This window comes from Streptomyces sp. NPDC111520 (genome assembly GCF_055635295.1).
Genome location: NZ_JBVKBW010000004.1, coordinates 399,738 through 457,408 on the forward strand (window position 1 = coordinate 399,738; position 57,671 = coordinate 457,408).

General features: G+C 74.6%; 4 protein-coding genes (2 of these 4 cut by a window edge). All 4 read left to right on the plus strand.

Going from position 1 to position 57,671, the window contains the following annotated elements; genetic code table 11:
* Positions 1–14,056, plus strand: the 3' portion of a protein-coding gene (locus tag ACZ7MY_RS11810) for a type I polyketide synthase (RefSeq protein WP_499601209.1). It extends 1,460 nt beyond the left edge of the window; only the last 14,056 of its 15,516 coding nucleotides appear in the window; its start codon lies beyond the left edge, outside the window; it ends in the stop codon at positions 14,054–14,056.
* 130 nt (positions 14,057–14,186) lie between these two features.
* Positions 14,187–35,378, plus strand: a complete 21,192-nt coding sequence (locus ACZ7MY_RS11815) for an SDR family NAD(P)-dependent oxidoreductase (protein WP_499601324.1) — start codon at positions 14,187–14,189, stop codon at positions 35,376–35,378.
* A 123-nt stretch (positions 35,379–35,501) separates the two neighbouring features.
* Positions 35,502–45,137 carry a type I polyketide synthase gene (locus ACZ7MY_RS11820; RefSeq protein WP_499601210.1) on the plus strand — a complete coding sequence of 3,212 codons (9,636 nt, stop codon included), beginning with the start codon at positions 35,502–35,504 and terminating at the stop codon, positions 45,135–45,137.
* 48 nt (positions 45,138–45,185) lie between these two features.
* On the plus strand, positions 45,186–57,671 hold the beginning of the coding sequence (locus ACZ7MY_RS11825) for an SDR family NAD(P)-dependent oxidoreductase (RefSeq protein ID WP_499601211.1). The gene runs 15,102 nt beyond the window's last position; 12,486 of the gene's 27,588 nt are visible here — the first part of the coding sequence; its start codon is at positions 45,186–45,188; the stop codon falls past the right edge of the window.

The following is a 57,671-nucleotide window of genomic DNA, read 5'->3' on the forward strand; positions in this document are numbered from 1 at the left end:
CGTCCTGTCCGGCCGGACCGAGGCCGTCCTGCGCGCGCAGGCCGCCGCGCTGCACGCCCACATCACCGCCCACCCCGGCCTCCGCGTCGCCGACGTCGCGTACTCGCAGGCGCTCACCCGCGCCGCCCTCGACCGCCGCGCCGCGGTCGTCGCCGAGGACCGCGACGGACTGCTCGCCGGGCTCGCCGCACTGGCCGAAGCGGGCACCTCCGCCGACCTCGTCGAGGGGAGCGCCGGCGAGGGCAAGCTCGCCTTCCTCTTCACCGGCCAGGGCAGCCAGCGGCTCGGCATGGGCCGGGAGCTGTACGAGACGTACCCGGCGTTCGCGCAGGCGCTGGACGCGGTGTGCGCGCACCTGGACGCGCACCTCGACCGGCCGCTGAAGGACGTGCTGTTCGGCGACGACGCGGACCTGCTCGACCGGACGGAGTGGACCCAGCCGGCGCTGTTCGCCGTCGAGGTGGCCCTGTTCCGGCTCGTCGAGTCGTGGGGCCTGAGGCCCGACTACCTGGCCGGGCACTCGATCGGCGAGATCGCCGCGGCCCATGTGGCGGGGGTGTTCTCGCTGGAGGACGCGTGCACGCTCGTCGCCGCCCGCGGCCGGCTGATGCAGGCCCTGCCGGCCGGCGGCGTGATGATCGCGCTCGAGGCGTCGGAGGACGAGGTCCTGCCGCTGCTCACCGACCGCGTGGGCATCGCCGCCGTCAACGGCCCCCGCGCGGTCGTCATCGCCGGCGACGAGGACGCGGCCGGCCGCATCGTCGACGAGTTCGACGGCCGCAGGTCCAAGCGCCTGACGGTCAGCCACGCCTTCCACTCCCCGCACATGGACGGCATGCTCGACGCCTTCCGGGAGGTCGTGGCGCGACTGTCGTTCCAGGCGCCCCGCATCGCGGTCGTCTCCCACGTCACCGGCGACCTGGCCGGCGAGGACATGGCCTCCGCGGACTACTGGGTGCGCCACGTGCGCGAGGCCGTCCGCTTCCTCGACGGCATCCGCCGCCTGGAGGGCCGGGGCGTCACCACCTACCTCGAACTGGGCCCCGGGGGAGTCCTGTCGGCGCTCGGCGAGGAGTGCCGCACCGCCACCGGGCACCGGGCCGCGGCCTTCCTGCCCGCGCTGCGCACCGGCCGTTCCGAGGCCCGGTCGCTGGTGGCGGCCGTCGCCGGCGCCCACGCGCGCGGGCACTCCCCGGACTGGACCGGGCTGTTCGCCGGCACCGGCGCCCGCCGCGTCGACCTGCCTACCTACGCCTTCCAGCGTGAGACGTACTGGCCGCGCGACGCCTTCTCCTACCTGACCGAACTCCCCGAGGACGGCCGGCCCTCCGCCACCGACGCCAGGTTCTGGGAGGTCGTCGACAGCGAGGACCTGGCCGCCCTCGCCGACACCCTCGGCATCGACGGCGACCAGCCGCTCAGCGCCGTGCTGCCCGCCCTGTCCGCGTGGCACCGCCGCCACCGCGACAGCGACCGGATCGACCAGTGGCGCTACCGCGTCCAGTGGAAGCCGCTGACCGGCCTGCCGCCGGGACGGCTCACCGGGCAGTGGCTGCTCGTGCTGCCCGCCGCGCACGAGGACGACCCGTGGGCGCGCGCCGCACGGGAGATCCTGACCGCGCGCGGCGCCGGCGTGCGCACGCTCGTCCTCGACCCGGCCGCCGACGACCGCGCGGCCGTCGCCCGGCGCCTGGACGAGGACGGCACGGCTTCCGTCGAGTTCGCCGGCGTCCTGTCCCTGCTCGCCCTCGACGAGCGGCCGCACCCCGAGGACCCGGCGCTGCCCGCCGGGCTCGCCGCCACCGCCGCCCTCGTCCAGGCGCTCGGCGACGCCGGCGCCGAGGCGCCGCTGTGGAACGCCACCCGGGGCGCGGTCTCCACCGGCCGCTCCGACCGCCTCGCCAGCACCGCCCAGGCCGCGGTCTGGGGCCTCGGCCGCACCGCCGCACTCGAACTGCCGGGCCGCTGGGGCGGCCTGGTCGACCTGCCGCAGACGGCCGACGACCGCGCCGCCGGCCGGCTCGCCGACATCCTCGGCGGCGCGGGCACCGAGGACCACCTCGCCGTGCGCTCCACCGGCGTTCTCGTCCGCAGGCTGGCCCGCGCCACCCGCCAGGAGGCCCCCGCCGCCGAGTGGACCATCACCGGCACCGCGCTGGTCACCGGCGGCACCGGAGCCCTCGGCCGGCACGTGGCCCGCCTGCTCGCCCGCGCCGGAGCCGGCCACCTCCTGCTGGTCAGCCGGCGCGGAGCCGACGCCGAGGGCATCGGCGAACTCGCCGCAGAGCTGGGCGCCCTGGGGGCCGAGGTCACCTTCGCCGCCTGCGACGTCGCCGACCGCGAGGCGGTCGCCGCCCTGCTCGCGGGCATCCCCGCCGAGCACCCCCTGACCACCGTCGTCCACGCCGCGGGCGTCCTCGACGACGGAGTCCTGGACGCCATGACGCCGCGCCGTCTCGCGGACGTCCTGCGGCCCAAGGCGTACGCCGCGCAGGTCCTGCACGAGCTGACCCGCGCCCTCGACCTGTCCGCGTTCGTGCTGTTCTCCTCCGTCGCCGCCACCTTCGGGGCGGCGGGGCAGGCCAACTACGCCGCCGCCAACGCCCACTTGGACGCCCTCGCCGAGCAGCGGCGCGCCGACGGCCTGCCCGCCACCGTGCTCGCCTGGGGCGCCTGGGCCGAGGGCGGCATGGCCACCGGCGAACTCGTCACCGAGCGGCTGCGCCTCGCGGGCCTGCCCGCACTCCCGCCCGACCTCGCCGTCGCGGCGCTGCGCTCGGCGCTCGCAATGGACGAGACCTCCGCCGTCGTCGCCGACATCGACTGGCGGCTGCTCGCCCCCGGCCTCGCCTCCGTGCGCCCCTGCCCGCTGATCGCCGACCTCCCCGAGGCCGCGCAGGCGCTCGCGGCCGCTCCCGGGACGGCCGCCGACCCCGCGAGCGACACCGACACCTTCGCCCACCGGCTGGCCGACGCCCCGGAAGGCGAACGCGACGCCCTCGCCCTGGAGTTCGTCCGCGCCCAGGTCGCGGCCGTCCTCGGCCACCCCGGACCGGAGTCCGTCGACCCCGGCACCGCCTTCCGCGACCTCGGCTTCGACTCGCTCACCGCCGTGGAGATCCGCAACCGCCTCGCCGCCCGCACCGGCCTGCGGCTGCCCGCCACGCTGATCTTCGACTACCCCAACTCCCACACCCTCGCGGACTTCCTCCGCGGTGAGGTGCTCGGCGGCCAGGCAACGGACGCGGCCCGCCGCGCCCCCGTCACCACCGCCCCGGCCACCGACGACGACCCCATCGCCATCGTCGCGATGAGCTGCCGCTTCCCTGGCGGCGTCCGCAGTCCCGAGGACCTGTGGCAGCTCCTCGCCGGGGGCCGCGACGCCATCACCGGCTTCCCCGCCGACCGCGGCTGGGACCTCGACGGGCTCTACGACCCGGAGGCCGCCGGCGACACCAGCTACGTCCGCGAGGGCGGGTTCCTCCAGGACGCGGGCCACTTCGACCCCGCCTTCTTCGGGATCTCGCCGCGTGAGGCGCTGGCCATGGACCCGCAGCAGCGGTTGCTGCTGGAGACCTCCTGGGAGGCCTTCGAGCGGGCCGGCATCGACCCGACGACCGTCCGCGGCGAGCAGATCGGCGTCTTCACCGGCACCAACGGCCAGGACTACCTGAACGTCATCCTGGCCGCTCCCGGCGGCGCCGAGGGCTTCATCGGCACCGGCAACACGGCGAGCGTGGTCTCCGGCCGCATCTCGTACGTCCTCGGGCTGGAGGGCCCCGCGGTGACCGTGGACACCGCGTGCTCTTCGTCGCTGGTCGCCCTGCACTGGGCGATGCAGGCACTGCGGGCCGGCGAGTGCTCCATGGCCCTGGCGGGCGGCGTCACCGTGATGTCCACGCCCGCCTCCTTCATCGACTTCAGCCGCCAGCGCGGGCTCGCAGAAGACGGCCGGATCAAGGCCTTCGCCGCCGCGGCCGACGGCACGGGCTGGGGCGAGGGCGTCGGCATGCTGCTCGTCGAGCGGCTGTCGGACGCGCGGCGCAACGGCCACCCGGTCCTCGCGCTGGTACGCGGCTCGGCCGTGAACCAGGACGGCGCCAGCAACGGCCTCACGGCTCCCAACGGCCCGTCCCAGCAGCGCGTGATCCGGCAGGCCCTGGCGAGCGCCGGTCTGGCGGCCTGCGACGTGGACGCCGTCGAGGCGCACGGCACCGGCACCACGCTCGGCGACCCCATCGAGGCCCAGGCGCTGCTGGCCACCTACGGCCAGGACCGCTCGCCCGAACAGCCCCTGTTCCTGGGGTCCGTCAAGTCCAACCTCGGGCACACACAGGCGGCGGCCGGTGTCGCGGGCATCATGAAGATGGTGCTCGCCATGGAGCACGGCGTGCTGCCGGCGACGCTGCACGTGGACGCGCCCACCCCGCACGTCGACTGGACGGCGGGCGACATCACCCTGCTCACCGACGCCCGGGAGTGGCCCGAGACCGGGCGGCCCCGGCGGGCCGGCGTCTCGTCGTTCGGCATCAGCGGCACCAACGCCCACACCATCGTCGAACAGGCCCCGGAGACCGCGGAGTCCGCCGCCCCCGCGACGTACCGTCCCGGCGTCGTGCCGTGGGTGCTCTCCGCCAAGGACGACGAGGCACTGCGCGACCAGGCGCGACGCCTCCACACCCGCGCCGAGGCCGACCCCGCTCTGCGCCCGGAGGACCTGGGCCTGTCCCTCGCCACGGGCCGCACCGCCTTCGAACGGCGCGCGGCGGTCGTCGCCGACGACCGTGCGGGACTGCTCGCCGGGCTCGCCTCGCTGGCGGACGGCCGGTCCGCCGCGCAGGTCGTGACGGACTCCCCGGCGGCCGGCAAGCTCGCGTTCCTGTTCACGGGCCAGGGCAGCCAGCGGCTCGGCACGGGCCGGGAGCTGTACGCCGCGCACCCGGTGTTCGCGGACGCGCTGGACGCGGCCTGCGCCCATCTGGACCCGCACCTCGAAGTACCGCTGCGGGACGTGCTGTTCGGGGAGGACGCGGAGCGTCTCGACCGGACGGAGTTCACGCAGCCCGCGCTGTTCGCCGTCGAGGTGGCGCTTTTCCGGCTGCTGGAGAGCTGGGGGGTGAAGCCGGACTTCCTCTCCGGTCACTCCATCGGCGAGATCGCCGCCGCGCACGTCGCCGGGGTGTTCTCGCTGGAGGACGCGTGCACGCTGGTGGCGGCGCGCGGCCGTTTGATGCAGGCGCTGCCCACGGGCGGTGTGATGATCGCGCTGCAGGCGTCGGAGGACGAGGTCCTGCCGCTGCTGACGGACCGGGTGAGCGTCGCCGCCGTCAACGGACCCGGGTCGGTGGTGATCGCCGGCGACGAGGACGCCGCCACGGCGGTCGTGGAGCTGTTCGCGGACCGCAGGTCGAAGCGGCTGACGGTCAGCCACGCGTTCCACTCCCCGCACATGGACGGCATGCTCGACGCCTTCCGCGACGTGGTGTCCCGGCTGTCCTTCGAGGCGCCGCGCATCCCGGTCGTCTCGAACCTGACCGGCACCGTCGTCACCGACGCGATGACCTCGCCCGAGTTCTGGGTCCGCCACGTCCGTGAGGCCGTCCGCTTCCTCGACGGCGTCCGCGCCCTGGAGGCCGCGGGCGTCACCACGTACCTCGAACTCGGCCCGGACGGTGTGCTCTCGGCGATGGCCCAGGAGTGCGTGACCGGGGAAGGCGCGGCCTTCGTCCCCGTCTTGCGCTCCGCCCGCCCCGAGGCCGAGACCGTCACCACCGCCCTCGCCCACGCCCACACCCGAGGCGTCGCGGTCGACTGGCAGGCGTACTTCGCCGGCACCGGTGCCCGACGCGTCGACCTGCCCACCTACGCCTTCCAGCGGCAGCGCTACTGGCCGGCCCTGCCCTCCCTCTACCTCGGCGACGTCGAGGCGATCGGCCTCGACGACACCGCGCACCCGCTGCTGAGCGCCGGGGTCGCCCTCCCGGAGTCCGACGGGATGGTGTTCGCCGGACGGCTCGCCCTGGCCACCCACCCCTGGCTGGCCGACCACGCCATCCTCGGCAGCGTCCTGCTGCCCGGAACGGCCTTCGTCGAGCTCGCGATCCGCGCCGGCGACCAGCTCGGCTGCGACCTGCTGGAGGAACTGACCCTCGAGGCGCCGCTGGTGCTGCCCGAGACCGGTGGCGTCCAACTGCGGCTGTGGGTCGGCGCCGCCGACCAGGCAGGACGCCGTCCGCTCGCCCTGCACTCGCGCCCCGAGGGCGCCGCCGCCGACGAACCGTGGACCCGGCACGCCGCCGGTGTCCTCTGCGAGGGGAGCCGGCCGCCGGCCGCCGCCGACCTCACCGCCTGGCCCCCGGCCGGAGCCCGCCCGCTGGACCTGGACGGCCGGTACGAGGGACTCGATGCCATCGGTTTCGCCTACGGGCCCACCTTCCGCGGCCTGCACGCCGCGTGGCAGCGCGACGACGAGGTCTTCGCCGAGGTCAGGCTGCCCCAGGGCGTCGAGGAGGAGGCCCGCCGCTTCGGACTGCACCCGGCCCTGCTCGACGCGGCCCTGCACGCCATCGGCCTCGGCGGCATCGGCGCCGCCGACGGCCAGGGACGCCTGCCGTTCGCCTGGAGCGGGGTGTCCCTGCACGCGGGCGGCGCCGCCGCGCTGCGGGTACGCCTGACCCCGGCCGGCGCCGAGGGCGTCCGGCTGGAGATCGCGGACGCCTCCGGCGCGCCCGTAGCGAGCGTCGAGTCCCTGGGGCTGCGCCCCGTGACGGCCGGTCAGCTCGCCGCCCGCCCCGCCCACCACGAGTCCGTCTTCCGGACCCGGTGGACCGAACTGCCGGCGCCGGCCGCCCTCACCGACGGCTCCCCGGTCCGCTGGGCCGCCCTCGGCGACGCGGCCCGCGCCCTGCTCGCCGGCACGGACGCGGACACCCACCCCGACCTCGCGGCGCTGGCCGCGGCCGTCGACGCGGGGGCGGCTGTCCCGGACGAGGTCGTCACCGTCCTCGCCGCCCACCCGGGGACCGTCCCCGCGCCGGTCGTCCACGAGGCCGCGCACGGCGCGCTCGCCCTCGCCCAGGCCTGGCTGGCGGACGACCGCTTCGCCGCCTCCCGCCTCGTGGTCGTGACCCGGGGCGCGACGGCTGCCGACACGCCCGGCGTGGACGACCTGGCCGCGGCGACCGTGTGGGGCCTGCTCGGCTCCGCGCAGACCGAGAACCCGGGCCGGATCGCCCTCGTCGACATCGACGCCCACGGACACGACAGCACCCGCCAGGCGTTGCAGGCGGCCCTCACCGGTGACGAGGAGCGGTTCGCCCTGCGCGGCGGCACCGTACTCGTGCCGCGCCTGGCACGCGCCGAGAACCGCACGACCGGCGGGGACGACGCCGTCCGCGACCGGGGCCCCGCCTTCGGGCCCGACGGCACGGTGCTCGTCACCGGCGCCACCGGCGCGCTCGGCGGCCTGGTCGCCCGGCACCTGGCCGGCCGCCACGGTGTGCGGCGGCTGCTGCTCGTCGGCAGGCGCGGCGCCGAGGCGCCCGGCGCCGCCGCGCTCGTCGCGGACCTCGCCGCCTCCGGTGCCGAGGCGACCTGGGCCGCGTGCGACGTCGCCGACCGGGATGCCCTCGCCGCCGTTCTCGCCGCCATTCCCGCCGAACACCCGCTGACCGGTGTCGTGCACACCGCCGGCGTCCTCGACGACGGCGTCGTCTCCTCGCTGACCCCGCAGCGGCTCTCCGCCGTCCTGCGCCCGAAGGTCGACGCCGCCCTCCACCTGCACGAGCTCACCCAGGACGCGGACCTCACCGCGTTCGTACTGTTCTCGTCCACCTCCGGGCTGTTCGGCGGCCCCGGACAGGCCAACTACGCCGCCGCCAACGCCTTCCTCGACGCCCTCGCCCGGCACCGCCACGCACGCGGGCTGCCCGCGACCGCGACGGCCTGGGGCCTGTGGGACGTCGCCGACGGCATGGCCGGGGCCCTCGACGCCACCGACGTCAACCGCATGCGCCGCGCCGGGCTGCCGCCGCTGACGGCCGCCGACGGCCTGGAGCTGTTCGACACCGCGCTCACCCTGCCCGAGGCGTCCCTCGCCCTCATGCGCGTCGACGCCGGGGCGCTGCGCTCCCTGGCGGCGGCCGGAACCCTCGCCCCGCTGCTGCGCGGCCTCGTGCGCGGCGTGGCCCGGCGCACCGTCGACGCCTCCGCCGCCACCGGGGCGGCCCAGTCCGAACTGCGGGCCCGGCTCGCCGCGATCCCTGCGGCCGAGCGGGACCGCGCCGTGCTCGACCTGGTCCGGACCGAGGTCGCCGCGACGCTCGGGCACACGGGAGCGGCGTCCGTCGAGCCCGGCCGCGCCTTCAAGGAACTCGGCTTCGACTCGCTGACCGCCGTCGAGCTGCGCAACCGGCTGGCCGCCGCGACCGCGCTGCGCCTGCCCGCGACGCTGATCTTCGACTACCCCGACCCCACCGTCCTCGCCCGCCACCTGCGCGCCGAACTGACCGGCGACACCGCCGCGGCGTCCGGCGGAACCACCCCGGCACCCGTGGCCGCCGACGACGAGCCGATCGCCGTCGTGGCGATGAGCTGCCGCTACCCCGGAGGCGTCCGCAGCCCCGAGGACCTGTGGGAGCTGCTGACGGCCGGCGCGGACGGCATCACGCCGCTGCCGCGCAACCGCGGCTGGGACACCGAGGCGTTGTACGACCCCGACCCCGAGAGCCGGGGCACCAGCTACGCCCGCGCGGGCGGCTTCCTCCACGACGCCGCCGACTTCGACGCCCACTTCTTCGGCATCTCGCCGCGCGAGGCGCTGGCCATGGACCCGCAGCAGCGGCTGCTCCTGGAGACCACCTGGGAGGCCTTCGAGCGGGCCGGCATCTCGCCGTCCTCCGTACGGGGCAGCAGCACCGGCGTCTTCGCCGGCGTGATGTACCACGACTACGGCGCGCGCCTGCACGCCGTGCCCGACGTCGTCGAGGGCTACCTCGGCACCGGCAGCTCCAGCAGCGTCGTCTCCGGGCGCGTCGCCTACACCTTCGGCCTGGAGGGCCCTGCGGTCACCGTCGACACCGCGTGCTCGTCCTCGCTGGTCGCCCTCCACCTGGCCGCGCAGGCCCTGCGGCGCGGCGAGTGCTCGCTGGCCCTGGCGGGCGGCGTGACCGTGATGTTCACCCCGGGCACCTTCATCGAGTTCAGCCGCCAGCGCGGCCTGGCCGCCGACGGCCGCTGCAAGTCGTTCGCGGCCGCCGCCGACGGCACCGGGTGGGGTGAGGGCGCCGGCATGCTCCTGCTGGAACGCCTCTCCGACGCCCGCCGCAACGGTCACCCGGTCCTCGCGGTCGTGCGCGGCTCCGCCGTCAACCAGGACGGCGCGAGCAACGGACTGACCGCGCCCAACGGACCCTCCCAGCAGCGCGTCATCCGTGCCGCGCTCGCCGGCGCCGGTGTCGCCGCGAAGGACGTCGACGTCGTCGAGGCGCACGGCACCGGCACCACGCTCGGCGACCCCATCGAGGCCCAGGCGCTGCTCGCCACCTACGGGCAGGAGCACACCGACGACCGCCCGCTGCTGCTCGGTTCGGTGAAGTCCAACCTCGGCCACACCCAGGCCGCCGCCGGCGTCGCGGGCGTCATCAAGATGGTCATGGCGATGCGGCACGGCGTCGTACCGAAGACCCTCCACGTCGACGAGCCCACCCCGCACGTCGACTGGTCGTCGGGCGCGGTGTCCCTGCTCACCGAGCAGGTGGCCTGGCCCGACACCGGCCGCCCGCGCCGGGCCGGGGTCTCCTCCTTCGGCATCAGCGGCACCAACGCCCACGCCATCATCGAGCAGGCCCCCGAACCCACCCCCGCCGCCGCGTCCGCGCCCGAGACGGAGGCCGCGCCGAGCCTCGTCCCCGTGGTCGTGTCGGCCCGCGACGAGGAGGCGCTGCGCGCCCAGGCCCGCCGCCTGCACACGCAGCTGAGCGACGACCCCGCCCCGGGCACCACCGACATCGCCCTCTCCCTGGCCACGACCCGCTCCGCGCTCGAACAGCGCGCCGCGCTCGTCGCCGCGGACCGCGACGGCCTCCTGCGCGGCCTGGACGCCCTCGCCCGCGGCGAGGACACCGCCGGACTGCTGCACGGCACCGCCCGCACCGGCGGCACGGCCTTCCTCTTCACCGGCCAGGGCAGCCAGCGACCCGGCATGGGCCGCGAACTGTACGCCTCGCACCCGGTGTTCGCCGCCGCGCTCGACGAGGTCTGCGCCGAACTCGACCGGCACCTCGACGTACCGCTGAAGGACGTGCTGTTCGGACAGGACGCCGAGCTCCTCGACCGGACGCAGTTCACGCAGCCCGCGCTCTTCGCCGTCGAGGTGGCCCTCTTCCGGCTCGTCGCATCGCTCGGCCTGACCCCCGACTTCGTCAGCGGACACTCCGTCGGCGAGATCGTCGCCGCCCACGTCGCGGGCGTCCTGTCGCTCCAGGACGCCGCCGAACTGCTCGCCGCACGCGCCCGGTTGATGCAGGCCCTCCCCGCCGGTGGCGTGATGATCGCGCTGCAGGCCCCGGAGGAGGAGGTCCTGCCGCTGCTGGACGACCGGGTGAGCATCGCCGCGGTCAACGGCCCCCGCTCGGTGGTCGTCGCCGGCGACGAGGACGCGGCCAGGGCGGTCGTCGAGCGCTTCCCGGACCGCAAGTCCACCCGCCTGACCGTCAGCCACGCCTTCCACTCCCCGCACATGGACGGCATGCTGGCCGAGTTCCGCAAGGTCGCCGAGAGCCTGGTCTACGAGGCCCCGCGCATCCCCGTGGTCTCCCACCTGACCGGCGCCGTCGTCACCGACGAGATGGGCTCCGCGGACTTCTGGGTCCGGCACGTGCGCGAGGCCGTCCGCTTCCTCGACGGAATCCGCGCCCTGGAAGCGGCCGGCGTCACCACGTACCTCGAACTCGGCCCCGACGGCGTGCTGTCCGCGATGGCCCAGGAATGCGTCACCGGCGACGAGGACGACGCGAGCGGCGAAGCGGTCTTCGCCCCCGTCCTGCGCCGCGACCGGTCCGAGGCCGAGACCCTCGTCACCGCCCTCGCCCGCGCCCACGTCCACGGAGCCGCCGTCGACTGGGCGGCGTACTTCGCGGGAACCGGCGCCCGGCGCGTCGACCTGCCCACCTACGCCTTCCAGCGCAAGCGCTACTGGCTCGACGTGGGCCTCGGTGTCGAGGACGTCCTGGCCGCGGGCCTCGACACCGCCGACCACCCGCTGCTGGGCGCCGCCGTCGCGCTCCCGGCGTCCGACGGACTCGTCCTGACCGGACGCCTGGCCCTGTCCACGCACCCCTGGCTGGCCGAGCACACGGTCATGGACACCGTGCTGCTGCCCGGCTCGGCCTTCGTGGAACTCGCCTTGCGCGCCGGTATTGAGTGCGGCTGCGACACGCTGGAGGAACTCACCGTCGAGGCCCCGCTGATCCTCCCCGAGCAGGGCGCCGTCCAGCTCCAGGTGGCGGTGGAGGCTCCCGACGAGGCCGGCCGCCGGAGCCTGACGCTGCACGCACGACGCGCCGACGCCCCCGCCGACACGCCGTGGACCCGGCACGCCGCAGGAATCCTCGCCCCCGCCACCACGGGCGCCACGGCCTCGTCCGACCTGACCGTGTGGCCGCCGCCCGGCGCGGAACCCGTCCGCACCGAGGAGTTCTACCCGGCCGCCGCGGCCGCCGGACTCGGCTACGGACCCGCGTTCCAGGGCCTGCGCTCCGCGTGGCGGCGCGGTGACGAGACGTTCGCCGAGATCGCCCTCGCCGAGGAGCACACCACCGACGCCCCCGCCTACGGCATCCACCCCGCCCTGCTCGACGCCGCCCTGCACGCCATCGGCCTGCGCGAGCCCGCCGACGGCGCCGCCGAGGGCGCCCGGCTGCCGTTCGCCTGGACCGGTGTACGCCTGCACGCGGTCGGCGCCGCCACGATCCGCGTCCGGCTGACCCCCGCCGGGTCCGGGGGAGTGGCCCTGGAACTGGCGGACGCCGCGGGCGCGCCCGTCGCCTCGGTGGAGTCCCTCGTCCTGCGGCCCGTCACCGCCGGGCAGATCGGCGACGACCGGGCCGCCCACCACGAGTCCCTGTTCGCCGTCGAATGGACCAGGCTGCCCCTCACGGCTGCTGCGATCCCCCCCGGGGAGCGCTGGACCGTACTCGGCGAGGACGCCGCTGCCCTGCGCGTCGGCGGCGAGTCCCTGGAGACCCACCCCGGACTTCCCGCGCTGCGCGCCGCGCTCGCGGCCGGCGCCCCCGCACCCGACGTCGTCCTCGTGCCGCTGCCGTCCGCGGACGACGGCGGGCCCGCGGTGGACGCACGGACGGCCGCCCACCACGCCCTCGCCCTGGTCAAGGAATGGCTCGCCGAGGAGCGGCTGGACGACGCACGGCTCGTCCTCGTCACCCGTGGAGCCGTCGCGGCCGCCGAGGGCGAGCACGTCACCGACCTCGCCCACACCCCGGTCTGGGGGCTGGTGCGCTCGGCGCAGTCCGAGAACCCCGGGCGTTTCGTGCTCGTCGACACCGACGGCACCGACGCCTCCCCGGCGGCCCTGCCCGCGGCGCTCGCCACCGACGAACCCCAGTTCGCCCTGCGGGCGGGCGAGGCCCACGCCTTCCGGCTGCGGCGCGTCGCGCGAGACGGCGCCGAGACCGGGGTCCCCGCCTTCGACACCGACGGGACGGTGCTGATCACCGGCGCCACCGGCACCCTGGGCGGCCTGCTGGCCCGTCACCTGGTGGCGGAGCGCGGCGTACGGCACCTGCTGCTGCTCAGCCGGCGCGGCGCCGACGCGCCCGGTGCCGCCGAACTGACCGCCGACATCGTCGCGTCGGGCGCTTCGGTGACGTGGGCGGCGTGCGACGCCGCCGACCGTGAGGCGCTGGCGGCGGTCCTGGCGGCCGTCCCCGCCGGGCGTCCGCTGACCGCCGTCGTCCACACCGCCGGCGTCCTCGACGACGGCATCATCGACTCCCTCACCCCGCAGCGCCTCGACACCGTCCTGCGCCCCAAGGCCGACGCCGCGTGGAACCTCCACGAGCTCACCGAAGGCGGCGCGGTCACCGCCTTCGTCCTGTTCTCCTCCGTCGCCGGCTCCTTCGGCGCGCCCGGCCAGGGCAACTACGCCGCCGCCAACGCCTTCCTCGACGCCCTCGCCCAGCACCGCCGCGCCCGCGGACTGCCCGCCACCTCCCTCGCCTGGGGCCTGTGGGCCACCGAGGGCGGCATGGCCGGTGCCCTCGACGAGACGGACCTCGGCAGGATGGCCCGCTCCGGAGTCCTCGGCCTCGCACCCGACGAGGGACTGGCACTCTTCGACACCGCCACCACCCTCGACGACGCCGTTCTCGTCCCCATGCGCGTCGACCCGGCCGCGCTGCGCGCCCAGGCCGCCGACGGCACGCTGCCGCCGCTGCTGCGCTCCCTGGTCCGCGTCCCGGCCCGCCGCGCCGCCGACACCGGTGCCCACGGCGCGACGCGCCCCGGCGCCGATGCCACGGGCTCGCTGGAGGCACGACTGGCCGGGCTGCCGGCCGGCGACCGCGACCGCCTGCTCACGGACCTGGTCCGCACCCAGGTCGCGGCGGTCCTCGGCCACGGCGGGGCGGACGACGTGGACGCCTCCCGCGGCTTCCTCGACCTGGGCTTCGACTCCCTCACGGCGGTCGACCTGCGCAACCGGCTCACCGCGCACTCGGGACTGCGGCTCCCGGTCACCCTCATCTTCGACTACCCGTCACCCACCGCCCTCGCCCGCTACCTCGGCGACCGGCTCGGCCGGGGCGACCAGGCACGCCCGCCCGTCCACGCGGAACTCGACCGGCTCGAGGCGGTCCTCGCGGCGGTCGGCCCCGACGACGTCGAACGCGCCGGCATCACGTCCCGGCTGCGGGACCTGCTCGCGCAGTGGAACGGAACGCACGGTGCGCAGGACAGCGCCGCCGAGGAGCGGCAGATCCAGTCCGCGACCGCCGAGGAGATCTTCGACCTCCTCGACGACGAACTGGGGCTGTCCTGAACGCCCCCGGGCCGGCCGGCTCCCCGACACGACCCGGCCCGGCCCGCGGTCAGTCCCGCGGCCCGGCCCACGGCCTCCGATCCACCGGCTCCGCGCGAGCCTTCCGACTTCGATCCCGGGGATGGCGTACATGGTGAACGAGGAGAAGTACCTCGATTACCTCAAGCGGGCGACGACCGACCTCCGCGAGGCGCGGCGGCGGCTGCGCGAGATGGAGGAGAAGGACCAGGAGCCCATCGCCATCGTGGCGATGAGCTGCCGCTACCCCGGCGGTGTCGCCACCCCCGAGCAGCTGTGGGAGCTCGTCGCCCACGGCGGCGACGCGGTCTCCCCGTACCCCACCTCCCGCGGTTGGGACACCGACGTCCTCTTCGACCCCGACCCCGACAGCGGGATCGACGCCTACGAGAAGGTCGGCGGCTTCCTCCACGACGCCGCCGACTTCGACCCCGGCTTCTTCGGCATCTCGCCGCGCGAGGCCCTGGCCATGGACCCGCAGCAGCGGCTGCTGCTGGAGATCTCGTGGGAGGCCCTCGAGCGGGCCGGGATCGACCCCGCCTCCCTGCGCGGCAGCCGCACCGGCGTCTTCGCCGGGCTCATGTACCACGACTACGCCGCCCGGCTGTTCAGCGTCCCGGAGGAGATCGAGGGCTTCCTCGGCAACGGCAGCTCCGGCAGCATCGCCTCCGGCCGCGTCGCCTACACGCTCGGCCTGGAGGGCCCGGCCGTCACCGTCGACACCGCGTGCTCCTCCTCGCTGGTCGCCCTCCACCTCGCCGCCCAGGCGCTGCGCGGCGGCGAGTGCACGCTGGCGCTGGCGGGCGGCGTCACGGTGATGTCGACGCCCGGTACCTTCACCGAGTTCAGCCGCCAGCGCGGACTGGCCGGCGACGGCCGCTGCAAGTCGTTCGCGGCCGCTGCCGACGGCACCGGCTGGGGCGAGGGCGCCGGCATGCTCCTGCTGGAACGGCTGTCGGACGCCCGCCGCAACGGCCACCCGGTGCTCGCGGTCGTGCGAGGCTCGGCCGTCAACCAGGACGGCGCCAGCAGCGGCCTGACCGCGCCCAACGGCCCTTCCCAGCAGCGCGTCATCCGCGCCGCCCTCGCCGGCGCCCGCCTGTCCGCCGGCCAGATCGACGTCGTCGAGGCCCACGGCACCGGCACCACCCTCGGCGACCCCATCGAGGCGCAGGCCCTGCTCGCCACCTACGGGCAGGAGCACACCCCCGAACAGCCCCTGCTGCTCGGGTCGGTGAAGTCCAACCTCGGTCACACGCAGGCCGCCGCCGGCGTCGCGGGCATCATCAAGATGGTCATGGCGATGCGGCACGGCGTCGTGCCGAAGACCCTCCACGTCGACGCGCCGACGCCCAACGTCGACTGGACCGAGGGCGCGGTCTCGCTGCTCACCGAGTCCGTCGCCTGGCCCGACACCGGCCACCCGCGCCGGGCCGGCGTCTCCTCGTTCGGCATCAGCGGCACCAACGCCCACACGATCATCGAGCAGGCCCCCGAGGCCGAGGCCGTCGAGGCCCCGGAGACCGCAGAAGCCCCGGCACCCGTGCCCGCCCTTTGGAGCCTCTCCGCCAAGACACCGGCGGCCCTGCGCGCCCAGGCGGCCGCCCTGCACGGCCACCTGACCGCCCGCCCCCACCTGCGCGCCGACGACGTGGCCTTCTCCCTGGCCGCCGGGCGCACCGACTTCGAGCACCGCGCCGTCCTCACCGCGGGCGACCCGGCCGGACTTCGCGACGCACTGGCGTCCCTCGCCGACGCGGGGGCCGACGAGGCGACCGCGACCGTGCCGGGCGTCACGCGCGGCCGCCCGGTCGCCGGCAAGACGGCGTTCCTGTTCACGGGGCAGGGCAGCCAGCGCCTCGGCATGGGGCGGGAGTTGTACGCGGCCCACCCGGCGTTCGCGTCCGCACTGGACGAGGTCTGCTCGCACCTCGGCACACCGCTGCGGGACGTATTGTTCGGCGACGACGCCGAGGCGCTGGACCGTACGGAGCACGCGCAGCCCGCGCTGTTCGCCGTCGAGGTGGCGCTGTTCCGGCTGATGGAGAGCTGGGGCGTGGAGCCCGACTTCGTGTCGGGGCACTCGGTGGGCGAGATCGCCGCGGCGCACGTGGCCGGCGTGTTGTCGCTGGAGGACGCCTGCACGCTGGTCGCGGCGCGCGGACGGCTGATGCAGGCCCTCCCGGGCGGTGGCGTGATGATCGCGCTGCAGGCCGCCGAGGACGAGGTCCTGCCGCTGCTCACCGCCCGGGTGAGCATCGCTGCCGTCAACGGCCCGCAGGCGGTCGTCATCGCGGGCGACGAGGACGCGGCACTGGCGATCGCCGCCCGGTTCGCCGACCGGAAGTCCAAGCGCCTGACGGTCAGCCACGCGTTCCACTCCCCGCACATGGACGGGATGCTCGACGCGTTCCGTGACGTGGTGGCGAGCCTGTCGTTCCAGGCCCCCGGCATCCCCGTCGTCTCCAACGTGACCGGCGCCGTCGTCACCGACGAGATGGCCTCGGCCGGCTTCTGGGTGCGGCACGTCCGCGAGACCGTCCGCTTCCTCGACGGCCTGCGCACCCTCGCGGAGCGCAACGTCACGCACTTCGTCGAACTCGGCCCCGACGCGGTGCTGTCCGCCGTGGCCCAGGACGGCCCGGTCGGCGGGACGGCCGCGTTCGTCCCCCTGCTGCGCGCCGACCGGCCCGAGACCGAGACCGTCACCGCCGCCCTCGCCCGGCTCCACGTCCGCGGCGTGCCCGTCGCCTGGGACGCCTACTACACGGGCAGCGGCGCCCGGCGCGTCGACCTGCCCACCTACGCCTTCCAGCGCGAGGCGTACTGGCTCGACGCCGGCCGCCCCGCCGGGGACGTCTCGGCCGCCGGACTCGGCGCCGCCGACCACCCGCTGCTCGGCGCCGCCGTCGCGCTCGCCGGCCTCGACGGCTTCCTCTGCACCGGCCGCCTCTCCCTGGACACCCATCCCTGGCTGGCCGACCACACCGTCCACGGCACCGTCCTGCTGCCCGGCACCGCCTTCGTGGAACTCGCGATCCGCGCCGGCGACCAGGTGGGCTGCGACCTGCTGGAAGAACTCACCCTGCACGCGCCGCTGGTGCTGCCGCCCGACGGTGCCGTCCAGGTCCAGGTGTGGGTCGGGGCACCGGACGCCACAGGCCGCCGCACCCTCGGCGTCCACTCCCGGCCCGAACCGGCCGGGGACACCCCGCAGGACACCGCGAACGACGCACCGTGGACGCTCGCCGCCGACGGCGTCCTCACCACCGGCGCCCCCGCCCCCGGCTTCGCCTCGGAGGTGTGGCCGCCGGCCGGCACCACCGCCGTGCCCGTGACCGACCTGTACGCCGGACTCGCCGAAGCGGGCCTGGAGTACGGACCCGCCTTCCAGGGCGTGCGCGCCGCCTGGCGCGCCCCCGACGGGACGACGTACGCCGAACTCGCCCTCGCCGACGAACAACGCGCCGACGCGGCGCGCTTCGGCCTGCACCCCGCCCTGCTCGACGCCGCCCTGCACACCATCGGCCTCACCGGACTCGTCGAGAACACCGGCCGCGGCCGGCTGCCCTTCTCCTGGAACGGGGTCGCCCTGCACGCCGTGGGCGGCTCGGTGCTGCGCGTACGGCTGACGGCCTCCGGCCCCGAGGCCGTGTCGCTGGCGCTCGCGGACGAGGACGGCCGGCCGGTCGCCGACGTCGCCTCGCTCACCCTCCGCCCGGTCTCCGACGGACAGCTCGGCACCGGGCACGGCGCCCACCGCGACGCCCTGTTCGCCGTGGACTGGATCGCCTCCGACCTGCCCGAGGCTGGGACGCCGGCCGCCGGGGACTGGGCCGTGCTCACCGGCCCGGCCTCCGGCGACCTCCCGGGCCTGCCCGGCACCCGGCACGCCTCCACGGCCGCGCTGATCGAGGCCCGCGACGCGGGCGCCCCCGTGCCTGGCACCGTCGTGGTCCCGTACGCCGCCCCGGCCGCGCTCACCGCCGAGGCCGTCCACGAGGCCGCGCACCGCACGCTCGCCCTGCTCCACTCCTGGCTGGCGGAGGACCGCTTCGCCGACACCCGGCTCGTCCTGCTCACCGAAGGCGCCCTCGCTGCCCGCGACGACGACCGCGTCCCCGACCCGGTCCACGCCGCCGTCTGGGGGCTGCTGCGCTCGGCGCAGTCGGAGAACCCCGGGCGCTTCGTGCTGGTCGACACCGACGGCACCGACGCGTCCCTGGCGGCCCTGCCCGGCGCACTCGCCACCGGGGAACCCCAACTCGCGCTGCGCGACGGCACCGTGCACGCCGCCCGGCTCACCCGGGTCGCCGTGCCCGCCGAGGCCTCGGCTCCCGCGTTCGACGCCGAGGGGACGGTGCTGGTCACCGGAGCGACCGGCACGCTCGGCGGGCTGGTGGCCCGTCACCTGGTGGCGGAGCGCGGCGTACGGCACCTGCTGCTGCTCAGCCGGCGTGGCGCCGAAGCGCCTGGTGCCGCCGAGCTGACGGCTGAGCTGGGCGCGTTGGGTGCCTCGGTGTCGTGGGCGGCATGCGACGCCGCGGACCGTGACGCGCTGGCGGAGGTGCTGGCGGCCGTGCCCGCGGAGCGTCCGCTGACCGCTGTCATCCACACCGCCGGAGTCCTGGACGACGGCGTCATCGACTCCCTCACGCCGGAGCGGCTCTCCGCCGTCCTGCGCCCCAAGGCCGACGCCGCCCTCAACCTGCACGAGCTCACCCGCGACCTCGACCTCGCCGTCTTCGTCCTCTTCTCGTCGGCAGCGGGCGTCTTCGGCGCGCCCGGCCAGGGCAACTACGCCGCCGCCAACGCCTTCCTGGACGCCCTCGCCCAGCACCGCCGCGCCCACGGCCTGCCCGCCGGCTCGCTCGCCTGGGGCCTGTGGGAGGACACCGACGGCATGGCGGGCCGCCTCGACCAGGCCGACCTGGACCGCATGAAGCGCGGCGGCGTACAGGGCCTCACGGCCGCCGAAGGACTCGCGCTCCTCGACGTCGCCGACGCCCTCGGTACCGGGGTAAGCGATGGCGGCGGTTCCCCCCGCGGTCTGCTGGTGCCCATGCGGCTGACCCTGCCCCACGGCGCGCGCGGCGCCGACGTCGCACCCCTGCTGCGCGGCCTCGTCCGCGGCCCCGGCAGGCGCCTCGTCACCAGCACCGGGGACCGTGCCGCAGTCGGCGGCTCCGCCGGTACCGCGCTCGAGCAGCGCCTCGTCGCACTCGACCCGGCCGAGCGGGAGCGGCTGCTCCTCGACCTCGTCCGCGCCCACGTGGCGGACGTCCTCGGCCACGGCTCCCCGGACGCCATCGAGCCCGAACACGCCTTCAGCGAGCTGGGCTTCGACTCCCTCACCGCCGTCGAACTGCGCAACCGGCTCGGCGCCTCGGTCGGCCGACGGCTGCCCGCCACCCTGATCTTCGACTACCCCACCTCCCTCGCCCTCGCCCGCCACCTGCTCCTGGAGTTGGTCGGGACGGACGCGGCCACCCGCTCGGCCCTTTCCCACGGAGCCGTCGCCGAGGGCGCCCTGGCGGACGACCCGATCGCCATCGTCGCGATGAGCTGCCGCTTCCCTGGCGGCGTCACCACCCCCGAGCAGCTGTGGCGCCTGCTGGAGAACGGCGAGGACGCCGTCTCCGGCTTCCCCGAGGACCGCGGCTGGGACCTCGACGCCCTGTACGACCCCGACCCGGACCACCCCGGCACCTCGTACACCCGGCACGGCGGCTTCCTCCACGACGCCGCCGCGTTCGACCCCACCTTCTTCGGCATCAGCCCGCGCGACGCCGTCGGCACCGACCCGCAGCAGCGCCTCCTGCTGGAGACCACCTGGGAGGCCTTCGAGCGGGCCGGCATCGACCCGGCGACGATGCGCGGCAGCCGGACCGGTGTCTTCGCGGGCGTGATGTACCACGACTACGCCACGCTCCTCGAACGCAGCGCCGACGGCGCCGACGGCTCCCTCGGCTCGGGCAGCACCGGCAGCATCGCCTCGGGCCGCGTCTCGTACACCTTCGGCCTCGAAGGTCCCGCCGTCACCATCGACACGGCGTGCTCCTCGTCGCTGGTCGCCCTGCACCTGGCCGTCCAGGCGCTGCGCAACGGCGAGTGCGACATGGCCCTCGCGGGCGGCGTCACCGTCATGGCCACCCCCGGCACCTTCGTCGGCTTCAGCCGTCAGCGCGGCCTGTCCGCCGACGGCCGCTGCCGCGCCTTCTCCGCCGACGCCGACGGCACCGGCTGGGCCGAGGGCGCCGGCATGCTGCTGGTGGAACGCCTGTCCGACGCGCGCGCCAAGGGCCACCCGGTGCTCGCCGTGGTGCGGGGTTCGGCGGTCAACCAGGACGGCGCCAGCAACGGCATGACCGCCCCCAACGGCCCGTCCCAGCAGCGCGTCATCCGCGCCGCCCTGGCGAGCGGGGGACTGACAGCGGCGGACGTCGACGCCGTGGAGGCGCACGGCACCGGCACGACGCTGGGCGACCCCATCGAGGCGCAGGCGCTGCTGGCGACGTACGGCCAGGAGCGGCGCGGCGAGCAGCCACTGTGGCTGGGCTCGATCAAGTCCAACTTCGGCCACACGCAGGCCGCCGCCGGTGTCGCGGGCATCATCAAGATGGTCATGGCGATGCGGCACGGCGTGCTCCCCAGGACGCTTCACGCCGACGAGCCCTCCGCACACGTGGACTGGTCGGCGGGCGCGGTCTCGCTGCTCACCGAGGCAGTCGCCTGGCCCGAGACCGGCCGTCCGCGCCGGGCCGGCGTCTCGTCGTTCGGCATCAGCGGCACCAACGCCCACACGATCATCGAGCAGGCTCCTGCCTTGCCTGCCGCACCTGAGACCCCTGCCTCGCACGGTCCGCTTCCGCTGCGGCTCGCCGGCCGCAGCGCCGAGGGCCTGTCCGCCCAGGCCCGCGCCCTGCGCGCACACCTGGCCGCCCACCCGGACACCTCCCTCCGCGACCTCGCGTACTCCCTGGCCACCGGCCGGGCCGCCTTCGACCACCGCGCCGTCGTCGTCGCTTCGGACGGCGCGTCGCTCGCCGCCGCGCTCGACGGCCTTGCCGACGGGCACCCCGCTCCCGGGCTCACGGCCGGCACGGTCAGCAAGGGCGGCCGCACGGCGTTCCTGTTCACGGGGCAAGGGAGCCAGCGGCTGGGTATGGGGCGTGAGTTGTATGCGGCCTATCCGGTGTTCGCGCAGGCGTTGGACGCGGTGCGTGAGCGTCTTGAGCTGGGTGCGTTGTTCGGGGATGACGCGGAGGCGTTGGACCGGACGGAGTTCGCGCAGCCGGCGTTGTTCGCTGTGGAGGTCGCTCTCTTCCGGCTGCTGGAGTCGTGGGGTGTGAAGCCGGACTTCGTGTCCGGTCACTCCATTGGCGAGATCGCCGCGGCCCATGTCGCCGGGGTACTGTCCCTGGACGATGCGTGCACGTTGGTCGAGGCTCGCGGGCGGCTGATGCAGGCACTGCCCACCGGCGGCGTGATGATCGCGGTGCAGGCGTCGGAGGACGAGGTTCTGCCGCTGCTGAACGAGCGCGTGAGCATCGCTGCCGTCAACGGGCCGGAGTCCGTGGTCATCGCGGGCGACGAGGACGCCGCGGTCGCGATCGTGGAGTCCCTGGAGGACCGGAAGTCGAAGCGCCTGACGGTCAGCCATGCGTTCCACTCGCCGCACATGGACGGCATGCTGGACGCGTTCCGCGAGGTGGTCGAGGGGCTGTCGTTTGAGGCCCCGCGCCTTCCGGTCGTCTCCAACCTCACCGGTGCCGTGGTCACGGATGAGATGGCCTCGGCCGACTTCTGGGTGAGGCACGTGCGTGAGGCCGTGCGCTTCCTCGACGGCATCCGTGCCCTGGAGGTCGCAGGCGTCACCACGTACCTCGAACTCGGCCCGGATGGCGTCCTGTCCGCCATGGCACAGGAGTGCGTGACCGACGAAGGAGCCGTCTTCGCCCCGTCGCTGCGCGGCGGCCGTCCGGAGGCCGAGACCGTCCTCACCGCCCTGGCCCACCTGCACGTTCGTGGTGGGGCCGTGGACTGGGAGGCCCTTTTCACCGGCACCGGTGCGCAGCGGGTGGACCTGCCCACCTACGCCTTCCAGCGCGCCCGCTACTGGCCCGACGCCGCCCACCCGCTCCCCGGTGACGCCGCAGGGCTCGGCCTTGCCGCCGCTGGGCACCCCTTGCTGGGTGCGTCCGTCACCCTGGCCGATGTCGACGGCCTGATGTTCACGGGTCGGTTGTCGTTGCGTTCGCATCCGTGGCTGGCCGATCACGTGGTGTTCGGGTCGGTGTTGTTGCCGGGAACGACGTTCGTGGAGCTGGCTCTGCATGCGGGTGAGCGCGTGGGGTGCCCTGATCTGGCGGAGCTGACGCTTGCGGCGCCTTTGGTCCTGCCGGAGTCCGGTGCCGTTCAGGTGCAGGTGGTGGTCGGTGAGGCCGACGGATCGGGCGGTCGTTCCGTTGCCGTGTATTCGCGTCCGGACGGTGACGACGAGGCCTGGGTTCGCCATGCGGCGGGCCTGCTGACGGAAAGCGTCCAGGCCGAGGTGAGCGACCTGTCCGTGTGGCCTCCCGCCGGAGCCACCGCCGTGAGCGCGGCGAGCGCGTACGAGGTGCTGGACGCCGCCGGTCTCACGTACGGCCCCCTGTTCCAGGGGCTCGGTGCCGCATGGCGGCGTGACGGCGAACTGTTCGCGGAGGTGTCGCTCCCCGCGGAGTTGCACGGTGACGCCGAGGGCTTCGGTGTGCACCCGGCATTGCTGGACGCGGTGTTGCACAGCCTGGCGCTGGGCGGTGTTCTCGCGGGCGCTGATGAGGGTGCGCGGTTGCCGTTCGTGTGGAGTGGTGTGCGGTTGCACGCGGCCGGCGCGTCGTCGGTGCGTGTGCGGGTGGCGTCGGCCGGGGACGGTGCGGTGTCGCTGGAGCTCGCGGACCCGACGGGTGCCCCGGTGGTGTCGGTCGAGTCGCTCGCGCTGCGCGCGGTCTCGCCCGACCAGATCGATGCGGCGCACGACAACCGCCAGAACTCCCTCTACCGGCTCGAATGGACCGGGCGTCCGGTCGAGCGGGAGCGGACTTCGCCGTCGGTGACGGTCAGTTGTGCTGTCGTGGGCGCCGGGATACCCGGTGTGGACGGCCTGATCCACACCGACCTCGCTGCCCTGGCCGATGCGTCCGACGCCGTGCCGGACCTGGTGTTCGTCACCCTCGGAGAGGTCGAGGGAGAAGTGCGGAAAGCGGTGCACGCCGGGGCCGCCCGGGCGCTTGCCCTTCTTCAGGCCTGGCTGGCGGAGGACCGCTTCGCCGACTCCCGCCTTGTGTTCGTCACCCGGGGTGCGATGGCGGCCGACGACCTTGTCGGCGCGGCGGTCCGGGGCCTGGTCCGTTCCGCCGCGACCGAGCACCCCGGCCGGTTCGCCCTCGTCGACCTCGACGACAGGGCCCTGCCCACGGAGGCGGTTGCCGCGGCTCTGGCCGCGGGGGAGTCGGAAATGCTCGCCCGCGAGGGCGCGGTGCGGGTGCCGCGTCTGGTCCGTGCGGTGGCGGAGGCCGGGCCGCTGGTCCTTGAGGGCACGGTGTTGGTGACGGGTGCCAGTGGTGCGCTGGGCGGGCTGTTCGCTCGTCACCTGGTGTCCGCGTACGGGGTGCGGGATCTGCTGTTGGTGAGCCGGCGGGGTGCGGATGCGCCGGGCGCGGCCGAGCTGACCGCTGAGCTGGCGGGGCTGGGGGCGTCGGTGGCGTGGGCGGCGTGCGATGTGGCCGACCGCGATGCGCTGTCCGCGGTGCTGGAGGCGATTCCGGTGGAGCGTCCGCTGTCAGCGGTGGTGCACACCGCGGGTGTCTTGGACGACGGTGTCGTCGGGTCGCTGACGGCGGAGCGTCTCTCGGCGGTGCTGCGTCCGAAGGTGGACGCGGCGTGGAACCTGCACGAGCTGACGCGGGACATGGATCTGTCGGCGTTCGTGGTGTTCTCCTCCGCTGCCGGTGTGTTCGGCAACGCGGGTCAGGCGAACTACGCCGCCGCCAACTCCTTCCTTGACGCCCTGGCCGCGCACCGCAGGTCGCAGGGCCTTGCTGCCACGTCGCTGGCCTGGGGTTTGTGGGACGGCGGCATGGCCGGCGAGCTCGATGCCGATGAGGTGTCGCGGCTGGGCCGAGGCGGTGTCAGCGCGCTCTCGCAGGAAGAGGGCCTGGCCCTGTTCGACGCGGCCGCCGCTTCGCAGGACGCGGAGTTCGTACCGGTGAAGCTGGACCTGGGCGCGCTGCGTACGCAGGCGGGCAGCGGGATGCTGCCGCCGTTGCTGAGCGGTCTGGTCCGCGTCCCGGCCCGTCGCGCCGCGAAGGCTGTCGGCGCGGGGGCGGAGGCGGAACGCCTGGCCGGACTGTCCGCGGCCGAGCAGAAGGCTCACGTCCTGGAGCTCGTCCGCACCCAGGTCGCAGGGGTGCTCGGCTACGCGGGTCCGGAGGGGGTGGAGCCGGATCGGTCGTTCCGTGAGCTGGGCTTCGACTCGCTGACCGCCGTCGAGCTGCGCAACCGGCTCGGGGCGGCGATCGGGCTGCGCCTGCCGGCCACTCTCGTCTTCGACTACCCGACCTCCGTGGTTCTGGCCGAGCACCTGCGAGGGGAGCTTGTCGGAGCTGCCCCGGCAGCGGTGGCGCCGGTCGCCGTCCCGGTCCGTGACGACGAGCCGATCGCGATCGTGGGTCTGGGCTGCCGCTATCCGGGTGGGGTGGAGAGCCCGGAGGATCTGTGGCGGCTGGTCCTCGATGGCCGGGATGCGATCTCGGGCTTCCCTGAGGATCGTGGCTGGGACGTGGAGGCGTTGTTCGACGCCGATCCCGACCAGCAGGGGACGAGCTACGCGCGGGAAGGTGGCTTCGTCCGGGACGCGGGTCATTTCGACCCCGCTTTCTTCGGGATATCGCCGCGCGAGGCGGTGGCGATGGATCCGCAGCAGCGGTTGCTGCTGGAGACGTCGTGGGAGGCGTTCGAGCGGGCCGGCATTGATCCGACGACGATGCGTGGCAGCCGGACGGGTGTCTTCGCGGGTGTGATGTACCACGACTACGCATCCCGACTGTCGGTGCTTCCCGAGGGCGTCGAGGGCTTCCTCGGCACGGGCAACGCCGCGAGTGTCATCTCGGGCCGCCTCTCCTATGCGTTCGGTCTTGAGGGTCCGGCCGTCACCGTTGACACGGCCTGCTCGTCCTCGCTCGTCGCCCTGCACCTGGCGGTGCAGGCGCTGCGCAGTGGTGAGTGTGATCTGGCGCTTGCCGGTGGTGTGACGGTGATGGCGACGCCGGCGGCGTTCGTGGAGTTCAGTCGGCAGCGGGGTCTGGCGTCCGATGGCCGGTGCAAGGCGTTCTCGGCGGACGCCGACGGGACCGGTTGGGCCGAGGGTGCGGGTGTGATGGTCGTGGAACGGCTGTCGGACGCTCGCGCCAAGGGCCATCCGGTGCTGGCGGTGGTGCGGGGTTCGGCGGTGAACCAGGACGGCGCGAGCAATGGCTTGACGGCGCCGAACGGTCCGTCGCAGCAGCGGGTGATCCGGCAGGCGCTGGCCAATGCCCGGCTGACCGCGGCTGAGATCGACGCGGTCGAGGCGCACGGCACCGGCACGACGCTGGGCGACCCGATCGAGGCGCAGGCGCTGCTGGCGACGTACGGCCAAGAACACGGTGACGAGCAGCCGCTGTGGCTCGGTTCGATCAAGTCGAACATGGGTCACACGCAGGCGGCGGCCGGTGTCGCGGGCATCATCAAGATGGTCATGGCGATGCGGCATGGCGTGCTGCCGCGGACGCTGCACGTCGATGAGCCGTCCCCGCACGTCGACTGGTCGGAAGGCGCGGTGTCCCTGCTGGACGAGCAGAGGGACTGGCCGGAGACCGGACGCCCGCGTCGCGCCGCGGTGTCCTCGTTCGGCTTCAGCGGCACCAACGCCCACGCCATCATCGAACAGGCCCCCGAACCCGAACCTGTTGAAGCACGGGACCAGGCCCCGACGGAGGTCCTGCCGTACGTGCTGTCGGCGAAGACCCCGGACGCGCTGCGCGACCAGGCAGCCCGGCTCCGGTCCCACATCGAGGACGCCGTCGATGTCAGTGCCGCCGTCGCACTCTCCCTGGCCACCCAGCGCACCGCCTTCGAGTACCGCGCGGCGGTCGTGGCCTCGGACCGGGATGAACTGCTGCGGGGCCTGGCGGCACTGCAGGTCGGTGGTCCGGCGCCGTCGGTCACGCGGGACACCGTGAGCACCGGCAAGCTTGCTTTCCTCTTCACCGGTCAGGGGAGTCAGCGGCTGGGGATGGGGCGTGAGTTGTACGCGGCCTATCCGGTGTTCGCGCAGGCGTTGGACGCGGTGGGTGAGCGGCTGGGGCTGGACGTGCTGTTCGGCGACGACGCCGAGCTGCTGGATCGTACGGAGTTCGCGCAGCCGGCGTTGTTCGCGGTGGAGGTGGCGCTGTTCCGGCTGCTGGAGAGCTGGGGCGTGCGCCCGGACTTCCTCTCCGGCCACTCCATCGGCGAGATCACCGCCGCGCATGTCGCCGGGGTGCTGTCCCTGGAGGACGCGTGCACGCTGGTGGCGGCGCGTGGGCGGTTGATGCAGACGCTGCCGGGTGGCGGTGTGATGATCGCGGTGCAGGCGTCGGAGGACGAGGTCCTGCCGCTGCTGAACGAGCTCGTGAGCATCGCTGCCGTCAACGGGCCTTCATCGATTGTCATCGCCGGTGACGAGGATGCCGCGACGGCGATCGTGGAGTCCTTCGGGGACCGGAAGTCGAAGCGGCTGACGGTCAGTCACGCGTTCCACTCGCCGCACATGGACGGCATGCTCGACGCGTTCCGCGAGGTGGTGTCCGGACTGTCCTTCCAGGCCCCGCGCATTCCGGTCGTGTCGAACCTGACCGGTGCCGTCGTCACCGATGAGATGGGATCCGCGGACTTCTGGGTGCGCCACGTCCGCGATGCCGTGCGCTTCTTCGACGGCGTCCGCGCTCTGGAGGCCGCGGGCGTCACCACGTACCTCGAACTCGGCCCCGACGGCGTGCTCTCGGCGATGGCGCAGGAGTGCGTGGCCGGGGAAGGCGCGGCCTTCGTGCCCGTCCTGCGCTCCGCGCGCCCCGAGGCCGAGACCGTCACCGCCGCACTCGCCCAGGCCCACAACCGGGGCATCGCGGTCGACTGGCAGGCGTACTTCGCGCCGATGGGCGCTGAGCCCGTCGACCTGCCGACCTACGCCTTCCAGCGGCAGCGGTACTGGCTGGAGGCCCCCGAGCACGCCGTGACCGGGGACGTGACGTCCGCGGGCCTCGGCGCGACGGACCACCCCATGCTGGGTGCGGCTCTCGCGCTCGCGGACGCCGACGGCCTGGTGTTCACGGGTCGGTTGTCGTTGCGTTCGCATGGGTGGCTGGCCGATCACGTGGTGTTCGGGTCGGTGTTGTTGCCGGGGACGGCGTTCGTGGAGCTGGCTCTGCATGCGGGTGAGCGTGTGGGGTGCCCGGGTCTGGCGGAGCTGACGCTTGCGGCGCCTTTGGTCCTGCCGGAGTCTGGTGCGATTCAGGTGCAGGTGCTGGTCGGGGAGGCCGACGGAGCGGGCGGGCGTCCGGTTGCGGTCTACTCCCGTCCGGACGACGCGGACGTGCCGTGGGTCCGCCACGCCGTGGGTGTGCTGACGGACGACGTCCGGCCGGGCGCGGCCGATCTGTCCGTGTGGCCTCCGACCGGCGCGAGTGCCGTCGAGGTCGATGCGGCGTACGAGGTGCTGGACGCGGCGGGCCTTGTGTACGGGCCGCTGTTCCGGGGGCTGCGTGCGGCGTGGCGGCGCGGCGACGAGCTGTTCGCCGAGGTGGCTGTGCCGGAGGAGGCGCAGCGGGACGCGGACACGTTCGGTGTGCATCCGGCGTTGCTGGATGCGGTGTTGCACAGCCTGGCGCTGGGCGGTGTTCTCGCGGGCGCTGATGAGGGTGCGCGGTTGCCGTTCGTGTGGAGTGGTGTGCGGTTGCACGCGGCCGGCGCGTCGTCGGTGCGTGTGCGGGTGGCGTCGGCCGGGGACGGTGCGGTGTCGCTGGACCTGGCGGACCCGACGGGTGCCCCGGTGGTGTCGGTCGAGTCGCTCGCGCTGCGCGCGGTCTCGCCCGACCAGATCGACGCCGCGCACGACAACCGACGACAGGATTCACTGTTCGAGGTCGACTGGACGGCGCTGCCTCTTGCGTCGGACACCCGGCAGCAGACAGTGCTGTGGCTCGGAAGCGCGGGACTCGCCTCCCTCGCGGGCGACGGCCAGGACGTGCCGGAGGCCGTGGTGGTGCCGTTGGACGGGGACGCTTCCGACGACCTGCCGGGTGCGGTGCACGCGCAGTCCGGTCGTGTGCTGGGTCTGGTGCAGGAGTGGCTGGGTGACGAGCGGTTCGCCGCGTCGCGTCTGGTCTTCCTGACGCGGGGTGCGGTGGCCGCTGTGCCGGGCGACGAGGTCGCGGATCTCGTGCATGCGCCGGTGTGGGGCCTGGTCCGTTCCGCGCAGTCGGAGAACCCGAGCCGGTTCGGCCTGATCGACCTCGACGGTGAGATCGACGCCGACATCGTCACTGCGGCATTGGGCTCGGGGGAGCCGGAGGTCGCCGTCAGGGCGGGGACGTTCCTGGTGCCGCGTCTGGTCCGTGCGGTGGCGGAGCCCGGGCCGCTGGTGCTGGACGGCACGGTGTTGGTGACGGGTGCCAGTGGTGAACTGGGCGGCTTGTTCGCGCGTCATCTGGTGTCCGAGTACGGCGTGCGGGATCTGCTGTTGGTGAGCCGGCGTGGTGCGGATGCGCCGGGCGCGGCCGAGCTGACCGCTGAGCTGGCGGGACTGGGTGCGTCGGTGGCGTGGGCGGCGTGCGATGTGGCCGACCGGGACGCGCTGGCCGGGGTGCTGGCGGAACGTCCGCTGTCGGCGGTGGTGCACACCGCCGGTGTCCTGGACGATGGCGTCATCGCGTCCTTGGACCAGGACCGTCTGTCGGGGGTCCTGCGTCCGAAGGTGGACGCGGCGTGGAATCTCCATGAGCTGACGCAGGGCATGGATCTGTCGGCGTTCGTGCTGTTCTCCTCCGCCGCCGGTGTGTTCGGCAACGCCGGGCAGGCGAACTATGCGGCGGCCAACTCCTTCCTGGACGCGCTGGCCGCGCACCGCAGGTCGCAGGGCCTGGCGGCGACGTCGCTGGCGTGGGGCCTGTGGGACGGGGGCATGGCCGGCGAGGCATCACGCTCCGGACGCGGCGCCGTGAACGCCCTGACCGAGCAGGAGGGTCTGGCCCTGTTCGACACCGCGGCCGCCTCGCCGACTGCCGTGCTCGTACCGCTGAAGCTCGACCTGGCAGCCTTGCGCTCCCAGGCCGTGGGCGGCGGGATGCTGCCGCCGCTGCTGAGCGGTCTGGTCCGCGTTCCGGCCCGCCGTGCCGCGAAGGCGGGAACCGGCTCTGTGGCCGAGCGCCTGGCCGGACTGTCCGCGGCGGAGCAGGAAGCACACGTCCTCGAGCTGGTGCGCTCCGAGGTCGCGGCGGTGCTGGGACACGCGGGTCCGGAGGGGGTGGAGCCGGATCGGTCGTTCCGTGAGCTGGGCTTCGACTCGCTGACCGCCGTCGAGCTGCGCAACCGGCTTGCCGCGGCCATCGGGCAGCGCCTGCCGGCCACCCTGGTCTTCGACTACCCGACCGCCGCGCTTCTCGCGGAGTACGTGCGGGGCGAACTGGTCGGCACGGAAGCCGTGGTGACGGCGGCCGTGCCCGTCGCTCTGCGCGACGACGAGCCGATCGCGATCGTGGGTCTGGGCTGCCGTTACCCGGGTGGGGTGGAGAGCCCGGAGGATCTGTGGCGGCTGGTCCTCGATGGCCGGGATGCGATTTCCGGGTTCCCTGAGGATCGTGGCTGGGACGTGGAGGCGTTGTTCGACGCCGATCCCGACCAGCAGGGGACGAGTTACGCCCGGGAGGGTGGCTTCGTCCGGGACGCCGGTCATTTCGACCCCGCTTTCTTCGGGATCTCGCCGCGCGAGGCGGTGGCGATGGATCCGCAGCAGCGGTTGCTGCTGGAGACGTCCTGGGAGGCGTTCGAGCGGGCGGGCATCGACCCGGTCTCGATGCGCGGCAGTCGTACGGGCGTTTTCGCGGGTGTGATGTACCACGACTACGCGTCCCGGCTGAGCGTGCTGCCTGAGGGCGTCGAAGGGTTCGTCGGTACCGGCAACGCGGCGAGTGTCATCTCGGGCCGGTTGTCGTACGCCTTCGGTCTTGAGGGCCCGGCGGTGACGGTGGACACAGCGTGCTCCTCGTCTCTGGTTGCGCTCCATCTGGCGGTGCAGGCGCTGCGCAACGGCGAATGCGACATGGCGTTGGCCGGTGGTGTGACGGTGATGGCGACGCCGGCTGCGTTTGTGGAGTTCAGCCGGCAGCGGGGTCTGGCGTCCGATGGCCGGTGCAAGGCGTTCTCGGCGGACGCCGACGGCACGGGCTGGGCCGAGGGTGCGGGTGTGATGGTCGTGGAGCGGCTGTCGGACGCCCGCGCCAAGGGGCATCCGGTGCTGGCGGTCGTGCGGGGCTCGGCGGTGAACCAGGACGGCGCGAGCAATGGTCTGACGGCGCCGAACGGTCCGTCGCAGCAGCGGGTGATCCGGCAGGCGCTGGCCAATGCCCGGCTGACCGCGGCTGAGATCGACGCGGTCGAGGCGCACGGCACGGGTACGACGCTGGGCGACCCGATCGAGGCGCAGGCGCTACTGGCGACCTACGGCCAGGAGCACAGCGACGAGCAGCCGCTGTGGCTCGGCTCGGTGAAGTCCAACTTCGGTCACACGCAGGCCGCGGCAGGCGTGGCGGGCATCATCAAGATGGTGATGGCGATGCGGCATGGCGTGCTGCCGCGGACGCTGCACGTGGACGAGCCCAGCCCGCACGTGGACTGGTCGGAAGGCGCGGTGTCCCTGCTGGCCGAGCAGAGGGACTGGCCGGAGACCGGCCGTCCGCGCCGTGCCGCGGTGTCCTCGTTCGGCTTCAGCGGCACCAACGCCCACGCCATCATCGAACAGGCCCCCGAACCCGTTCCCGCACCCGCGCCCGTACAGCCGCAGGAGCCGGAGCGGCCGACCGGCCCGCTTCCCTGGACGCTGTCCGGGAAGTCGGTCGAAGCCCTCCGCGAACAGGCCGCACGACTGCGGGCGTTCGCTCTCGACAACGCGGACGTGACCCCGGCCGACATCGGCTGGTCCCTGGCCACGACCCGTACCGTGCTGGACCGCCGCGCCGTGGTCGTCGCCGAGGAGCGCGACGGATTCCTTGGCGCGCTCGAAGCGCTGGCAGCGGGCCAGGCGAGCGCGGCGGTGACACAGGGCTCGCCGGCGGCGGGCAAGGTCGCGTTCCTCTTCACCGGGCAGGGCAGCCAGCGCCTCGGCATGGGCCGCGAGCTGTACGCCACCTACCCCATGTTCGCGGACGCCCTGGACGCGGTCTGCGCACACCTCGATGCGCCGCTGAAGGATGTGCTGTTCGGGGACGACGCGGACCTCCTCGACCGGACGGAGTGGACCCAGCCGGCCCTCTTCGCCGTCGAGGTGGCGCTCTTCCGGCTGCTGGAGAGCTGGGGCGTGAAGCCGGACTACGTGTCCGGTCACTCCATCGGCGAGATCGCCGCCGCGCACGTGGCGGGGGTCTTCTCGCTGGAGGACGCTTGCACGCTGGTCGCGGCGCGCGGAAGGCTGATGCAGGCACTGCCGGCCGGTGGCGTGATGATCGCGTTGCAGGCGGCCGAGGACGAGGTCCTGCCGCTGCTGGACGACCGGGTGAGCATCGCCGCCGTCAACGGCCCGCAAGCCCTTGTGATCGCCGGTGACGAGGAGACGGCCACGGCGATCGTGGAGCTGTTCCCGGACCGCAGGTCGAAGCGCCTGACGGTCAGCCACGCCTTCCACTCCCCGCACATGGACGGCATGCTCGACGCCTTCCGCGAGGTGGCCGAGGGCCTGTCCCACGCCTCCCCCCGCATTCCGCTGGTCTCCAACCTGACAGGCGCCCTGGTCACGCAGGAGACGTCCTCGCCCGACTTCTGGGTCCGCCACGTCCGCGACGCCGTCCGCTTCCTCGACGGCGTCCGCGCCCTGGAGGCCGCAGGCGTCACCACCTACCTCGAGCTCGGCCCCGACGGCGTCCTGTCCGCCATGGCCCAGGACTGCCTGACCAGCGAGGGCGCGGCCTTCGCTCCGGTCCTGCGCTCCGCCCGCCCCGAGGCCGAGACCGTCACCACCGCACTCGCCCACGCCCACACCCGGGGCGTCGCGGTCGACTGGCAGACCTACTTCGCCGGCACCGGCGCGCGCCGCGTCGACCTGCCCACCTACGCCTTCCAGCGGCAGCGCTACTGGCTGGAGGCCCCCGCACACGCCCTGAGCGGCGACGTCACGTCCGCGGGCCTCGGCAGTGCGGATCACCCGCTGCTCGGCGCGGCGGTCGAGCTGCCCGACTCCGACGGGTTCCTCTTCACCGGCCGGATCTCCCTGCGCACCCACCCCTGGCTGGCGGACCACCGGGTCGCGGGCACCGCGCTGCTGCCCGGCGCCGCGCTCGTCGAACTGGCCGTGCGGGTCGGGGACCACGCGGGCTGCGACCTGCTGGAGGACCTGACGCTGGAAGCGCCGCTGGTGATGCCCGAGACGGGCGGCGTGCAGCTCCGGCTCACCGTCGCGGAGCCGGAGGCGGCAGGGCGGCGCGCCTTCCACGTGTACTCGCGGCCCGAGGAGTCCGCGGCGGACGAGCCGTGGACCCGGCACGCCGGCGGTTTCCTGGCCGTGGCGACCGAGGGGGCACCCACGGCGGAGGAAGCGGCCGCGTGGCCGCCCGCCGGGGCCGAGCCCTGCGATGTGGACGAGCTGTACGCGTCCTTCGACGCGATGGGGCTCGCGTACGGTCCGGCGTTCCGCAACTTGCGGCGCGCCTGGCGGCTCGGCGACGGCGAGGTCTGCGCCGAGGTCGCCCTCGCCGACGACGACAGGCCGGAGGGCGCGCGGTTCGGGCTCCATCCCGCGCTGCTGGACTCGGCCCTCCACGCGGCCGGACTCGGGGACTTCTTCCCCGGCGCCGAGCCGGGTGCCCGCCTGCCCTTCGCGTGGGACTCGGTGCGGCTGCACGCCGTGGGCGCTTCCGCGCTGCGGGTCCGCATGGCACCGGCCGGACAGGACGCCGTCTCCCTGCTGATCGCGGACGAGGCGGGGCAGCCGGTGCTCAGCGTCGGCTCCCTCGTCCTGCGTCCGCTGAACGTGGACGCGATCACCGGCGGTGCCGGCGGGCCCGGTGGGGCCTTCCGGGACAGCTTGTTCCGGGTCGACTGGCCGGTGCTGCCGCTGTCCGGGGACGTGCATTCGCCGACCGCGGGCCGCTGGGCCCTGTTGGGCGGGGACCCGTTCAAGCTGGGTCCTGTCCTTGGCGCGCACAGTGTTCACCCGGACCTGGCGTCGCTCGGCCGGGAGACCGGGGCCCTCCAGGCCGACGACGTGCCGGAGACCGTCCTGTTCTCGCTCGCACCGGACGTCTCCACCGCGGGCGGACTCGCCTCGGCCGCGCACTCCGCCGTCACCGCGGCGCTGGAGCTGGTCCGGTCGTGGCTGGCGGACGAGCGGTTCGCCGCGTCGCGGCTCGCCTTCGTCACCCGGGGCGCGGTCGCCGTGGACGCCGACGAGGACGTCGAAGACCTGGCGCACGCCGCGGTGTGGGGCCTGGTCCGTTCCGCGCAGGCCGAGCACCCGGGCCGGTTCGTGCTGGTCGACGTCGACTCCGAGGACGCGTCCCTCCGGGCGCTGCCCGCCGCGCTCGACTCCGACGAGACGCAACTGGCCGTGCGGGACGGCGTCGTACAGGCCCCGCGCCTCGCCCGCGAGGCTGTCTCCCCCGCAGAGTCCGCGGACGCTGTCTTCGACCCGGAGGGCACCGTCCTGGTCACGGGCGCCGGCGGCACCCTGGGCGGACTCCTCGCCCGGCACCTGGTGGACGTCCACGGGGTGCGGCGCCTGCTGCTGGTGAGCCGGCGCGGCGCGGGGGCGGACAACGCGGAGGAGCTCACGGAGCACCTGGGCGCATCCGGCACGGAGGTGACCTGGGCGGCGTGCGACGTGGCCGACCGCGACGCGCTCGCCGCCGTACTGGCAGGCATTCCCGTGGAGCATCCGCTCACCGCGGTCGTCCATGCGGCCGGTGTCCTGGACGACGGAACGGTCGAGGCGCTGACCCCGGACCGGTTGCGGCGCGTCCTGCGGCCCAAGGTCGACGCGGCCTGGCACCTGCACGATCTGACCCGGGACCTGGACCTGTCGGCGTTCGTGCTGTTCTCCTCGGCCGCCGGTGTCCTCGGCAACGCCGGACAGGCCAACTACGCGGCGGGCAACACCTTCCTCGACGCCCTCGCCCAGCACCGCAGGGCGCAGGGACTCACGGCGGTCTCGCTGGCCTGGGGCCTGTGGGACGACGAGGCCGGCATGGCCGGGACGCTCGACGCGGCCGAGCGGCGGCGCCTGGGCCGCGGCGGCATGCTGCCGCTCTCCCCGGCGGAGGGCCTGGCCCTGTTCGACGCCGCCCTGCCCGGTGCCGCCGGGGAGGAAGCGTCCGCGTCCCTCCTGGTGCCGGCCCGGCTCGACCTGGTCGAACTCCGCAGGGCCGTCGGCGACTGGACACCGCCGCTGCTGCGCGGCCTGCTCCGCGGCACCACGCGGCGCCGGGCGAGCGACGCGTCGACGCAGACCCCGGACTCGCTCGCGCAGCGGCTCGCCCAACTGCCCTCCGCCGAACGGGACCGGGTACTCCTCGACCTGGTCTGCACCCAGGTGGCCCAGGTCCTCGGCCACAGCGGGGCCGCCGCCATCGAACCCGGCAGCGCCTTCAAGGAACTGGGCTTCGACTCGCTGACCGCGGTGGAACTGCGCAACCGCCTCGGAGCCGTCTCCGGGCTGAGGCTGCCCGCCACGCTGATCTTCGACTACCCGACCCCCGAAGCACTGAGCGGCTACCTGCGCTCCGCGCTGCCCCTCGACGACGACGGGCCGTCGGTCCTCGGCGAACTCGACCGGCTCGAAGAGGCCTTGGGCGCGTCCGACGCGGACAGCGTCACCGCCTCACGGATCACGATGCGCCTGCAGGCCCTCCTGGCCAAGTGGAAGGACGCGCAGGAAGCCGGCGGTACGGCCCCTGACACGGCCGGCGACGACGGCGACCTCGAGACCGCCACGGACGACGAGCTCTTCGACCTGCTGGACGAGGAACTCGGCTCCTCCTGACCCTTCCTGCCGCCCCACCTGCCCCACGATCCATCCGCGCCACCGGAGACCCGGCCGGGCGCGCCGCCCCGCCCGGACGACGACCGACCGGAACGACCGCCTCTGAGGCATGGAGCCCACGCAATGGAGAACGAGGACAAGCTTCGCGACTACCTCAAGCGGGCGACCGCCGACCTGCGCCAGGCCCGCAGGCGGCTGCGCGAGGTGGAGGAGAAGAACGAGGAGCCCATCGCCATCGTCGCGATGAGCTGCCGCTACCCCGGAGGCGTGCAGACCCCCGAGGACCTGTGGCGGCTCGTCGCGAACGGTGAGGACGCCATCTCCGCCTTCCCGGTCGACCGCGGCTGGGACGTCGAGTCGCTGTACGACGCCGACCCCGACAGCGCGGGATCCAGCTACGTCAGCGAGGGCGGCTTCCTGTACGACGCCGGCCGCTTCGACCCCGCCCCCTTCGGGATCTCGCCGCGTGAGGCGCTGGCCATGGACCCGCAGCAGCGGCTGCTGCTGGAGACGTCCTGGGAGGCGTTCGAGCGGGCCGGCATCGACCCGTCCTCGCTGCGCGGCAGCCGGACGGCCGTCTTCGCGGGCGTCATGTACCACGACTACACCGCGCGCCTCGACTCCGTCCCCGACGGCGTCGAGGGCTTCCTCGGCACCGGCAGCAGCGGCAGCATCGCCTCCGGGCGCGTCGCCTACACCTTCGGTCTCGAGGGCCCGGCCGTCACCATCGACACCGCCTGCTCGTCGTCGCTGGTGGCGCTGCACCTGGCGGTGCAGGCGCTGCGCGCGGGGGAGTGCTCCATGGCGCTCGCCGGCGGCGTGACCGTCATGGCCACCCCGTCGACGTTCACCGAGTTCAGCCGTCAGCGCGGTCTCGCGGCGGACGGGCGCTGCAAGCCCTTCGCGGCCGCGGCCGACGGCACGGGCTGGGGCGAGGGCGCCGGCATGCTCCTGGTCGAGCGGCTGTCGGACGCGCGGCGCAACGGCCACCCGGTGCTGGCGGTGGTGCGGGGTTCGGCGATCAACCAGGACGGCGCGAGCAACGGCCTGACGGCGCCGAACGGCCCGTCGCAGCAGCGCGTCATCCACCAGGCGCTCACCAACGCGCACCTGTCGGCCGCGGACGTCGACGTGGTGGAGGCGCACGGCACCGGCACGACGCTCGGCGACCCCATCGAGGCGCAGGCCCTCCTCGCAACGTACGGGCAGGAGCACACGGCCGAACAACCCCTGCTGCTCGGCTCGATCAAGTCGAACATCGGGCACACGCAGGCCGCGGCCGGCGTCGCCAGCATCATCAAGATGGTGTTGGCGATGCGGCATGGGGTGGTGCCGAAGTCGTTGCACGTGGATGAGCCGTCGCCGCATGTGGATTGGGCGTCGGGTGCGGTGGCGTTGGCGTCGGATGCGGTGGTGTGGCCGGATTCGGGGCGTGCGCGGCGGGCGGGTGTGTCGTCGTTCGGGTTCAGTGGGACGAACGCGCACGTGATCGTGGAGCAGGCGCCGGAGCTTGAGGTCGAGGATGAAGCCGCCTCGCCCTCCGGTGGTCCTGCGGTGGTGCCGTGGGTGTTGTCGGGCAAGAGCGTGGCGGCGTTGCGGGGTCAGGCGGAGCGGGTGTCGGGCTGGCTTCATGGTGAGGCTGGTTCGGCGGCTTCGGTTGCTGATGTGGGGTGGTCGTTGGCGTCGTCTCGGGCGGCGTTGGAGCACCGTGCGGTGGTGCTGGGTGACCATGCGGCGGGGCTGTCGGCGGTGGCGCAGGGTGTGCCGACGGCGGGTGTGGTGTCCGGGCGTGTTGTCGGTGGCAAGACGGTGTTCGTGTTCCCGGGTCAGGGCTCGCAATGGGTCGGTATGGCCGTGGAACTGCTGGATTCCTCGCCGGTGTTCGCTGCCCGGATAGGGGATTGCGCGCGGGCGCTGGAGCCGTTGACCGGTTGGTCGCTGGTGGATGTGCTGCGCGGTGTGGAGGGTGCTCCGTCGCTGGAGCGCGTGGATGTGGTGCAGCCTGCGCTGTTTGCGGTGATGGTGTCGCTGGCGGAGGTGTGGAAGGCGGCCGGGGTGCGTCCGGCGGCGGTGATCGGGCATTCGCAGGGTGAGATCGCGGCGGCCTGCGTGGCGGGGATCCTGTCGCTGGAGGACGCCGCCCGGGTGGTGGCTCTTCGGAGTCAGGCGATCGGCCGGGTGCTGGCGGGTCTCGGCGGGATGGTGTCGGTGGCGCTGCCCGCAGACGAGACGCGCGCGCGGATCGCGGCGTGGGGCGAGGCCCGGGTCTCCGTTGCCGCGGTGAACGGCCCCTCCTCTGTGGTGGTCTCCGGTGAGGTGCAGGCGCTGGATGAGCTGCTGGCCGCCTGCGAGGCGGACGGGGTGCGGGCGCGGCGGATCGCGGTGGACTACGCCTCGCACTCCGCGCAGGTCGACCTGCTCGAAGAAGAACTCGGGAAGCTGCTGGCGCCGATCACCCCGGGTGAGGCGCAGGTGCCGTTCCTGTCGACGGTGACCGGCGAGTGGATGTCCGGGCCGGAGTTGGACGGCGGTTACTGGTTCCGGAACCTGCGGCAGACCGTGGAGCTGGAGCAGGCGGTCCGGATGCTGCTGGAGCAGGGCTTCGGGGTGTTCATCGAGTCCAGCCCGCACCCCGTCCTGACGGTCGGGCTGCAGGAGACCGTGGAGGACGCCGGTCGTGAGGCCGCGGTCCTGGGCTCCCTGCGCCGCAACGAAGGCGGTCTGGAGCGGTTCTGGCTGTCCCTTGGCGAGGCCTACGTGCACGGCGCGTCCGTGGACTGGCAGGCGGTGTTCGCCGGAGCCGGCGCCCGCCATGTCGACCTCCCCACCTACGCCTTCCAGCGCGAGCACTACTGGCTGGAGAGCGGAACCCCCGAGGCTGTTGGGGCCGCCGCTCCCGCCGCCAGCGTGGAGGCCCGCTTCTGGGAGGCCGTCGAGCGCAACGATGTGGCCGCCCTGACGGCCGAGTTGGACGTGGACGGCGACCAGGCGCTGACCGCGCTGCTTCCGGCGCTGTCCTCGTGGCGCCGGCAGAGCCGTGAGCAGTCCACCGTCGACGGCTGGCGCTACCGCGTCACGTGGAAGCCCCTGCCCGAGCCCGCCTCCGCCCGCCTCACCGGCACCTGGCTGCTCGCCGTCCCCGACACGCTCACCGGAGCGGACGAGGAGTGGGCGGCCGCCGTCGAGCGCACGCTCATCGACCGCGGCGCCGACGTGCGGCGGATCGCCGTCGTCCAGAGCGACGACACGCGCGCCGAACTCACCCCACGCATACGCGAAGCGCTCGCCGACGGGCCCGGCGTGTCCGGTGTCGTCTGCCTGTCGACGCCCTCGGGCACCGCCGCAGGCACTGTCGTCACCACGCTCTCCGTCGTCCAGGCGCTCGGTGACGCCGAGGTGACCGCGCCGCTGTGGTGCGTGACCCGCGGCGCCGTCGCCGCCGGCCGCTCCGAGCGGCTGGAGTACCCGACGCAGGCGCTGATCTGGGGTCTGGGTCGCGTGACCGCGCTGGAGCACGGCGAACGCTGGGGCGGCCTGGTGGACCTCCCCGGCACGGACGACGTGGACGACCGGGCGCTCGCCCGGCTCGCCGGCGTCCTGGCGGGCGACGCGGCCGAGGACCAGGTCGCGGTACGCCCGGGCGGCCTGCTCGCGCGACGTCTGGTGCGTGCGCGGCTCGCCGAGACCAGCACCGTCCGCGCGTGGCGACCGCAGGGCACGGTGCTGGTCACCGGCGGTACGGGTGCGCTCGGCGCGCACGTCGCCCGCTGGCTCGCGTCCAACGGCGCCGAGCACCTCGTACTGACCAGCCGCCGCGGCATTGACGCCCCCGGCGCCGCGGAGCTGCGTGACGAACTGACCGCGTTGGGCGCCGAGGTGACCGTCGCCGCGTGCGACGTCGCCGACCGCGCCGCCGTGGCCGCGCTCATCGGCGCCGTCCCCGCCGACCGCCCCCTGACCGCCGTCGTGCACACCGCCGCCGTCCTCGACGACGGCGTGATCGAGGCGCTGACCCCCGAGCAGGTGGAGGCGGTGCTGCGCGTCAAGGTCGATGCGACCCTGCACCTGCACGAGCTGACCCGCGACCTGGACCTCTCCGCCTTCGTGCTGTTCTCGTCCTTCGCCGCCACCTTCGGCGCGCCCGGACAGGGCAACTACGCCCCGGGCAACGCCTTCCTGGACGCCTTTGCCGAGCACCGCCGGGCGGCCGGGCTGCCCGCGACCGCGATCGCCTGGGGCCCCTGGGGCGACGGCGGAATGGCGGAGGGCGCCGTCGGCGACCGCATGCGCCGGCACGGCGTCATCGAGATGGACCCGGAGCGGGCCGTCGCAGCGCTCCAGCATGCGCTGGACCGGGACGAGGCGACGCTGACCGTCGCCTACATGGAGTGGAAGCGCTTCGTCCTCGCCTTCACCTCCGGCCGGTCCCGGCCGCTGCTGCACGACCTGCCCGAGGCGCGCGCCGCCGTCGAGAGCATCCGTACCGACGCGACCGAGGGCGCCGGCGACGCCGGTGAGTTCTCCCGGCGGCTCGCCGGTCAGCCCGCGGCCGAGCAGGAGCGGCTGCTCCTCGACCTCGTCCGTACCGCCGTCGCCGCCGTGCTCGGATACGCAGGCCCCGAAGCGGTCGAGGCGGGGCGCGCGTTCAAGGAGCTCGGCTTCGACTCGCTGACCTCCGTCGAGCTCCGCAACCGCCTGGTCGCCGCCAGCGGCCTCAAGCTCCCGCCCACCCTTGTCTTCGACTACCCGACGGCCACCGTCCTCGCCCGGTACCTGCGCGAGGAGATGTTCGGCCGGGAGGGCGGGGCGGCGTCCGCTGTCCCGACGCCCAGCGCCGCGGTCCTCGACGCCGAACCCGTCGCTATCGTCGCGATGGCGTGCCGCTTCCCCGGCGGGGTGCGCACGCCTGAGGAGCTGTGGCAGCTGCTGGTCTCCGACGGCGATGCCCTTTCCCAGTTCCCTGCCGACCGCGGCTGGGACATCGAGGCGCTGTACGACCCCGACCCCGACGCGCAGGGCACCTCGTACACCCGCGAGGGCGGATTCCTGTCCGGGGCGGCCGAGTTCGACCCCGGGTTCTTCGGGATCTCGCCGCGTGAGGCGCTGGCCATGGACCCGCAGCAGCGGCTGCTGCTGGAGACCTCGTGGGAGGCGTTCGAGCGGGCCGGCATCGACCCGCAGACCCTGCGCGGCAGCCAGGCCGGCGTCTTCGTCGGTACGAACGGCTCGGACTACGCCGAACTCGCCCGCACCGCGACCGAAGGCCTCGAAGGGCACCTCGCCACCGGCAGCGCCGGCAGTGTCGTCTCCGGCCGCATCTCGTACACCTTCGGTCTCGAAGGCCCGGCGGTCACCGTCGACACGGCCTGCTCCGCCTCGCTCGTCGCCCTGCACCTCGCCGTCCAGGCGCTGCGGGCGGGGGAGTGCTCGGTGGCCCTGGCTGGCGGCGTGACGGTCATGTCGACGCCCGGCACCTTCATCGAGTTCAGCCGCCAGCGGGGACTGTCCACGGACGGCCGCTGCAAGGCGTTCTCCTCCGACGCCGACGGCTTCAGCCCTGCCGAAGGCGTCGGCATGCTGCTCGTGGAGCGGCTGTCGGACGCGCGCCGCAACGGCCACCCGGTGCTCGCGGTCGTCCGCGGCTCCGCCATCAACCAGGACGGCGCCAGCAACGGCCTCACCGCCCCGAACGGCCCCTCCCAGCAGCGCGTCATCCGCCAGGCCCTCGCCAACGCGCGCCTGTCGGCCGCGGACGTCGACGTCGTCGAGGCGCACGGCACCGGCACCACACTCGGTGACCCCATCGAGGCGCAGGCGCTGCTCGCGACCTACGGCCAGGACCGCCCCGAGGGCCGGCCTCTTCTCCTCGGCTCGATCAAGTCGAACATCGGCCACGCGCAGGCCGCCGCCGGAGTCGCGGGCGTCATGAAGATCGTGCTCGCCATGGAGCACGGCGAGCTGCCGCGCAGCCTCCACATCGCCGAGCCCACCCCGCACGTCGACTGGACCGCGGGCGAGGTCGACCTGCTGACCGTGGCACGGCCGTGGCCCGAGACGGGACGCCCCTGGCGCGCGGGAGTCTCGTCGTTCGGCTTCAGCGGGACCAACGCGCATGCCATCATCGAGCAGGCCCCCGACGCCGCCCAGGGGTCCGCGCAGGACATGACCCCGGAACCGGAGCGGACACCCCTACTGACCGGGGTGACCCCTGACGGTTCCGTTCCGAGCCCGTTCACCACCCTGCCCTGGACCCTCAGCGCGCGGACGCCGAAGGCCCTGCGGGGCCAGGCCGAACGCCTGCTGAACCACCTCGCCACCCACCCTGACCTGCGACTTGTCGACGTGGCCGGTTCCCTGGCCACGACCCGCGGCGCCCTGGACCAGCGCGCTGTCCTCGTCGCCCGCGAGCGCGCCGACGTCGTCACCGCCCTGGCCGCCCTGGCCGCCGGGGAGACCTCACCGGTCCTGGTGCAGGGGTCCGCGATCGGGGGAAGGACGGTCTTCGTCTTCCCCGGACAGGGGTCGCAATGGGTAGGCATGGCCGAAGGGCTGTTGGACGCTTCAGCGGTGTTCGCTGCCCGGATGGAGGAGTGCGCTCAGGCGCTGGAGCCGTTGACCGGCTGGTCGCTGGTCGATGTGCTGCGTGGTGTGGAGGGTGCTCCGTCGTTGGAGCGCGTGGACGTGGTGCAGCCTGCGCTGTTTGCGGTGATGGTGTCGCTGGCGGAGGTGTGGAAGGCGGCCGGGGTGCGTCCGGCGGCGGTGATCGGGCATTCGCAGGGTGAGATCGCGGCGGCGTGCGTGGCGGGGATCCTGTCGCTGGAGGACGCCGCCCGCGTGGTGGCTCTGCGCAGTCAGGCGATCGGTCGGGTGCTGGCGGGTCTGGGTGGCATGGTGTCGGTGGCGCTGCCGGCCGCGCAGGTGCGGGAGCGGATCGCGGCGTGGGGCGAGGAGCGGATCTCCGTTGCCGCGGTGAACGGCCCGTCCTCCGTGGTGGTCTCGGGCGAGGTCGAAGCGCTGGATGAGCTGCTGGCCTCGTGTGAGGCGGATGGCGTCCGGGCGCGGCGGATCGCGGTGGACTACGCCTCGCACTCTGCGCAGGTCGACCTCCTGCGTGACGAGCTGGCCGAGCTGCTGGCGCCGATCACCCCGGGTGAGGCGCAGGTGCCGTTCCTGTCGACCGTGACCGGCGAGTGGATGACCGGACCCGAGCTGAACGCCGGGTACTGGTTCCGCAACCTGCGGCAGACCGTCGAGCTGGAGCAGGCGGTCCGGACGCTGCTGGAGCAGGGCTTCGGGGTGTTCATCGAGTCCAGCCCGCACCCCGTCCTCACCGTCGGGCTGCAGGAGACCGTCGAGGACGCCGGCCGTGAGGCGGCCGTCCTGGGTTCGCTGCGCCGCAACGAAGGCGGCTTGGAGCGGTTCTGGCTCTCCCTTGGCGAGGCTTACGTCCACGGTGCCTCCGTCGACTGGCAGGCGGTGTTCGCCGGGACCGGCGCACAGCGCGTGGACCTGCCCACCTACGCCTTCCAGTCGCAGAGGTTCTGGCCCGAGAACGCCCCGGCGCCCGCGTTCGAGGCGCCGGTGGAGAGCGAGATCGACGCCCGCTTCTGGGCGGCCGTCGAACGCGAGGACCTCGACACGATCACCTCTGAACTCGCCGTCGACGCCGACCAGCCGCTGACCGCGCTGCTTCCGGCGCTGTCCTCGTGGCGTCGGCAGAGCCGTGAGCAGTCCACCGTCGACGGCTGGCGCTACCGCGTCACGTGGAAGCCGGTGCCCGAGCCGGCCTCCGCCCGCCTCACCGGGACCTGGCTGCTCGCCGTCCCCGGCGCGCTCACCGGCGCGGACGAGGAGTGGGCGGCCGCCGTCGAGCGCATGCTCACCGAGCGCGGGGCGCAGGTGCGTGCCGTGCGCGTCGAGCACGGCACGGCCGACCGCGAGCAGCTGACGGCGACCGTGAAGGCCACGCTCGACGGCACCGCGCCCGGCGGTGTCCTCTCCCTCCTCGCCCTCGGCGGCGGCAGCGCCCCGCTGCGCGAGCACGCCGGACTGCTGGCGACTGCCGCCCTGGTCCAGGCACTCGGCGACGCCGAAGTCACCGCGCCCCTGTGGTGCGTGACCCGCGGCGCGATCGCCACCGGCCGCTCCGAGCAGGTGACCGATCCCGCCCAGGCACTCATCTGGGGCTTCGGCCGGACGGCCGCCCTGGAGTACCCCGACCGCTGGGCCGGTCTCGTCGACCTGCCCGGCACGGACACCGCGGACGACCGCACACTCACCCGCCTCGCGGGCCTGCTGGCCGGGGACGGCGCGGAGGACGAGGTCGCGGTCCGGGCCTCCGGCGTCTTCGCGCGCCGGCTGGCCCACGCGCCCGCCGCCGACGCGCCGGCCGGAAAGGCCTGGAGCCCCCACGGCACGGTGCTGGTCACCGGCGGTACGGGTGCGCTCGGGGCGCACGTGTCCCGCTGGCTCGCGGCGAACGGCGCCGAGCACCTGGTGCTGACCAGCCGCCGGGGCATCGACGCCCCCGGCGCCGCCGAGCTGCGCGACGAACTGACCGCGCTCGGGGCGGAGGTGACCGTCGCCGCCTGCGACGTCGCCGACCGCGACGCCCTCGCCGCGCTCATCGGCGCCGTCCCCGCGAACCGCCCGCTGACCGCCGTCGTCCACACCGCCGGTGTGCTCGACGACGGTGTCATCGACGCGCTCACGCCCGAACGGTTCGCGACCGTCCTCGCCCCCAAGGCGGAGGCGGCGCTCGCCCTGCACGAGCTCACCCGCGACCTGGACCTGTCCGCGTTCGTGCTCTTCTCCGGGGTCGCCGGAACGCTCGGCGACGGCGGGCAGGGCAACTACGCGGCGGCCAACGCCTATCTGGACGCCCTCGCGGAGCAGCGGCACGCCGAGGGGCTGGCTGCGACCTCCGTGGCATGGGGCCGCTGGGGCGACAGCGGACTGGCGGCGGGCGGCGCGATCGGCGAACGCCTCGACCGCGGCGGCGTGCCGGCGATGGCGCCCGGTTCCGCGATCCGCGCGCTCCAGCAGGCCCTCGACCTGGGCGACGTGACCGTCGCGGTGGCCGACATCCAGTGGGAGCGGTTCGCGCCCGGCCACACCGCCGTGCGGCCGAGCCCGTTCCTGGCCGACCTGCCCGCGGTGCGGCGGCTGGCGGAGGCGGCCCGCTCCGGCGGGGCGGACGGCGATCCGGCCGGTGCCGGGCTCTCCCCGGCGGAGGCGCTGCGCCGCCGCCTGGAGGTCATGCCGCGGGCCGAACAAGGCCTGGCCGTCGCCGAGTTGGTCCGTACCCACGCGGCCGCGGCCCTCGGCCACCCGACCACCGACGAGGTCGGCGCGCAGCGCGCGTTCAAGGAGCTCGGCTTCGACTCCCTCATCGCGCTGGAGCTGCGCAACCGGCTGAACGCCGCGACCGGACTGCGGCTGCCGGCCACCCTCGTCTTCGACCACCCGAACCCGGCCGTCCTGGCCGGCTTCCTGCTCGGCGAGATCGTCCCGGACGGCGGCCCCGGCGCCGCCCCCGGCATAGCGGAACTCGACAAGCTCGAGTCCGCGCTGTCCGTGCTCGACCCGGACGCCGCGGACACCCCGACCCGTACCGACATCGCGCTGCGTCTGCAGGCCCTCCTGGCGAAGTGGGGTGAACCGCACACCGATTCCCGTGGCGAGGCCGTTACAGAAAAGCTCCAAGAGGCCACGCCCGACGAGCTCTTCGCCTTCATCGACAAGGAGCTCGGGATTTAAGCAGGCGGACAGCAGGCAGCACGCAGCAGGCAGCAGCAGCGCGAAGGTGTGACGAGAAGCATGGGTGAGGTTCCAATGGCAGATCAGGACAAGATCCTCGGCTACCTGAAGCGGGTGACGGCCGATCTGCACCAGACCCGGCAGCGGCTCCGCGAGGTCGAGTCGGCGGAGCCGGAGCCGATCGCGATCGTCGGCATGAGCTGCAGGTTCCCCGGCGGCATCACGTCGCCGGAGGGCCTGTGGGACCTGGTCGCCCAGGGCCGCGACGCCATCACCGACTTCCCGTCCGACCGCGGCTGGGACATCGACTCGCTGTACGACGCCGACCCCGACCAGGAGGGGACCAGCTACACCCGCGAGGGCGGATTCCTCAACGGCGTCGGGGAGTTCGACGCCGCGTTCTTCGGGATCAGCCCTCGCGAGACCCTCGGCATGGACCCCCAGCAGCGCCTGCTGCTGGAGACGGCCTGGGAGACCTTCGAGCGGGCCGGGGTCGACCCGGGCACCCTGCGCGGCAGCAAGGCCGGTGTCTTCATCGGTACCAACGGCCAGGACTATCCCGAGATGCTGCACGACGTCCCCAAGGGCGTCGAGGGATACCTGATGACCGGCAACGCGGCCAGCGTCATCTCCGGCCGCCTGTCCTACACCTTCGGCCTTGAGGGCCCGGCGGTCACCGTCGACACCGCCTGCTCCGCCTCGCTCGTCGCGCTGCACCTGGCCGTCCAGGCGCTGCGCAACGACGAGTGCACGATCGCCCTCGCGGGCGGCGTCACCGTCATGTCGAGTCCGCGCGCCTTCATCCAGTTCAGCCGGCAGCGCGGGCTGGCCCCCGACGGCCGCTGCAAGCCGTTCGCCGAGGGCGCCGACGGCACGGGCTGGGGCGAGGGCGTCGGCATGCTGCTCGTCGAGCGGCTCTCCGACGCCCGCCGCAACGGGCACCCCGTGCTGGCGATCGTCCGCGGCTCCGCCATCAACCAGGACGGCGCCAGCAACGGTCTCACCGCCCCCAACGGCCCGTCCCAGCAGCGCGTCATCCGCCAGGCGCTGACCAACGCCGGGCTCAGCCCCGCGCAGGTCGACGTCGTCGAGGCGCACGGCACCGGCACCACCCTCGGCGACCCCATCGAGGCCCAGGCGATCCTCGCCACCTACGGCCAGAACCGTCCCGACGGGCGCCCGCTGTGGCTGGGCTCGGTCAAGTCCAACATCGGCCACACGCAGGCCGCCGCCGGTGTCGCGGGCATCATCAAGATGGTGCAGGCGATCCGGCACGGCGTGCTGCCCAAGTCGCTCCACATCGACGCGCCCTCCACCAACGTCGACTGGACCTCCGGCGACGTCGCCCTGCTCACCGAGTCGGTGCCGTGGCCCGCGACCGGGCAGCCGCGCCGCGCCGGCATCTCCTCCTTCGGCGTCAGCGGCACCAACGCCCACACCGTCATCGAGGAGGCCCCGAGCGCCGACGAGCCGCAGGAGCCCGCCGGCGAGGACGCCGCCCCCGCGGCCGAGGCCGTGCAGGGCGCCGACGGCCCGGTGCCGCTGCTGCTGTCCGGCCACGGCGACACCGCCCTGCGCGCGCAGGCGGAGCGCCTCGCCGCCCACGTGCGCACCCACCCCGGACTGGCCGCCGACGCCGCGGGCCTGACCGACCTCGGCTTCTCGCTCGCCACGAGCCGCGCCGCCCTGGACCGCAGGGCCGTGCTGTTCCCCGCCGACCGCGACGCGCTGCTCGCCGGCCTCGACCTGCTGGCGGACGCCGACCGCACCGAGGAGCCCGCGGAGGCGGTCCTAGGCACGGCGGGCGAGGGCAAGACCGCGTTCCTCTTCACCGGACAGGGCAGCCAGCGCCCCGGCATGGGCCGCGACCTGTACGCGACGCACCCGGGCTTCGCGCGCGCCCTGGACGAGGTCCGCGACGAGCTCGACCGGCACCTCGACATCCCGCTGTACGACGTGCTGTTCGCGCCGCAGGACAGCCCGCGCGCCGCCCTGCTGGACCAGACCGCCTACGCGCAGACCGCGCTGTTCGCGGTAGAGGTCGCGCTCTTCCGCCAGCTCGAACAGTGGGGCGTGGCGCCCGACTTCCTCATCGGCCACTCCATCGGCGAGCTGGCCGCCGCCCACGTCTCCGGCGTCCTCACCCTGCCCGACGCGGCCCGTCTGGTCGCCGCCCGCGGCCGGCTGATGCAGGCGCTGCCCGCCGGCGGCGCCATGATCGCCGTCGAGGCCGCCGAGGAGGAAGTGACGCCGCTGCTCACCGGCCGGGTGGGCATCGCCGCCGTCAACGGTCCGCGCTCCGTCGTCGTCTCCGGCGAGGAGGACGCCGCCGAGGCGATCGCCGAGGAACTGCGCGCCCAGGGCCGCAGGACCAAGCGCCTGACGGTCAGCCACGCCTTCCACTCCCCGCTGATGGACGGCATGCTGGAGGCGTTCCGCGACATCGCTGGGACCATTGACTACCGGCCGCCGGTCATCCCGATCGTCTCCAACCTGACCGGCGCCTCCGTCACCGCCGACGAGATCGGCACCGCCGACTACTGGGTCCGCCACGTCCGCGAGGCCGTCCGCTTCCACGACGGCGTGCGCCGGCTGGCCGCGCAGGGCGTCACCGCCTTCGTCGAGGTGGGCCCCGGGGGCGTGCTGACCGCCCTCGCCCAGGAGTGCGTCGACGACCCGGACGCCCTGTTCGTGCCCGTGCTGCGCGCCGACCGCGCCGAACCGGCCGCCCTGGCCGGCGCGGTCGCGCAGGCCCACGTCCACGGTGTACCCGTCGACTGGCGGGCCGTGTTCGCCGGCCGCGGCGCCGGCCGCGTGGACCTGCCCACGTACGCCTTCCAGCGCGAGCTGTTCTGGCCCGAGCAGCCCACCGCCTGGGCGGGCGACGTCACCGCCGTCGGCATCGGCTCCGCCGACCACCCGCTGCTGGGCGCGGCCATCGCCCTGGCCGGCGGCGACGGCCACCTCTTCACCGGCCGCCTCTCGCTCGCCACCCACCCCTGGCTCGCCGACCACACGGTGATGGACACCGTGCTGCTGCCCGGCACCGCCATGGTGGAACTCGCCCTCCAGGCCGGCGACCACACCGGCTGCCCCCTCCTGGACGAACTCACCCTCGAGGCGCCGCTGGCGCTGCCCCCGCACGGCGGAGTGCAGATCCAGCTCGCCGTCGGTGCGCCCGACGCCGAGGGACGCCGCGCGCTGACCCTGCACTCGCGTCCCGAGGACGCCGCAGACGACACGTGGGGCGAGGGCGCCTGGACCCGCCACGCCACCGGTGTCCTCGCGCCGGGCGCGCCCGGCACTCCCGCCGACGGCGACCTCGCCGCCTGGCCGCCCGCGGGCGCCGACGAGGTCGTCGTCGACGGCCTGTACGAGTACCTGACGGAGTCCGGCTTCGCCTACGGACCCGTCTTCCAGGGCCTGACCGCCGCCTGGCAGCGCGGCGACGAGGTGTTCGCCGAGGTCCGCCTGCCGCAGCAGGCGCACGCCGAGGCCGGCCTGTTCGGCGTCCACCCCGCGCTCCTCGACGCGGCCCTGCACGCCGTCGGCATCGGCTCGCTCCTGGAGGACACCGAGCACGGCAGGCTCCCGTTCTCCTGGAGCGGTGTCGCCCTCCACGCCGTCGGCGCCCGTGCCCTGCGGGTCCGGCTCGCGCCCGCGGGCAACGACACCGTCTCGGTCACCCTCGCCGACGAGACCGGCGCCCTCGTCGCCTCCGTCGACGGGCTGCTGCTGCGGCCGGTCTCGCCCGAGCAGGTGCACGCCGCGCGCACGGCCTTCCACGAGTCGCTGTTCCGCGTCGAGTGGACGGGCGTCCCGGCGCCTGCCGCCACCACCGTCGCCGCCGGCCAGTGGGCCGTGCTGGGTGAGGCGGGCGGTGCGTTCACCGGCGCCCTGCCCACCGCGGCCGTCCACGCCGACCTGGACGCCCTCGGCGCCGCCCTGGCGGCCGGCGGGCCCGTCCCGCAGGCCGTCGTCGTGCCCTTCGGCGACGGCGAGCCGACCCTCCTTGACGCCGACCTGCCGGGCGCCGTCCGCACCGCCCTGCACGACGCCCTCGCGCTCGCCCAGGCATGGCTCGCCGACGACCGCTTCGCCGCCTCCCGCCTGGTCTTCGTCACCCGCGGCGCGGTCGCCACCGCGGCCGGCGCCGACGTCGCCGACCTCGCCCACGCCCCGCTGTGGGGCATGCTGCGCTCCGCGCAGTCCGAGCACCCCGACCGCTTCGTCCTGGCCGACCTGGACGGACGCGAGGAGTCCCTGCGCGCCCTGCCCGGCGCGCTCGCCCTCGTCACCGTGGAACCCCAACTCGCCGTCCGTGACGGCAAGGTCCTCGTGCCCCGCCTGACGCGGGTCGCCGCCACGCCCGAGCAGCAGGCGCCCGCCCTCGACCCCGACGGCACCGCCCTCGTCACCGGCGCCACCGGTACCCTCGGCGGGGTCGTCGCCCGCGACCTCGTGACCCGGCACGGCATACGCCGGCTGCTGCTGACCAGCCGCCGCGGCGAGGCCGCCCCCGGCGCCGCCGAACTCCTCGCCGACCTGCGCGAGCTGGGCGCCGAGGTCACCCTCGCCGCCTGCGACACCGCCGACCGCGACGCGCTGGCCGCGCTGCTGGCGACCGTCCCCGCCGACCGTCCGCTGACCGTCGTCGTGCACACCGCGGGCGTCCTCGACGACGGCATCCTCGAAGCGCTCACCCCCGAGCGCGTCGACCGTGTCCTGCCCGCCAAGGTCGACGCCGCCGTGCACCTGCACGAGCTGACCCGCGACAGCGACCTCGCCGCGTTCGTCCTGTTCTCCGCCGCCGCCGGCACCCTCGGCGGCCCCGGCCAGGCCAACTACGCCGCCGCCAACGCCTTCCTCGACGCGCTCGCCCACCGCCGCCACGCCGAGGGGCTGCCCGCCACCGCGCTCGCCTGGGGCCTGTGGGCCGAACGCAGCGGCATGACCGCCGACCTCGCCGACACCGACCTGGAGCGGATCTCCCGCGCCGGCGTGGCCGCGCTCTCCTCCGAGCAGGGCTTGGCGCTGCTCGACACCGCCCGCGCCGTCGGCGAGCCCACCGCCGTCCCCATGCACCTGGACCTGGCGTCACTGCGCCAGGCCGACGCGAGCATGGTGCCCGCCCTGCTGCGCGCACTGGTCCGCCCCGCGGCCCGCCGCGCCGCCGACACCCTTGAGGCCGCCCCGGCCGGCGGGCTCGCCGGCCGGCTCCTGCCGCTGACCCCCGCCGAACGCGACCGCCTCCTGCTGGACACCGTCCGCGTCCAGGTCGCCGCCGTCCTCGGCTTCCCCGGCCCCGAGGCCGTCGACCCGGCACGCGCCTTCAAGGAACTCGGCTTCGACTCGCTGACCGCCGTCGAGCTGCGCAACCGCCTCGGCTCGGCGACCGGGGTGCGCCTGCCCGCCACCCTCGTCTTCGACTACCCGACCCCGAACGCGCTCGTCGCGTTCCTGCGCACCGAACTCCTCGGCGACGAGGCCGACTCCGCCCCGGTCAAGGCCGTCATCACCGTCACCGCGACCGACGACGAGCCGATCGCCATCGTCGGCATGAGCTGCCGCTACCCGGGCGGCGTCACCACCCCCGACGAGCTGTGGCAGCTCGTCGCCGGCTCGGTCGACGCCATCACCCCGTTCCCCACCGACCGCGGCTGGAACCTCGCCGCGCTCTACGACGCCGACCCCGGACGCGCGGGCACCAGTTACACCCGCGAGGGCGGCTTCCTCCACGACGCCGCCGACTTCGACCCGGACTTCTTCGGCATCAACCCGCGCGAAGCCCTCGCCATGGACCCCCACCAGCGGCTGCTGCTGGAGACGTCCTGGGAGGCCTTCGAGCGCGCCGGCATCGACCCCACCTCCATGCGCGGCAGCCGCACCGGCGTCTACGCCGGCGTGATGTACCACGACTACCTGACCCGGCTGGCCGCCCTGCCCGAGGGCCTGGAGGGCTACCTCGGCACCGGCACCGCGGGCAGCGTCGCCTCCGGCCGCGTCTCCTACACCCTCGGCCTGGAGGGCCCGGCCGTCACCGTCGACACGGCGTGCTCGTCCTCGCTCGTCGCCCTGCACCTGGCCGTCCAGGCGCTGCGCAGCGGCGAGTGCGACATGGCCCTCGCCGGCGGCGTCACGGTCATGTCGACCCCCGACACCTTCATCGACTTCAGCCGCCAGCGCGGCCTGTCCACCGACGGCCGCTGCAAGTCCTTCTCCGCCGACGCCGACGGCACCGGCTGGGCCGAGGGCGCCGGCATGCTCCTCGTCGAACGGCTCTCCGACGCCCGCCGCAACGGCCACCGCGTCCTCGCCGTCGTCCGCGGCACCGCCGTCAACCAGGACGGCGCCAGCAACGGCCTCACCGCGCCCAACGGCCCGTCCCAGCAGCGCGTCATCCGCGCCGCCCTGGCCGGGGCGGGCCTGACGACCGCCGACGTCGACGCCGTCGAGGCGCACGGCACCGGTACCACGCTCGGCGACCCCATCGAGGCGCAGGCGCTGCTCGCCACCTACGGCCAGGGCCGCGCCGCGGGCCGGCCGCTGCGCCTGGGCTCCATCAAGTCCAACATCGGCCACACCCAGGCCGCCGCCGGCGCCGCCGGCATCATCAAGATGATCCTCGCGATGCGGCACGGCGTCCTGCCGCAGTCCCTGCACATCGGCGAGCCGTCCCCGCACATCGACTGGTCCGCCGGCGCCGTCTCCCTGCTGACGGAGGCCGAGCCCTGGCCGGCCACGGACCGCCCCCGCCGCGCGGGCATCTCCTCCTTCGGCGTCAGCGGGACCAACGCGCACGTCATCATCGAGGAGCCCCCGGCCGACGCCGCCGACGTCACCGCGCTCGCCCCGGCGGCCGTTCCCGCGACCGCCCCGCTGCCCTTCGTGCTGTCCGGCCGGACCCCCGCCGCGCTGCGCGCCCAGGCCGAGCGCCTGGCCGCCCACCTCGCGGAGCGGCCCGAGACCGCCCCCGCCGACGTGGCGCTGTCGCTGGCCACCACCCGCACCGCCCTGGACCGCCGGGCCGCCGTCGTCGCCCACGACCGCGACGGGCTGCTCGCCGGCCTCGCCGCGCTCGCCGGGGACCAGAACGGCGCCCACGTCGTCCGGCACACCGCCGCCGACGGCAGGACCGCGATCCTGTTCACCGGACAGGGCAGCCAGCGCCCCGGCATGGGCCGCGAACTGTACGACACCTACCCCGTCTTCGCCGCCGCGCTGGACGTCGTGTGCGAGGAGTTCGCCCCGTACCTCGAACGCCCCCTGAAGGACGTGCTGTTCGCGTCCGACGGCGACGAACTCGACCGCACCGCGTACACCCAGCCCGCCCTGTTCGCCCTGGAGACCGCGCTCTACCGGCTCGTCGAGTCCTGGGGCGTCCACCCCGACTACGTCTCCGGCCACTCCATCGGCGAGATCACCGCGGCCCACGTCGCCGGTGTCCTCACGCTCCCTGACGCGGCCCGGCTCGTCGCCGCCCGCGGCCGGCTCATGCAGGCCCTCCCCGAGGGCGGCGCCATGATCGCCCTGGCGGCCGCCGAGGACGAGGTGCTGCCGCTGCTGGCCGGCCACGAGGACCGGATCGGCATCGCCGCCGTCAACGCCGCCGACGCCGTCGTCATCTCCGGCGAGGAGACCCTCGCCCTGGAGATCGCCGTCGAGTTCGAGCGACGCGGCCGCCGTACCCGGCGCCTGACCGTCAGCCACGCCTTCCACTCCCCGCTCATGGACGGCATGCTCGACGACTTCCGCGAGGTCGCCGAGTCGATCACCTACCACCGGGCGACCGTCCCCGTCGTCAGCAACCTCACCGGGCGGCTGGCCGGCGACGAACTGCGCACCGCGGACCACTGGGTCGCGCACGTCCGCGAGGCCGTCCGCTTCCTCGACGGCATCCGCGCCCTGGACGCCGAACACGTCACCACCTACCTCGAACTCGGCCCCCAGGGCGTGCTGTCCGGCCTCGGCCGCGACTGCCTCCCCGAGACCGCCGACCCCGCCGACGCGCCCGTCTTCCTGCCCACCCTGCGCCGCGACCGCGGCGAGGGCGAGGCCCTGACCGAGGCGCTGGCCGCCGCCCACACCCGGGGCATCGCGGTCGACTGGCAGGCGTACTTCGCCGGGACCGCCGCGCAGCGCGTCGACCTGCCCACCTACGCCTTCCAGCGGGAACGGTTCTGGCTGGAGACGCCGGCCGGATTCGTCGGCGACGTCGAGTCCGCCGGCCTGGGCGCCGCCCACCACCCGCTGCTCGGCGCCGCCGTCGCCCTCGCCGACGGCGAAGGGTTCCTGCTCACCGGCCGCCTCTCGCTCGACACCCACCCCTGGCTCGCCGACCACGCCGTCATGGGCTCCGTCCTCCTGCCCGGCACCGCCTTCGTCGAACTCGCCGTCCGCGCGGGCGACCAGGCCGGCTGCGACCTGCTGGAGGAACTCACCCTCGAAGCCCCCCTCGTCCTCGCGCCCGGCGCCGTCGTCCGCATCCAGCTCGCCGTCGGCGCCCCCGACACGAACGGCCGCCGCGCCCTGGACATCTGGTCCACCGACCACGACGCCCCCGCCGACGAGCCGTGGACCCGGCACGCCACCGGCGTGCTCACCACCGGAGCACCCGTCCCCGCCTTCGACCTCACCGCCTGGCCGCCACCGGGCGCCGAAGCCGTCGGCGTGGACGGGCTGTACGACCACCTCGGCCAGGGCGGCTTCGCCTACGGCCCGCTCTTCCAGGGCCTGCGCGCCGCGTGGGTGACCGGCGACGACGTCTACGCCGAAGTCGCCCTGGCCGACGACCAGCAGGGCGAGGCCGCCCGCTTCGGTCTGCACCCGGCACTGCTCGACGCCGCCCTGCACGGCACCTTCGTCCAGCCCGCTCCCGAGGGCGAACGCCCGGGCCGGCTGCCCTTCTCCTGGCGGCAGGTGTCCCTGCACGCCGCCGGCGCCTCCGCGCTGCGCGTCCACCTCACCAGCAGCGGCGAGGACACCCTCTCCCTGCGCCTCGCCGACACCACCGGCGCGCCCGTCGCCACCGTCGGCAGCCTCATGGTGCGGCCGGTCGCCGCAGGCCAGATCGGCGGCGGTGCGCGCTCCGCCCACCACGAGTCCCTGTACCGCGTCGACTGGGCCACCCTGCCCCTGCCCGCCGACGCCCTGGCCGCCGGCGCGCCGTGGGCCTGCGTCGGGCCCGACGCGCTGGACGTCCCCGGCGTCGACACCACCGTCCACAACGGCCTGGACGCCCTTACCGCCGACCTCGAAGCGGCCGGCGCCACCGCGCCCGCGTACGTCCTCGCGCACCTCGCCCGCGACACGGCCCCCGACGCCCTTGCGGACTCCGTGCACACCGCCGCACACCAGGCGCTGGCCCTGGTCAAGGAGTGCCTCTCCGACGACCGGCTCGCCGCCTCCCGTCTGGTGCTCGTCACCCGGGGTGCCGTCGCCACCCAGAGCGACTGGGACGTTGCCGACCTCGCGCACGCGGCCGTGTGGGGCCTGGTCCGCACCGCGCAGTCCGAGAACCCCGACCGGTTCGTCCTCGTCGACCTCGACGGCGACCCCGCCTCCGCGCAGGCGCTGCCCGCGGCCCTCGCCACCGGCGAACCCCAACTCGCCGTCCGCCGCGGCACCATCCACGCGCCGCGGCTCGCCCGGGTCCCCGCCACGACACCGCTGACCCCGCCCGCGGACACCACCGCCTGGCGCATGGACATCCAGGACAAGGGCACCCTGGACAACCTCACCCTGCTCCCCAGCCCCGAGTCCGAGGCACCGCTGGAGCCCGGCCAGGTCCGCGTCGCCGTCCGCGCCGCCGGCCTCAACTTCCGCGACGTCCTCAACGCCCTCGGCATGTACCCGGGCGACCCGGGCCTCATGGGAAGCGAGGGCGCCGGCCTCGTCGTGGAGACCGGCCCCGCCGTCACCGACCTCGCCCCCGGCGACCGCGTCATGGGCATGCTGCCCGGCGCGTTCGGCCCGCTGGCCGTCGTCGACCGGCGGATGGTCGCGCCGATGCCAGAGGGCTGGACGTTCGCCGAGGCCGCCTCGGTGCCGATCGTCTTCATGACGGCGTACTACGCGCTCCACGACCTTGCCGCACTGCGCGGCGGCGAGTCCGTCCTCATCCAGGCGGCAGCGGGCGGCGTCGGCATGGCCGCCGTCCAGCTCGCCCGCCACTGGGGCGCCGACGTCTACGCCACCGCGAGCCCCGGCAAGTGGGACACCCTGCGCGGGCTGGGTCTGGCCGACGACCGCATCGCCTCCTCCCGCACCCTCGACTTCGAGGACGCCTTCCGCACCGCCACCGGCGGACGCGGTGTCGACGTCGTCCTGGACTCCCTCGCCCGGGAGTTCGTCGACGCTTCCCTGCGGCTGCTGCCGCGCGGCGGACGCTTCGTGGAGATGGGCAAGACCGACGTCCGCTCACCCGAGGACGTCGCCGCCGCCCACCCCGGCGTCACCTATCAGGCCTTCGACCTGACCGAGGCCGGCCTCGACCGCATCCAGGAGATGCTCACCGAGCTGCTGGTCCTCTTCGACGCCGGCGCCCTGCGGCCGGTCCCGGTCTCCGCCTGGGACCTGCGCCAGGCCCCCGAGGCCTTCCGCTACCTCAGCCAGGCCCGCCACGTCGGCAAGATCGTGCTGACCCTGCCCACCGGCTGGGACCCCGAGGGCACCGTCCTCATCACCGGCGGCACCGGCACCCTCGGCGCCCTCGTCGCCCGGCACGCCGTCACCGCGCGCGGCGCCCGCCACCTGCTGCTGACCAGCCGCCGTGGTGAGTCGGCGGCCGGAGCCCGTGAACTCGCCGATGAACTGCGCGCCCTGGGCGCCGAGGTCACCGTCGCCGCCTGCGACACCGCCGACCGCGACGCACTGGCCGCCCTGCTCGACTCCGTACCGGCCGAGCACCCCCTGACCGCCGTCGTGCACACCGCGGGCGTCCTCGACGACGGCGTCATCGACTCCCTCACCCCGCAGCGCCTCGACACCGTCCTGCGGCCCAAGGCCGACGCGGCGCTCCACCTGCACGAGCTCACCCGGCACCTCGACCTCGCGGACTTCGTGCTCTTCTCCTCCGCCGCCGGCACCTTCGGCGGCGCCGGCCAGGCCAACTACGCCGCCGCCAACGCGTTCCTCGACGCCCTCGCCCGCCACCGGCAGGCCCACGGCCTCGCCGGAACCTCCCTCGCGTGGGGCCTGTGGGCCGAGGCCAGCGGAATGACCGGCGAACTCGACACCGCCGACAAGGACCGCATGACCCGCTCCGGGGTCCTCGGCCTGTCCTCCGACGAGGGCCTGGCCCTCCTCGACACCGCCCGCGGCACCGGCGACGCCCTCCTCGTCCCCATGCACCTCGACCTTGCGCCGCTGCGCCGGGCCGACGCCAGCATGGTGCCCCACCTCCTGCGCGGCCTGGTCCGCACCACGACCCGTCGCGCCGCCGCCGGGGCACCGGCGGCAGGCGGCGGAACGCCGCTCGTCGAACGGCTCGTCCGCCTGCCCGAGGACGAACGCGACGCCCTCCTGCTCGACCTCGTCCGCGGCCAGGTCGCCGCCGTCCTCGGCCACGCCACCGCGGACGCCGTCGAACCCACCCGCGCCTTCAAGGACCTCGGCTTCGACTCGCTGACGGCCGTCGAGTTCCGCAACCGGCTCGGCGCGACCGCCGGCATCCGCCTGCCCGCCACCCTCGTCTTCGACTACCCGACGCCGACGGTGCTCGCCGGCTACCTCCAGGACGAACTCCTCGGCTCGCAGGCTGCGGTTGCCGCAGCGGCCGCCGCCGTCCCCGGCCGGGCCGCGAACGCCGCCGAGGTCGACGACCCCATCGCGATCGTCGCGATGAGCTGCCGCTTCCCCGGCGACGTCCGCACCCCCGAGGACCTCTGGAGCCTGCTCGCCGACGGCCGCGACGGCATCGGCCACCTCCCCACCGACCGCGGCTGGGACCTCGACGGCCTCTACAACCCCGACCCCGACAGCCCCGGCACCTCCTACGCCCGCGAAGGCGGCTTCTTCTACGACGCCCACCACTTCGACCCCGCCTTCTTCGGGATCAACCCGCGCGAGGCCCTGGCCATGGACCCGCAGCAGCGGCTGCTGCTGGAGACGTCCTGGGAGGCGTTCGAACGGGCCGGCATCGACCCGGGCGACCTGCGCGGCCGCCAGGTCGGCGTGTTCGTCGGCCAGATGCACAACGACTACGTCTCCCGGCTGAACACCGTCCCCGAAGGCGTCGAGGGCTACCTCGGCACGGGCGGCTCCAGCAGCATCGCCTCCGGCCGCGTCTCGTACACCTTCGGCTTCGAGGGCCCCGCCGTCACCGTCGACACCGCGTGCTCCTCGTCGCTGGTCGCCCTCCACCTCGCCGCGCAGGCGCTGCGCAACGGCGAGTGCACGATCGCCCTCGCGGGCGGCGTCACCATCATCACCACCCCCGACGTCTTCACCGAGTTCAGCCGGCAGCGCGGCCTCGCCGCCGACGGCCGCTGCAAGCCCTTCGCGGCCGCCGCCGACGGCACCGCGTGGGGCGAG

Coding starts and splice junctions, on each gene's coding strand:
- ACZ7MY_RS11820 (WP_499601210.1), top strand. CDS start 35,502: ATGGAGAACGAGGACAAGCTTCGCGACTACCTCAAGCGGGCGACCGCC.
- ACZ7MY_RS11815 (WP_499601324.1), top strand. CDS start 14,187: ATGGTGAACGAGGAGAAGTACCTCGATTACCTCAAGCGGGCGACGACC.